The sequence below is a fragment of the Bradyrhizobium sp. 62 genome (assembly GCF_023073035.1).
In the GTDB taxonomy this organism is placed as follows: Bacteria; Pseudomonadota; Alphaproteobacteria; order Rhizobiales; family Xanthobacteraceae; genus Bradyrhizobium.
The window spans coordinates 127,117-184,787 of the sequence record NZ_JADPIT010000032.1 but is presented as its reverse complement, the minus strand read 5'-3'; the positions used below and the strand labels follow the sequence as shown (position 1 = coordinate 184,787).

Below are 57,671 nucleotides of genomic sequence, written 5' to 3'. Positions count from 1 at the left end.
TCATCCACATTGAGGACGAGTTCGGTGTAGCCACATTTCCGACGGGGCTCGATTTTCGACGGACGGGTCTCTACCAACTAGAAGCAGCGCGCCAAACTGTAAAAAGCGGTCAGTGGAATAGGGTCGTGATGAAACCTATGAGTAAGATGGGTGAGCTAGGCCCAATATCAGACGAGATCGTTCGCGTTTCCGGTTCTTATGGAGCTCTCAACGCTGCCATAAAGACGTTTGAAATAACGATCGACAAAGAGACACTGTTCGACATGTTCTGCCGGGAGGTATCGAAGAGTGATCAGGTTAGTTAAGCGCCCCGCTAACGGCTTACCCGCCAGATCGTCCCGTTGCCGTCCTCCGACACCAGCAGCGATCCGTCCTTCGCCACGGCGACACCGACCGGCCGCCCCCATACCTCGGTATCGCTCACCACGAATCCCGTGACAAAATCCTCATACTCGCCGGTCGGCTTGCCATCCTTCATCCGGATTCGGATCACCTTGTAGCCGGTGCGCTTCGACCTGTTCCAGGAGCCGTGCTCGGCCGCGAAAGCATCGCCCTGGTATTCGGACGGAAACTGCGTGCCCAGATAGAAGGTCATGCCGAGCGAGGCCGAGTGCGGCTGCACCAGCACATCAGGCACCGTCACCTTGTCCTTGAGGTCCGGCCGCGCGCCGGCGTGGCGCGGGTCTTCGTTGCCGCCGATATAGAACCATGGCCAGCCGTAGAACGCGCCCTCCTTCACGCTCGTCACATAGTCAGGCACGAGATCGTCGCCGAGCCCGTCGCGCTCGTTGGTCGAGCACCAGGGCAGCCCGGTCTGCGGCTGGATCGCAAGACCGACACAGTTGCGGATGCCGGTGGCGTAGATCGTCCGCTCCTTGCCCTCGGGGGTGAAGGCGAGCACCGTGGCGCGCTCGGTCTCGCTCGCCCAGGCCGCACCGAGCGGCTGCGCTTTCGACCAGGCTTCCACCCCACCCGGCGGCGTGCCCATGCCCTCGGCGACGTTGCTGAGCGAGCCGACCGACACCAGCATGCGCCTGTTGTCGGGCGTGAAGACGACGTCGCGGGTGGAATGACCGCCGTCATGCGGCAGGCTCGCGACAATCGTCTCCGCCTTGCCCCGCGCCTTGAGATCGCCGGCCTGATAGGGAAAGCGGACGACGCTGTCGGTGTTGGCGACGTAGACCCATTGCGGATTGTCGCCGTTCGGGAAGAAGGCGATGCCGAACGGCTGCCGCAGCCCGCTGGCGAACACCTCGTTGGTCGCGGCCTTGCCGCCATCGCCGGCGCGCAAAACGCGGATGCTGCCCGCGCGCGTCTCGGCGACGAAGGCATCGCCGTTCGGCGCCACGCGCACGATGCGCGGGGCGCGCAGGCCCTCTGCGAACAGCTCGATCTTGAAGCCGGCCGGGACCTGAAGCGCCCCCTCCGGCGGGCGCGGCACCACGCGCGACGAACTCGCAACCGACCGCGTGGCGCCGGGCCTGACCAGATCCTGCGGCCGGATCAACCTGACCGTGCCAGGCTTGTCGGCCTGCCAATCGCCGTAGGCGTCCTTGCCCTGCAGCACCGGCTCCGCCTGGGCGCAGCTCACGACCGCGACCAGCCACCCCGCGCACATCGCCACGAACGAAATCCTGTTCCTCACGTCGTTTCCTCCCGGCCGTCACGTCTGGCGCATCAACGCCGATCGACACGCAAGCGTTCTGCGACAGGTCAAATGCCTGCCGAATCCCACGTCAGCTCATGCCCGCACGATGTGCATCAGCCGCAGCCCATCGTACTGGAAAATACGGCTGATCGGTGCGACACATTATAGGGGCGTGGCCGCCGGTTGCGGTCATCAAGGCTGCGGCATTGGGGTCGCATCTGTTGGGGTGATCATGTGGGGATCCATCATATCGGAATGGGCGAGCCTGCTGCTCCGCTGGCTGCACGTGGTCGCCGCGATCGCCTGGATCGGCAGTTCCTTCTATTTCATCGCCCTCGACTTGAGCCTTCAGCCCAGGCGCGATCTGCCGGACGGTGTGCAGGGCGAGGCCTGGCAGGTCCATGGCGGCGGCTTCTACCGCATCATGAAATATCTGGTCGCGCCCGCCCAGATGCCGGACGAGCTGACCTGGTTCAAATGGGAGGCCTACACCACCTGGCTGTCCGGCTTCGCGCTGATGGTGGTGGTGTATTATCTCGAGGCCGATTTGTTCCTGGTCGACAGGTCGATCCTCGACCTCACGCCATTCCAGGCTGGCCTATTCAGCCTCTGCAGCCTCGCGCTGGCGTGGCTGCTCTATGAAGGCGCCTGCCGTACCGGGCTCGCGCAGCGCGAGCTGCCCTTCGCCATCGGCGGCTATCTGTTCCTGGTCGCATTGACCTATGCTTTCACCCACGTGCTGAGCGGGCGCGGCGCCTTCAATCAGATCGGGGCGATCATCGGCACCATCATGGTCGCCAACGTCTTCACGCTGATCATCCCGAACCAGAAGAAGATCGTAGCCGCCCTTCTCGCAGGGCAGGCGCCCGATTCAAAGCTCGGCAAGACCAGCAAGGAGCGCTCGGTTCACAACAATTATCTGACGCTGCCTGTCGTCGTGCTGATGATCAGCAACCACTATCCCCTGCTCTATGCCACCCGCTTCAACTGGATTATCGTCGCCATCATCCTGGCGCTCGGTCCCGTGATCCGTCATTTTTTCAACGAGGGTCATGCCGGACGCCGATCGCCGTGGTGGGTGTGGGGTGTCGCAGCCGTCGGCATGATCGCGATCCTCTTCCTCTCGGCGGCCGGCCCGCGCGAGGTCAAGACAAGCGCGCTGTCGGCGCAGCCGACGCTTGCCAATGTCGAGGAGATCGTGATGTCCCGCTGTAGCATGTGCCACGCGACCGAGCCGGTCTGGGCCGGCATCGTGACCGCGCCGAAGGGCATATTGCTCGACGCGCCCGAGCACATCCATCGCAACATCCGCCTGATCGGCCGCGTCGCCGCCTGGTCCAATGCGATGCCGCCGGGCAACATCACCGAAATGACCAGCGAGGAGCGCGCCATCCTCGCCGCCTATATCGAGCAGGCGCGCTGACGCCATCGCGCGTCGATATCGCCTTTCGCGAATGAATTTTCCGCATGTTCCGCCGATTTGAAAATGACTTGACCGCCTATCCGGCGTAGACAGGACCTGCGGCCGCCAGCGGCGGTCCAGTCAGTTTGCGTGCGGGGAAAGAACAGTGGCTCTCAAGAACGTCATCGGTATCGACCACGCCGTGGTCATGGTTCAGGACCTCGACAAAGCCGCCGAGAACTACCGGCAGCTCGGCTTCACCATCTCGCCGCGCGGCACTCACAGCGCACATATGGGCACCGGCAACTACACCATCATGTTCGACCCGGATTACATGGAGCTGCTCGGCGTGCTCGCGGCGACCGAGCACAACGCGCCGGCGCGTGCCTTCCTCGACAAGCGCGGCGAAGGCATCGAGCGCATCGCCTTCACCGCGGTCGATTCCACCGCCGGCGCGGAGGAGATCCGCGCGCGCGGCCTGGAGCCGATCGGCCCGACCGATTTCGAACGGCCCGTGACGCTGCCTGACGGCACGGTCTCGGCGGCGAAATTCCGTACCTTCATGTGGCCGACCGCGGAAGCGCCCGGCGGCGTGCGCATTTTCGCCTGCCAGCACAAGACGCGCGACACCGTGTGGATTCCCGAGCTGATGAAGCACGCCAATGCGGCCAGGCGGATCAAGCAGACATTGATCGCGACGCCCGAGCCCGCGAAGGAAGCCGCGCATCTGGGACGACTGATCGACCGCGAGCCGAAGGCCGAGGCTGACGGCGCGGTGACCGTACCCTCCGGTGGCGATCGGGCCGACTTCGTCTACTTGACGCTGGAGCAGCTCGGCAAACGCTATCCCGGCGTGCCGCTCGCGGGTCTTTCCGAACGCGGTGGCGCTGCCCTGGTGCTCGTGAGCGGCGATCTCGCGGCCACCGAGAAGGCGCTTGGTTCGGCAGCGGTGCGCAGCCGGTCTGCGATCTGCGTGCCGCCGGCCAAGGCGAACGGCACCCTGCTCGCCTTTGTTGCCGGCTGATTTGAACTAATTCTTTAACAAGCGTTTTACCGGACCGCTCTAGGCTTCTGGGCTATCCGCGCCTTCAGGGGCCAAGCGCATGCTTAAAGAGAAATCGCCGATCGCCTATGACGCGCCGGCCGAACTGAACAGTGGCCGTCGCTGAAAGGCGAGAGGCAGAAGGATCGAGGTCCGCCCTATCTCGTCTACAACGGCACACTCGCCGACTGCGTCCGCGAGCTCATGGGCAAGCCGATCAAGGGCATCTCGCTCTACGATATCATGACGAGGCCGCAAGCAGCGTTCGACCAGACCGTGCTATCGCCCGGCGATGCCGCCGAGATCGCGATGCGCAAGGACTTTCCTAAAGACTAGTTCGAGGCGCGCCTGCCGCCGGACTTCCGCCGCTGCTCGGACGAGGAGTCCGTCGGCGCATCCAGGAAGACCACCGGTGTGCCGCGCTTGACGTGCTCGCCCAGCGCGCGCACGTCCCAATTGGTCAGCCTGACGCAGCCATGCGACGCGGACTTGCTGACCCTGTCGGGCTCCGCCGTTCCGTGGATGCCGTAACCCTGAGCGGACAAGCCGATCCAGTATGCTCCCACCGGATTGTTCGGGCCCGGCTGAACATCGAACGGCTTTTTCGATTTGACGCTTCTGAACTTGTAGTCGGGATTGTAGTGATAGACCGGATTCTCGTGAGTGCTGGTGACCTTGAGCGTACCGCTCGGCGTCGGACGATCCGGACTTCCGATTGACGCGGGATAGAATGCGATCAGGGTGCCGCCCCCGTCGAATGCTTTCAGCGTGCCGTTCTTCTTGTCGATCTCGAGCCGCGCAACGGCTGGCAGCTCGCTTCGTGCAGAGACATTCGCAACTGTAATCGTCTCTCCAGCCTTGTCGAAGGACTTGCCGGGATTGAGCGTCCGAAGCAGGTCTCCGCTCATGTGGAATTTCTCGGCAAGCCCTTCGAGCGGACTGGTGTAGCTCAGCGCCTTCAGCTGCTTCATGTCATCGAGCTTGCCGGGCAGTTCCTTCAGAAACGGGCCCTTCACATCCGCGTCCGTGATCTTGTATTCGACGAGGACAGGGCCTTCGTTCGCTGCATTCAACTTGTCCCAAAGCTCCGGTACGGTCGTTTTGTCGGATGCAACGCCGTTCTGCTCAGCGAACGCCTTCAGCGCCTTGTGCGCGTTCTCGCCGAGCTTGCCGTCGATCTCCCCGGGCGAGAACCGCGCATGGTCGAGCAGAATCTGAAGCTTCACGATCGATGCGTTGAGCTTGTCGCTAGCAGGTTGCTTTGCGGGACGCGCAGCGTCGTTTACCGCTGCTGCATCGAGATTGCCCGCAAGCGCCGGAGAGATCACCGACAGCGAAATCACCGCGCCAAGCATCCACCGCATCATCTCGCTCGTCCCAATTCGCCATGCCCGCAAATCGCGGGGAAGAGAGTTTCCCGTCGGGAACACCGTAGTAACACCGGCGGAACCGACGAGACCGCAGCTTTGCCGTAATCCCTCGGTTAATAACTCCTTATTGCCGGCGCACCGCTGGCCGTTCACCCACAGTTCGAGGTTGCTCCAGCAAATGCGATTTGTCGTCGCGGCTTGCGCCGCGTTCATGATTCTGATGTGCGACTTCGATCCGTCGGCGTCCCGCCAAACATCAGCTTTCGATCACACCGTTCTTCAAAACACTCAGGCCGCGCCACTTGTTCCGGTGGTCGAGTTGTTCCTCGCAAGCGTGCAGGCCCTCGAGCTCGCCAATGCGCGTGCGGCCTATGAGGAGACACCCGAGCCGCAGCGAGCGGTCGAACCCGTCGCGCAGGCGCCGGTTTCGCCGACGGAGCGCTTCTGCCACGCGCTTCGTGGCGCTGCCGAAGCCAGCGGCATTCCCGTGCCGTTCTTCGCGCGTTTGATCTGGCAGGAGAGCCGCTTCAAGTCCAACGAGGTCAGCCAGGCCGGCGCGCAAGGCGTCGCACAGTTCATGCCGGAAACGGCAGCCGAGGTCGGGCTGGATGATCCGTTCGATGCGATGAAGGCGCTGCCGGCATCGGCCAAATTCCTGCGCAAGCTGCGCGACGATTTCGGCAACCTCGGCCTTGCCGCAGCCGCCTACAACGCAGGTCCCGGCCGGATCCAGAAATGGCTTGCCAAAGAGAGCGAGCTGCCGCGTGAGACACGCGACTATGTCCGCATCATCACCGGCACCAGGGCCGAGGACTGGACCGAACGTGCGGAAGCCCTCGCGATCCGGATCGACCTGCCGCGCGAGGCGCCATGCGAAGGCATCGGCAGCCTGTCCAAGACCAAAGACGTCGCCTGGGTTCCGGTGAACCTGACGCCCTCGGTCACGACCATCATTCGCAAGGCAGAGCAACTGGCGGCGCGATTGACCGCCAGCCGCGCACGCAAGCGGCTCGCGTCCCTGATCCGAAAGAGCACCCCGGGCAAGGCACGCAGCATGATCGCCGCGCGCGCGGCAGGAAAGAGCGCGAAGGCCCGCGCCATCCGTTTTGCAGCGCGCGAACGATCTTCAGGCTGATGCGCAAATCCGGAAGCCGCTCGATGGAGCGGCTTCCGATGGTCCGTGGATTAGTCGATCTCCTCGATGATGCGGCGTTCGCCGGGCTCGACGACATAGGTCCGCGTATCGCGGTGAATGTAGCGGTACTCGCGCAGGTCGGGCGCGTCCCGGTAGACGGTGCTCGGGAATTCCTCGACCTCGACACTCTCGGGAACGCGGTCACCGACGTGAATCTCGGATCGCGCAGTGCTGCCGGTGGTCTGTCGTTCGCTCCGTCCCTCGGTGCGGGTCTTCGCATGCTTGCGGATCACTTCGCGGTCGCGATCCGAAAACTTGCTGGCGCTGCGCTCGCGCGTCGTCGTCGTTGTCGCCGTGGATTGTCCAGAGTACGGCAGCACCGTCACGATCTTGTATGTCGCCGGATCGACCACGACGATCTCATCCTTCACCAGCGCGAAGCTGTAGCCGCGATATTGCGGCACGATCTCGACCACATCGGGCGGCAGCGTCGATAGCTGGACATCGCGCGGCACGACCGTGCCGACGTTGAGCGAGAAATTGACGCTGGTCAGCGGCCGCACGTTGAGGTGGGAGATGGACGCGCTGATCTTGGTCTCCTGCTGCTTGTTGAGGTTGACGTCAGTGCGGGCGGCGGCCTGTGAATTGGCACGGGTCCGCTGGTCCTGCGCCTGATTGCTGCTCGGCGTGTTTGGCGATTGCTGGGCCCGGTTGGTGCCAGATGCACCAGGCGCCTGCTGCGCCTGATTGGTAGTGTTCGACGGAGGATTGGAGCGATCCTGTGTCTGGTTCGAGTTCGCCGCCGGCGGATTGGCGCTCTGCTGCGAGGCGGGCTGGTTGCCGGCCGTGTTGGAGTTTGCGGTGCCGCTGGGCGGCCGGGAGGACGTGTCCGCGCTGTTGGTGGCGTTGGTCCCGGAGCCGGAATTGGCCGACCCGGAAGACGGAGTGGTCGCCTGGGTATTCTGTGTCGACGCTCCCGGCGTTGATGATTGCTGCGGCTGCGATGGCGACTGCTGCGTTTGTGCTGCGCCAGACGGCGACGTGTTGGACGGAGCTGTGGAATTGGACTGGGATTGCGGCGTCTGGTCGGACTTGGTGTTGCTGCTTGGCGATTGCGCAAAGGCGGCGTTCGCCAGCACCAGCCCTAAGGCGGTTGTTGCCAACAGGCGGATCATGGGTCACTCCCTTGTTCGGTTAAAGCGTTGGCTATTAACCTGCGCTAAAACCGTCTGTTCCACTTTTTCCCGGGCGAATGCGCTGCCTGCACGGAACCTGCGATGCCATCGAAAAGTGCCGGGATCGTTGCCTATCGGAAGCGCGGGGAGATCGAGGTCCTGCTCGTTCATCCCGGCGGGCCGTTCTGGCGCAACAAGGACCTCGGGGCCTGGTCGATCCCGAAGGGCGAGTATGCCGACGAAGAAGACGCAGAAACCACCGCGCGACGGGAGTTTGCCGAGGAGCTTGGACTTGAGCTGTCCGTGCCGCTGACTTCGCTTGGCCAGGTCAAGCAGCGCGGCGGAAAGGTCGTCACCGCGTTCGCGGCCGAGTTCGACCTCGACGTGCGCAGCATTCGCAGCAACACTTTCGAGATGGAATGGCCGCCGCGCAGCGGCAAGCGCCAGACCTTCCCTGAGGTCGACCGTGCAGAATGGTTCACGCTCGCAGAAGCGCACGAGAAGATCAACGCAGGACAACGCCCGCTGCTCGAGCGGCTGGCTCAGGTGGTCGGCATCAGGCCAAGCAGACGCCCTACTCCGCCTTGATGTTCGCGGCCGCCACGACTTCGGCGAGCTCCTTCGTCTCCTTGGCGATCTTCGTAGCATACTCAGCCGGACTGAGCACGCTGACGACGCCCTGCGTCTCCAGCCGCTCTTTCAACATCGGATCAGCCGCCGCCGCGATGATCTCCCGGTGCAGCATCTCTAGGGTCGGCGCGGGCGTTGCCTTTGGCATGAAGAAGCCGACCCAGAACGAGATGTCGAAACCGGGATAGCCGGCTTCCGCGACGGTCGGCACATCAGGCAGCGCCGGCAGCCGCTCGGCTGAGGACACCGCGAGCGCGCGCAGCTTGCCGGCCTTCACCAGCGGCACGGCGGACAAGGGATCGAACACCGCCAGGACCTCCTGCGCGAGGATGCCGACCTCGGACGCAGCACCACCGCGATAGGGCACGTGGATCATCTTGACGCCGGCCTTCTGGCTGAGCAACTCCATGGCGAGATGGGCGAGGTTGCCGTTGCCGCCCGAGCCGTAGGCAAGCGCGCCGGGCGCAGCCTTTGCCGCGGCGACGAGATCGGCGACGGTGTTGATGTTGGCCGTCTTGGGATTCTCCGGATTGACCACTAGCACGAGCGGCGCCGACACGACGGTGGTGAGCGGCGCGAAGTCCTTTTCCGGATCGTAGCGGATGTCCTTGAAGAGCGTTTTGTTGAGCGTGATCGTGGAGGAGTTGCAGGCCAGCATCGTGTAGCCGTCGCCTTCCGCATGAGCGACGCCTTCAGCCGCGATCATGCCGTTGGCGCCGGCGCGATTCTCGACCACGAAGGCTTGTCCGAGCTTGTTGCTCAGCCGATCGGCGACGATGCGCGCAACCACGTCGACCGGGCCGCCCGCGCTGAAGCCGACCATGATCTTGACCGGCCGCACCGGATATTTCTGCGCGAGGGCCTCCGTCGTCACGCACAATCCGGCGACCATCGCCAGCAGGCGAAGCGTTCGTTGCATTCGTTTTCTCCCCAGACGCATCGCGCCGCTTTGGCATGACGCAGCGCATTCGCACATCATGATGAGCGGGCGCGCCGGATTTCGCAATCACGTTTGCGCGCCGGCATTCCGTCGCGCGGCAAGTCAGGGCCGCTCCGAAACAAAAAATGCGAAAACAACCCCATGCACAGTAGCCGGCAACTGCAAGAACAAGGACTTGCACGAACGCGGATTGGCACGAACGAGGATTGCGCGCTTCGTAATGCCGTTTGACTCGTCGGGCAAAACACTGGCAGAATGCCATCATCGCAACAATCGCCAGCGTCCACGCCGCCCGACCACGGGGGGCTCGCGGCGATTGCGCGTAAGCCCTTCATCGACATCTCAAAAATCCCACAGGCGCGCAGCGAGCGATTGATTTCGCGCGCAATGAGCCCGCGCGAGCAAAGGACACAGCACATGACGACATCTGCGAAACACCACAGCACGCTGCCGGTTGCGGCAAACGATCGCAGCGGCCCCGACGCAAGCCCGCGGATCAAGCTCTACAAGCGGGGGATTGCGATCCTCCATGCCGACCCGCAAGCCGGCGAACGGCTGCTGGCCGAGGCGCTCGGCGCCGCCGACCGCGACGCGCTGCATGGCCTCCTCAAGCAATTGGTGAAGGCCAGCATGACTGGACGCAAGCCCGATGAAGCCAATCTCGCATTCATGATCTCGCTGGTGAAGAGCATCGCGCCGAAGGACTCGATCGAGGCCATGCTCGCGGTGCAGATGGCGTCGGTTCACGCGGCAGCGATGCGCTCCGCCTGCCGCCTCGCTCTCACCGATGACATTCCGCAGCAGGAGAGCCTCACACGCGCGCTGACCCGGCTGGCCCGCACCTTCGCAAGCCAGATCGAGGCACTCAGCCGCCACCGCAACAAGGGCGAGCGTGCGATCACGGTCCGGAACTTGTCGGTGCAGGATGGCGGCAGGGCGATTGTGGGCAACGTGACGCAACACGCGAGCCTGATCGTCGCAGAGCCGAACGTTGCGACAGCCGCAGGACTGGTCCCGCCGCGTGAGGCCGGCGCGTGCGAACACGCCGAATCCAGGCAAGGCAGCAATGCATGAGCGGCGACCACATTCGCAACACGCGTGCGATGTGGACGAGCCCGCGCTGTGGCGCCGAAACGCGAAACGGCACCACCTGCCGCGCGCCGGCCGTGCACGGCAAGGTCCGCTGCCGCATGCACGGCGGCGCACGGAGAACAGGCGCGCCGAAGGGAAATCAGAATGCGCGAACGCATGGCGCATTCACGCGTGATGCGGTCGCTGAACGAACGCTGGACCAGGCCGTGCTGGATGATGCGTTGAAGCTCCTTGCGGAGCTGTCGCGAGTTGCCGAATAGACGTTGCGGGCGACCAGCGTAGATCGCAATCGTTGTTGACGAACACGCTTGCAGAGACCCGCAACAGATGCCCTGCAGACTTCCACCGTGGGTCATTTCCTTAAGTCTGTAAGGGCTTTGGTCGGCTACGCCGTCATGAGCGACAAGCTCGGCGCCAGCCTGGAGGTCGGCTAAGGGCAGGCTAGGCCAAAGAAGCAGCTGCACTGACCTTTAGTTGAAGCGTTGTCGTATTTGAACCTTCGCTCGAATTTCCGGACTCACGTCAGTGGGGATGGGAATGAACTGTCCCATCACAGCGTCGAGCGATCGTAGCTATCGTCACTCGTCAGCGGCAGTTGCAACGGACTTGGTTTCCGGGTTGCCAGCCTAAGCCGCACCAAGCCAGCGGATCGGCGGGCGAATATCGCGGAGGCAAACAGATGTTTCCAGCGAAACTTGCGGCATCGTTGCTGGGTTCAGCGTTGCTACTGACGCCGGTCCTTGCACGCGACGATGGCCGATACGACCATTCTCCGCTGAAGTCTTGGTTTGAAAGCTTGCAGAGCGAATTTGGAAAGTGCTGTACCGATGCCGACGGATACATAGTGTCCGATGCCGATTGGGAGTCCAGTCGGGGCCGTTACCGCGTCCTCATCGACGGCGAATGGGTGCTCGTACCTGACGGTGCCGTTGTCACAGAACCAAACCGCTTCGGCCGTACAATGGTCTGGAGGCATTACATAGACGGCCATCCGCGCGTCCGATGCTTCATGCCCGGAATCATGACTTGACTTCACTTTCAAGGTGCTCCGCTTCGGGTCATTCGCGTCGATCTGCCCGCGTATTCTCGATGCCCGCTATGGCCCTAGCTGCCGGCGTGCCGGACACTTAGCCTTCGGGCCACAAGCAGACATCAGCACCTGATCGATGGCCTCGCCAGCAGCAAGAACGACCCGAGCGCGTCGTTGACGATGTAAAGTGCATCCGCGCGACCGGCGACGGTGAAGCCCCGCTCGCCCGCGGGTGCGGCAACTCCTGCTAACCACTCAACGGACATTCACTGGCGCCTGCGCCCGCTCGGCGTCGGCGGTCGCGGTGCCCATGTATTTCGATTGGAAATGAGCAACCCGCTCGCGCCACATTCCGACGAACGCTTCCGACGTCAGCTTCTCCACGGATTTCCACGCCTCTTTGACGGCCGGAAGCGTATTGCCCCAGATCGCGCGCCTGCACCATTTTTCGCCCTTCTCCCTGCCTTCGCCAGTGGCGCACATCGATTTCCAGGCGATGCGATTGGGTTGGCTGAGGTGCTCCGCGGCGCCTTCCCAGCCCTGTTGATGGATCAGGTAGAGATCGTTCAAGTCCGGCTTCCTGTGCGTCACCCACTGGAATAGAATGCCTTCCGTGATGACCTTGTAGGCTGCCGCAACGGCATTATCGCGGGGATTAAGAATGTCTCCGGAGCCGAATTTTCTGAACTCGTATTTGCTCAGCTGGAACAGCCCGATATACGACCCGGTGCGCTGCTTGGCGTCGAAACCGGACTCGACCTTGGCCACGGCCTTCATGAAAGTGAAATCCAGACCGAAAGCGTCGGACGCGCGCTTGATCTCTTCCACCGGCGTCCCGACCGGAATGTCCTTGAACGAACGCAAGACGATCGCCGCCGGCTTCTCGGCAGGCGGCAGTTCGGACCAGACATAACAAATGAGATACCGGAAATCCCGCGGCCCCGTGCTGGAGGCACCGCCGGATGCACCGCACGTGGTCGGCGCCGGCTGGGCGACATCGTGGTGGCCCAAGTCCACCGAGTCCTGCGCAGGCGGTAAATCGGCCGACAGCGTTTGCGACGGACCGGGCAACGCGGCCACGACGATCGATTCCGATTTATCCGAGGCCGCCGTCGTGTCGGTGGCCGTCCCCGCCGCGGGCTCAGCGGCCGTCGCCACTTCGGCACTAGCGACAGCGGCGTCCGCGGGTCCGGTGTTGCCCATTGCGATTGCCTGCGGTTCATCCGCGAGCCTCGCGGTGGCGGCGAGAGATGCTGCGCGGTCCTGGACTGTCACTGCGCGGGCGTTCTCGGAGCCGGCCGGACCGAAGCCGGCCAGCCAGCCAACGATCCACCCCGCGAGAACGACCGTTCCGCAAAACGTCGGCGCCACTATCATAAGTCGCCGCGGGTTCATGATGCCGTCGCCCCCATAGGCTCCACCGGAGCCGTGTAGAAAAGCCAAGCATGCGAAGAGGCTCATTCTTGGGATCAATGTGGGTCGCGCAATGGCACAAACGGCCACTCGTCGATTTTTCTAAAACGTGTTGCCCCATTGCAACGCGTCGATCACAAGCAATCGCGCCCGTCTCCAGCGGCAACTCCCACGCTAATTGTGAGCTCGGTCCAATTTTCGACCCACTGCGACCGGATTTGGAGGAGAGGCTTGGTGCGCTGTCAGAATGACGCATCAGGCTTCGGCTTCGCGCATCGTCTCGAAACGATGGAACCGCGCCTATGGGACCGGGCGATGTTCGTTAAGGAATTACCAGCAATGCAGCGTGCGATATCAATCGCTGTATTCGCCATTTTCATGCTCCCTGCGGGGATCGCACACGCTCAATTTCTGTTTGGACCCCAACACACGTTCTGGCGAAGCCAATACGCTCCGTACAAAGACAAGCACCACCGTCGGCAGACAAACTCTGAAACGGCGAAGAGCGTTCGGCCCGAGCCCCTTCCGAAGGGCCCGCTCCAGATCATCATCTCGATAGCAGACCAACGGGTCTCGCTTTTTGACAACGGGGCGCTGATTGCACGCTCTTCGGTGTCCACGGGAATGGAAGGGCATCCGACGCCCCTCGGCGTCTTCAGCGTCATCAGCAAACAACGATGGCACCGTTCAAATATTTATAGCGCCGCCCCCATGCCCTACATGCAACGCATCACCTGGTCAGGGATAGCGTTGCACGCCGGTGTCGTGCCTGGGCATCCAGCGTCACACGGCTGCATCCGTTTGAAAGATGATTTTGCCGTTCGACTCTGGCATCTCACGAAGCGCGGCACGCGCGTGATCATTGCGCATGGTGATGTCCAGCCGGTCGAGATAGCCAATCCGCATCTTTTTCAACCGAAAGCCGCGTCCGGTTCGTCCGAATTCCAGAGTGCCACCGTCGCAACCAAGAGCATCGGTGCAGCCGCGGCAACGCAGGGATCAGTGGTGTCAAACGCCGAGACTCCAGAAGCCGCCAGTCTCCAGGAGCCGGGCTCGGCTCCCGCTGCAAGCGTGCCTAAAAAGATCGTCCCGATCTCCATCTTCGTCAGTCGCAAGTTGAGCAAGCTGTTCGTGCGTCAGGGCTTCACGCCGTTGTTTGATGTCCCGGTCAAGATCGAAGATCCGGAGGAGCCGCTGGGAACGCACGTGTTTACCGCAATGGAATTCCAGAACGAAGGGACGGCTATTCGCTGGAGCGTCGTGTCGATCCCAGAGGAATTGTCCCGTATGCCCGAAGCTGCCACGAAACGGCGAGAAGCGCCCACGGAGCAAACCGCGCCGGGACCGTTGCCCGACAAAGCCAACGCTGCGCTCAATCGTATCGAAATGCCCCAGGATACGGTTGAGAAGATTTCTGAACTCCTGACGCCGGCCTCTTCGTTGATTATTTCCGACAACGGAATTAGCCAGGAGACGGGAAAAGACACGGATTTCATCGTGGTAACGCATTGACGCGGCGGCGCGACCCACCAACACACGATGTCGCTGCGCAACCCGCTGGAATTGTCCGACGACAACTTGATGTCCGCACCTGAGCCAAGCGGCGCGAGGTCCGCTAAGGGTCGCAAGCGGTCATGGACCGGCTGCGCGGGGCAGGTCAGCTATGGGCCAATTGCCGAAGTGATCGCCTCAGATGGGGTAGCGCCACTTCAATGCGCGGCGCACAAAAAGGAGCGCTGTGATCACGGTGATTAGGGCCACGAGATACACGACGACTGCCCACTGTTCGTGCGGCAAATAAGCCGGGGCAAACATGAGCATCAATAGAGCGCAAAGGAGCGCAGTCTGGGCGTAGAATAGCGGCGAACGCAGCATGCCCGTTGGCTTCAATTCCGCAAGCCGGTCGCCAGCACGCGTCGTGCGACGGTAAAGAAACAATAAAATTAGGAGCGCGAAAATCCATTCCATGCAACAGAGCTACCACCTCAGCATTTAGGAGGGCTCAACGTGCTATTGAAAAAGCAATGTATGTCTGGCTTGGGTCACAGGCTGACTTCGGCACCTGCTTGACCTCGGCTCGGCTTATCTCCTGAAGGCAGACATGGCGGGCCTGTAAGCGAAGGTCAGCAACGGGCCAAATGCAGACTTATTGGAGCCATGGGAAACGCGCTTTCGCTTCTCGTTCAGCGACGGCTGGCGTTTGGAGAGCAGTAGAAGTGCGCACAAGGGAGTACCACACTCTGAAGCTTAATCGGTGATCTTTAGCCGGATCTGGGCTCCGTCGGGAAGATCATTGATCTGTTTCGCAACGTGGCCCGAGAATGAGATCAGTTCTGCTCTATCGATAGTTCCAATATTGGCGAGCGCGTAAGCACCGCCCAGGGGGGCGGGGATTTTCAGGCAGTAGCATCGCTGAGCATCTGGCATCCCCAACGTTGTGCGAACTTGTTCAACGAGTTCGCGCATAGTCCAATCTTTCAAGAATTCGTCCGTATCTTGCAGCCTTGCAAAGTTCTCTCCGTTGATCGCGACAACCTCGCAAGTCAATTCCTCTGGGCAGATGCGCCAATATTGCCCGTCTTCATCAGTGAAGATCACATTGCCAAATTCATTCTGCATGACAAATGCACGTGGCCGTACCCCCCGCCAACCCCAAGCATCAACTATCTCATTATCGATGTGCATCGCATCATGCTATAGGTGTGAAGGTCACCTGCCAATGTCTCGTTCGGGTCACAAGCTGCCCTTGGCAGGCTACTTCACATTGGTCGGCTCATCTCCCAGAAGCAGACATTTCGGCTTTCCGAGCGAAGGTCGGCATCGGGCCCAGAGCCGACGTTAGCGGGCGCGTTGCTAGGACTAGTTCGGGTTCTGGCTTTCCGACCAGCTTCGTTATCGGCACCGCGAGCGAGGCAATCAGTTGGAGCGCCGGGAACGGGAAAACTTGAAGGCAGCAGAAACCCTGTCGTAGGCTTCGAGGGCAGCGTCGGTCGACAGTTCGATCATTTCTCGGAACCGTCCATCGCTCACCTGCGTGAAGCTTTGGCGTATGGCTTCGGTGAGTTCACCATCGCTGACAGATGGTCCCTTGGGGGTCGTTCGCCCCGTAAGCTGATTGAATAAATTTAGCCGGTAGGTGTCTGCCGCGACTTGCAAGGCCCGGTCGTGCAGGTCGTCCGCCTTGCGCATCTTTATCGGCTGCTTGGAGAGGTTAACCATTTCGGTCAGAATATCCGCAAACTTCCCAATATCAAGTACGTGAGGTTCTCATCGTTCCTGAGAGCCGGCTACGCAAAGGCGTGCCTCGTTAGGTCCGCTGAGGGTCACAAGCTGAACTGGTGCATTGAAAGCCAGGGGCCCGCTTCGTGTCGAAAAGCGGACGTCGGCTGGTCGAGCCTGCGACTATGATGAGAGACGGGATTTGAACCTACGACCTCATGATCATGAGCCTAACGAGAGAGCGGTCGACCCAGCCCCGGTCAAACGCTGCATGCCGAGCTAGCACCACGCCACGCAAGCCGGCCAGCGCCGCACCCGGCGCCGGCCGTCTTCCGCCTGCTACTGCGAGCGGTCCGAGGTCCAGCCCTTGTACTCGCCGACATTGTCGCGCGTCACGAGTTTCGACGGCAGCAGCTCGACGGTGGACGCCGGCTTCTGGCCGTTGAGAATGTTGACGCCGACCTGCACGGCGCGGCGGGCCATGAAGAACGGGTCCTGCGAGGCGGAGGCCTGGATCTGCGTCGCCTGCGGGTCCTTGAGCGCTGCCTCGATATCGGGTGCGCCGTCGACCGCGGTGATGATGATGCCGGTGCGCTGTTGCTGGCGCGCCGCAAGGTCGGTGCCGATCGCCTGCGGATCGTTGATGGCGAAGATGGCGTCGATCTTGGCGAAGCGGGTCAGATAGCCCTGCGCCACCGTGAGGCCGCCTTCGCGCGAGCCCTTGCCGTCCTGGTCGTTGGACAGGACCTTGATGCCGGGATTCTTGCCGAGCACGTTCTTGCAGCCGACGACGCGGTCGATCACCGCGGAAACTTGCGGGCCGTTCTCGATGATGACGTCGCCCTTGCCCCCGAGCTTGTCGACGATGTACTGGCAGGAGATCTCGCCGGCCTGGACGTTGTTGGTGGTCACCGTGGCGTCGGCGCCTTCGGCCGCGGTGTCGACGGCGACGACGACGATGCCGGCGGCCTGCGCCTTCTTGATCGCCGGGCCGACCGCCTTGGGATCGCCGGGATTGAGCAGGATCAGGTCGACGCCCGCGGCAATGAAATTGTCGATCTGGGTGACCTGCTTGCCGAGATCATATTCGAAGCCGACGGTGGTGATCTTCACGTTGGGGTTGGTCTTCTTGGCCTCGAACTCGGCGCCCTTCGACAACGCGACGAAGAACGGATTGCCGAGCGAACCCAGCGAAACGCCGATCGACTTGAGCTCCTTGGCGCCGGACGGCGCGGAGCTCAGGACGAGCGCCATCGCGGCGCCGGCAAACGAGATCGACTTCAACATTGGCTTCCTCCCTGGTCTGTTTGAAGCTCCGGCACGGCGACCAGTTGCCGTGACGGAATGAACATGAGGGCGCAGCGCCCGCTGCATTTCTTGCTCTCAAGTGCGCGCCGAGCCCTGCAGCCGATAGCGGTCCAGTGCGACCGCGCCGATGATCACCAGACCCTTGATCACATATTGCCAGACGTCGGACACGCCGATCAGGATCAGGCCGTTCGACAACACCGCAATGATCAGCGCGCCGACCAGCGTTCCCCAGATCGAGCCGATGCCGCCGACAAAGGAGGTGCCCCCCAGGATCACGGCGGTGATGGCGTCGAGCTCGTAGGATTGGCCGAGTTGCAGGCCATTGGCGGCATAGAGCCGCGCCGCCTGCATCGCGCCGCCGAGACCGGCGAGCAGGCCCGACACGCCGTAGACGAAGATCAGCACGGCCCAGACCTTGATGCCGGCGAGTCGCGCGGCGCTCTCGTTGCCACCGACCGCGTAGATGTGCACCCCGAGCACGGTGCGCTTGAGCACCAGCCACGACACCAGGATGACCAGCAACGCGATCACCCAGAGCCACGGAATTGACAGGACGCCCGGAATGAGGGTCAAGGCGCCGTTGCCGATGAAGGCATAGGGGATCGACGGATTGAACACGGTGGTGTCGGCGCCGAGCAGGCGCGCCGCGCCGCGCACGGCGGTCAATGATCCCAGCGTGACGATGAAGGGCGGCAGGCGCATCAGCGCGATCAAGCCGCCATTGAGAATGCCGAAGACCGCACCGGTGAGCACCGCGGCCGGCAACCAGAGCACCCCGAGATCGGGGAATTTGGAGATGATCAGCCCGGCCATCGCCGATGCCGCCAGGATGGAGCCGACCGAGAGGTCGATGCCGCCGGTGAGGATGACGAAGGTCATGCCTGCGGCCAGCACGGTATTGACCGCGGACTGCTGCACCACGATGCCGATGTTCTGGCCGGTGAAGAAGCGGCCGTCCGACAGCACGTGAAAGCCGACGCACAGCAACAGCAGCACCGGCAGCATGCCGACCGCGCGAATGATCATCCGCGTCCGCTGCCGCTTCGTCTCCTGCGCGGCGGCAAGACCGGACGCCACGGGGGCCGCTTTCGCGGAAGCGCCGTTCTCAGGCATCGAGCTGCTCCGTTCCGGTGGCGAGGGCCATGATCTCCTCCTGACTGAGCGGCGATGTCGCGTCGCGCCGGATCTGCCCGGCGATATGTCCCGCGCGCATCACGATGACGCGGTCGCAGATGCCGATGATCTCGGGCAGGTCGGACGAAATGACGAGAACCGCGGTGCCCGACTTCGCGAGATTGTCGATGATCGAATAGATCTCGGACTTGGCCCCGACGTCGACGCCGCGCGTCGGCTCGTCGAGGATCAGGATCTTCGGGCCGATCGCGAGCAGCCGCGACAGCAGCACTTTCTGCTGGTTGCCGCCGGAGAGCCCGCCGGCGGGAACACCGACATTCGCAGCACGGATGCCGAGGCCCGCGAACGCGCGCTTGGCGCGGTCACGGGCCTTGTCGCGGTCGAGGATGCCGCCGAATTTCGCATCCCGGCCGAGCACCGCGAGATTGATGTTGTCGAGGCAGGACATGTCGAGGAACAGGCCGAGCGCCTTCCTGTCCTCGGTGAGATAGGCAATGCCGGCGTCCAGCGCCTCCCCCGGCGTGCGGATGGAGACCGCCCGCCCCTCGATCTCGACATGGCCCGACACCATCGGCGCGGCGCCGATGATGAGATGCGCAAGCTCGGTGCGGCCGGCGCCGACCAGGCCGGCAAGGCCGACCACCTCGCCCGCATGCACCGTCAGCGAACATCCCTTGACGCGCCTGCCGTCCGCGATGTCGACGGCCGCGAGCACGGGAGCTCCCGATCGCGCCTCATTCTTGGGATCATGCTCCTTCTTGTAGAAGGACGAGACGTCGCGTCCCACCATCATCCGGACGATGGTGTCGGCGCGGATGTCGCCCTTGTCGAGCGAACCGACCAGCGTGCCGTCGCGCAGCACCGTGACGCGATCGCCGAGCGCATAAACCTCGTCCATGCGATGCGAGATGTAGATGATGGCGAGACCTTCGGCGCGCAGCTGGCGGATCAGCGCGAACAGCCTTTCGCTCTCACCGGCCGAGAGCGCGGTGGTCGGCTCGTCCATGATCAGGATCCTGGAGCGGGCGTGCAGCGCGCGCGCGATCTCGACCAATTGGCGCTGGCCCATCGAGAGATTGGCGACCAGCGTCTGCGGCGTGAAATCCGCGCCGAGCCGCGCCAGGATCGGACCGACGCCGGCCTGCATCGCCTCGCGCGCCAGCAAGCCGCCGCGGGAGACCTCGCGACCGAGATAGATATTCTCCGCAACGCTCAGATTGGGGGCGAGCGAGAGTTCCTGATAGATGATCGCGATGCCGGCCGCGCGGCCGCCGAGCGGGCCGCTGATCTGCACGGGCTGGCCGTCGATGCGGATTTCGCTGCCCGGGTCCGGCCGGTAGGCACCCGACAGGATCTTCATCAGGGTGGATTTGCCGGCGCCGTTCTCGCCCATCAAGGCGTGGATCTCGCCGGCGTAGACGGTGAGGTCGACGTCGCGCAGCGCCTTGATGCTGAAGAACGATTTAGAGACCCGGCGCATCTCGAGGATGGGCTCGCTCATCACACCTCCCCGATGCGCCGACGGCGGCATCGCAATCTCACCCGCGTCTCGTTGGTCCCCGGCGCGGGTGCGAGCATTAAACAAAAGGTTGTGGCGCAGGGCAATACCTCCCGCACGCCGACCAACGGTCCGACGCTGCTTTTATCTTTTGCAGACGGAACCGATCTCGCGCGTGATGCCTTTTCTTCGCCACATCATCGCGTATCGCGATCAGCGCCGCGGACGGTACAGGCGGCGCCATTCGGGCAGCCGCTCGGCATAGGCCTGCGCAAGCGCGCCGTCGGGCTCGAACGTCTCGACGCGCCGTGGCGCGGTGCAGACGGCGTCGATCGCCTCACCGGTGACGGCGAGGCGGCCGAGCCGCGCCGCACCGAATGCCGCGCCCGTCTCGCCGTCGGCAAAGCGATGCATGGGGATGTTGAGGACATTGGCCAGCACCGACAACCAGAACCGCGACCGCGAACCGCCGCCGATGACATCGGCCTCCGCGATCGCCAGTCCTGTCTCGGCAAGCACGTCCCGGCAGTCCGCAAGCGCGAAGGCGACGCCTTCGAGTACGGCTTGCACGATCGCGTCACGATCGGTGGCGTGACTGAGCCCATCGAGCATGCCGCGCACATCCGGGTCATCGTGCGGGGTGCGTTCGCCGGAGAGGTACGGCAGGAAGCTGACCGGCGACGGCGCCCTCGGGCGCAACCCGAGCGGCGCCAACAGGTCGGCCTCGGAAGTCCCCAACAGCCGCGCGATCCAGGCCAGGCACGAAGCCGCCGAGAGGATCGCGCCGGCCTGAATCCATCGGTCGGGGACGGCGTGACAGAAGGTGTGCACGACCCGCTCCGGGTCGGCCGCGATCGTCTTGGTCGGCACCAGCAATGCGCCGGAGGTTCCGAGCGAAATGAAGGCTGCGCCGGGATTGACGGCGCCGATGCCGACGGCTCCCGCCGGATTGTCGCCGGCCCCGCCGGCGATCATCGGCCGCCCGGTCATGCCCCAGCGCTGCGCCAACTCGCTCCGCAGCCGTGCCGCCGGCGCGCAGCCCTCGACCAGGCGCGGCATCTGCCGGCGCGACAGCGCGGTCGCGGCGAGCCCCTCGTCCGACCAATCGCGGCTGACAACATCGAGCCACAGCGAACCCGAGGCGTCCGAAACATCCTCGATCGCCTCGCCCGTCAGCACCAGGCGCAGATAGGCCTTGGGTTGCAGCACGAGTTTTGTCGCCGCGAAGATCTCCGGTTCGTGCCTGGCGACCCACAGCAATTTTGGCGCGGTGAATCCCGGCATCGCCTTGTTGCCCGTCGTCGTCCGCAAGGCGGGCCAGCGTCCCTCCAGCTCGGTGCATTCCGCAAAGGACCGTCCGTCATTCCAGAGAATGCAGGGCCGCAACGGCGTGTGACTGGCGTCGAGCAGCGTCGCGCCGTGCATCTGGCCGGACAGGCCGATGCCCTCGACCTCGGCCAGCTCGCGCGCCTGGTCCGCCTTCAGCGCGTCCAGCGTCGCGAAAGTCGCCTCGATCCACTGTGCCGGCTCCTGCTCGCAATGGCCGGGACGCGGCGAGGAGACCGTAAGCGACCGGCTGCGGCTCGCCACCACGCGCTGCGCGTCGTCGACCAGAACGATTTTAACGGCGGAGGTGCCGAGATCGATGCCGAGATACATGATGCTACTTGCCTTGCGCGTCCAGTCCGCTGCGCGTCCATTCCCTTGTGCGTCCATGACATCGCGGCCATGGCGGTCCCGATGTTGGCATGCACCCGCCAATCATGTAACCCCACCCGAAACCTTCTCGGGACGCAACGCCCATGACCACCGCCGCCACCCACGACGCGGGAGCCACCCGCGCGCTGATCTTTGCGCTGCTTGCGCTGGCCTGCGGGCACATGCTCTCGACCTTGCTTCGTACCATTCCCGCCGTCAGCCTCGACCTGATGGCGGCGGATTTCGGCATCGAACCCCAGGCGCTGGCGAGCCTCACCTCGGTCTACCCGTTCGCGTTTGCGGCTGCGCAGATCCCGGTCGGTGCGGCGATGGACCGCTTTGGCGTGCGGCCGGTGTCGCTGAGCCTGCTCGCGGGAACCGTGGTCGGCGCCATCGCGTCGGGCTTTGCGACGGGACCCGAAAGCTTCGCCGTCGGTCAGGTTCTGCTGGGCGTTGCCACCTCCGGCATGCTGATGTGCCCGATGACGTTGGCGGCCAAGCAATTGTCGGCCGCGCGCTTCGGGCTGTGGTCGGGCGCGATCCTCTCGATCGGCAATATCGGCATGCTGTTGTCGTCGAGCCCGCTCGCCTTCGTGGTCGACACTTACGGCTGGCGCGCCGGGTTCTGGATCTCGGCGCTCGGCGGCGTCGCCGTGGCGCTCGCGGTGTTCCTGCTGGTGCCGAGCCAGCCCGCCGAGCACAAGGACGAATCCTCGCCGCTGTCGCAGATGCTCGAAGTGCTCAGGCTGGGGCTGTCGCGGCCCTTGCGCGGCCTGATCGCGCTGGCGCTGGTGTCGCTCGCGACCTCCCTGGTGCTGCGCGGCCTGTGGGGCGGGCCGTGGCTGATGCAGGTCAAGGGATTGTCGCGGGTCGATGCCGGCAACCAGCTCGGCGCGTTCACGCTGGCGATGATTGCCGGTCCGCTTCTCGTCGGCATGATCGACCGCAGGATCGGCCGCCGCCGCGCGCTGGTGGCGGGAACGCACCTGGTCGGCGCATTGCTGCTGGCGCTGATGGCGCTAGGGGCGCCGCACTACGCGGTCTCCGTGTTGTTCGGCGTGCCCGTGATGCCGCCGCAATACGACCTGGTGCTGTTCGTGCTCATCGGCTTGGCGACCTCGGCGCAGCCGCTGCTGTTCGGCATGTCGCGGCAGCTGGTCGACGCGCAAGTGGCAGGCAAGGCACTCGCGGCGATCAATCTCGCCTTCTTCCTCGGCGCGGCGCTGATGCAGTCGATCACCGGTGCGGTGGCGGCGTTCGCGGGGCTGCCGGCGGTGCTGCTGTTCATGGCTGCCATGCTTGGCATCGGCGCGCTGATCTTTTTGGTCTACACCTCGCCAAGACCGGCGATAGAGTAGAGTCCTGCATCAAGGGGATATCTCATGCCTGTCGACACCAAAGCCGCGACCGACCGCCTCATGCGCTTTCTCGCCGTCGAGGGCGTCACCGGACAGGAGGCCGCGATCGGGCGTGAGCTCACGGCCGCGCTGAAGGAGAGCGGCGTGCCGGCGAAGGCGATCCGGCTCGACGACGCCAATACCCGCATTCCGGTGCCGACCGAGACCGGCAATCTCATCGTCGACCTGCCCGGCCGCGGCGCGCTGCACAACCAGCCGCGCATCATGTTCATGACCCACATGGATACCGTGCCGCTATGCGCCGGCGCCAAGCCGAAGAAGTCGGGTCGCAAGATCGTCAATGACGCCAAGACCGCGCTCGGCGGCGACAACCGGTGCGGCTGCGGCGTGCTGGTGACGCTGGCCGCCGAGCTCGAAAAGCAGCAGCTCGATCATCCGCCGATCACGCTTTTGTTCTGCGTGCGCGAGGAGAGCGGGCTCTACGGCGCGCGCCACGTCAAGCTCGACGAACTCGGCTCGCCGGTGATGGCCTTCAACTATGACGGCGGCTCGGCCTCCAACGTCGTCATCGGCGCCGTAGGTGCCGACCGCTGGACCGTGGAAATCTTCGGCCGCGCCTCGCATGCCGGCGTCGCGCCGGAGCGCGGCATCTCCTCGACCATGATCATGGCCCTCGCGCTCGCCGATGTGAAGGCCGGCGGCTGGTTCGGCAAGGTGGTCAAGCGCAAGCAGCAAGGCACCAGCAATGTCGGCCCCGTCACCGGCGGCGAAGGGCGGCCTGCGGGCGATGCCACCAATGTCGTCACCGACTACGTGCATGTGCGCGGGGAAAGCCGCAGCCATGACGGAAAATTCTTCAAGGAGATCACGAAAGCCTACAAGGCCGCGTTCGAGAAGGCGGCCAAGAAGGTCACCAACGCGCAAGGCAAGTCCGGCAAGGTCAAGTTCAAGGCCGAGACCGATTACTTCCCGTTCCGCATGAAGGACAACCTTCCCGTCGTCAAACGCGCAGTGGAGGCCGTGTCCGCCGTCGGCGGCACGCCGAACGTGCGCACCGCCAATGGCGGCCTCGATGCCAACTGGATGGTCCGCCACGGTGTTCCGACCGTGACCTTCGGCGCCGGCCAGAATGAGGTGCACACGGTCGACGAGTGGATCAATCTGGACGAATACGATCGCGCCTGCGCGCTGGCCGTGCAGCTCGCAACGATGCGGTGAGCTGCCTTGCACGGCGCGCGCTTGCCGGACGGTGCGCGCCGGCCTAGCCTGCAAAGAAAACGCAGGGAGGCCGCATGGCACGCATTTCAAACATCGAGACCGGATTCTACCGGATCCCCCTCCCCGTTATGCTCTCCGACTCGACCCATGGCGACATGGCGGCGTTCGAGCTGATCACCTGCCGCATCCACGATGCCGATGGCGCCGAAGGCGTCGGCTACACCTACACAGTCGGGCGCAATGGCGGCGCCGTCGCCGACATCCTCAAGCGCGAAATCCCGCCGCTGGTCGAGGGCCGCGAGGCCGATGACACCGAGGCGATCTGGCATCAGGTCTGGTGGGCGCTGCATTACGGCGGCCGCGGCGGGCCGGCGGTGCTGGCGCTTTCGGCACTCGACATCGCGCTGTGGGATTTGAAGGCGCGGCGCGCGAAATTGCCGCTGTATCGATTGCTCGGCGGGTTCGATGCGCGCGTGCCCTGCTATGCCGGCGGCATCGACCTCGATCTCTCGGTCGAGGCGCTGCTGGAGCAGACCGACGGCAATCTCGCCAAAGGCTTTCGCGCCATCAAGATGAAGGTCGGCCGGCCCGATCTCAAAACCGACATAGCGAAGGTCTCCGCGATGCGACAGCATCTCGGCGACGGCTTTCCGCTGATGGTGGATGCCAACATGAAATGGACGGTCGAGGAAGCGATCCGCGCCGCCCGGGCGTTCCAACCCTACGATCTCACTTGGCTCGAGGAGCCGATCATTCCCGACGACGTCGCGGGCCATGTCCGCATCATGCAGGCCGGTGGCGTGCCGATCGCGGCGGGCGAGAATTTGCGTTCGCTATGGGAGTTCAAGAACTACATCGTCGCGGGCGCGGTGTCCTATCCCGAGCCTGACGTCACCAATTGCGGCGGCGTCTCCGCCTTCATGAAGATCGCGCGGCTGGCGGAGGCGTTCAACCTGCCCGTCACCAGCCATGGCGCGCACGACATCACCGTGCACCTGCTCGCGGCCTGCCCGAACCGGTCGTATCTGGAGGCGCACGGTTTTGGGCTCGACAAATATATCGAGCATCCGCTGGTGCTGCAGGACGGGTCTGCGCTCGCGCCGGACCGTATCGGCCACGGCATCAGCTTCGATTGGGACGGGTTGGCGAAGCTGTCGGCGTAGGCGGGACGCGTTGCTGCACGCGAGGCATTCGCTGACGCCTGATGCAAGCTGCGGTTATTCGGCTATGGTGTTGAGGCCGACACACAAGCTGTGAGATTCCCGCCTTGACACCCGAGCTGCACCAGAAACTGACCGCGTGGCGCCAGCATTTGCATGCGCATCCCGAACTGTCCCTCCAGGAGAAAGCCACCGCCGCCTTCGTGCAGGACAAGCTCACCGAACTCGGCATTCCCTTCATGTCTGGCATCGGCGGCCACGGCATCGTCGCGACCCTGACGCGCGGGCACGCCCAGGGCCGCGTCGGCCTGCGCGCCGACATGGATGCGCTGCCGATCACCGAAGATACGGGGCTCGCCTACGCTTCGCAAAATCCCGGTGTGATGCATGCCTGCGGCCATGACGGGCATACCGCTTCGCTGCTCGGCGCCGCCGCGCTGCTCGCCGCCGACACCAGCTGGAGCGGGACGGTCGATTTCATCTTCCAGCCGGCCGAGGAAGGTTATGGCGGCTCGCGCGCGATGGTCGCGGCCGGGCTGTTCGAGCACTTTCCAATGCAGCGGGTGTTCGGATTTCACAACTGGCCGGGCCTTGCCGCCGGCACCATCGCAGTCCATGACGGCGTCGTCATGGCCTCCGGCGGGCGTGTCAGCATCACCATCGACGGCCATGCCGGACACGCCGGCATGCCGCATCTGACCCGCGATCCGGTGATGACGGCCGGCCATTTGATCGTGGCGCTGCAATCGATCGTGTCGCGCAGCGTCGATCCGCTCGACACCGCCGTGCTCTCGCTCTGCACGCTCGAAGGCGGCACGGCACGCAACCAGATCGCCGGACGCGTTTCGATCGGCGGCACGCTGCGTTACCATCGCGATGCGGTGAAGGACACGGTCGTGGCGCGGATCGAACAGATCTGCGCCGGGATCGCCACGAGCTTCGGCCTCAAGGTGACCCCCGAGATCGTCATTGGCGTCGGCGTCGTGATCAACACGCCGGCCGAGGCGGATCTCGCGCGCCTCGCCGCGGACAAGGTGCAGGCCGAGCTGCGGCGCGATCTCGCGCCCAGCATGGCCGGCGAGGATTTCGCCCACTTTCTCTCGCGGCGCCCCGGCGCCTTCGTCTGGATCGGCAACGGAGAATTGCGGGACGGCGCCGAACTGCACGGCCCGCGCTATGATTTCAACGACGCGATCCTGCCGGTGGCATCAGGCTGGATGGCAGAAGTCGCCAAGGCGGCGCTGGCCTCGAACTAGGCCCGCTCAGGAGATCTCGCGCGGCAGCTTCCAGCCCGGCTTCGGCTCGAACGTCTCCTCGACCTGCGCGACGTGATAGCCGGCAGGCAGAAGCCTGCCGCCCTCCTCGTCCGCGACCGGCACGTCGGTCACCAGCCCCTCGATCAAGGCGGCTTCCCACACCTCCTTCTCGGAGGGAAAGGGGTCGCCGATCTGCTTGTTGCCTTCGAACAGCGCGTACATCGGTTCCGGTCCTGCGTTGATCAAGCTCACGAGCAACGTATCGGCCGCACGGACGTTCCCATCCGGCAAATGCAACGGATGGACACTGCAAACATGGCGCGCGTTCTGATCGGAACTTCCGGCTGGCATTACGCCTCCTGGCGAGGCCCGTTCTTTCCCGAGGGCGTGACGCTGAAGCAGCAGCTGAGCTATTACGCCGGGCAGTTCGACACCACCGAGCTGAACGGAGTGTTCTACCGCACCCCGACGCCCGAGGCCGTCAAGGGATGGCGAGAGCAGACCGGCCGCGATTTCGTCTTCGCCTGGAAGGCCTCGAAATTCATCACGCATTGGAAGCGCCTGTCGGATCGCTCGGTGAACAGCCTCGAGCTGCTCGAGGATCGCATCTCACGGCTCGGCGGCAAGGCCGGCCCGATCCTGTTCCAGCTGCCGCCGCAATTCGAAGCCGACGCGGACCGCCTCGCCGGCTTCTTCAAGCTGTTGTCGCGGAAGCGGCGTTACAGTTTCGAATTCCGTCATCCCAGCTGGTATCAGCCGCGCATCTTGCGGATGCTGGCCGACGAGAACATCTCGCTGTGCCTGTCCGACCATCACGACGCACCCGCGCCGTGGAAGCGCACGGCGGATTTCGTCTATGTGCGCGGACACGGACCAAGCGGGCGCTATCACGGGCACTATACGAAACCCACGCTCGCGCAATGGGCGCGGCGCATCAAGTCCTGGAAGCGACAGGGTTGCGACGTCTACGTCTATTTCGACAACGACCAGAAGAGCGCGGCGCCCGCCGATGCCCGGGCGTTGAAGCAATTGCTCAACTTGCGGCAAAGCGCGGCGATCACAACGGCAAGCCGCCATGCAGGTGCCATTGTTCACCGCTAAACGATGCCGCCTTGCCGGAGCGCCGCGATCGCGGCCTTGTCGTAGCCGAGCTCGGTCAGGATAACATCGGTATGCTCGCCGAGCGTGGGCGGGCGCGTCGCGATTTTGCCGGGCGTTTCCGACAGGCGGACGGCGGCCCGCGCCACCGGTGCGGGCTTCGGCAGACCTGGATAGTCGACGTCCTGCATGAATCCGGCGGCGCGGACGTGCGGATGATCCAGCGCTTGTTGCGGGCTCAGCACGGGGCCGGTCGGAATCATGGCCTTGCCCAGGGTGTCGACGGCTTCCTGCGTGGTGCGCTCGGCGCACCAGCGCGCCATCCGCTCGCTGATGACAGGGCCGTTGTTGCCGCGGCTGATGTCGTCGGCAAAGCGCGGATCGTTCAGCCAGACCTCCTCCTCGCCCATCAGTTTCGCCCAGCGCTTGAACAGCGGATGCCCCGTGACCTGGCACAGGACCCAGCCGTCCCTGGTGCGGTAGATGTCGGCGGGCGCCGCGGTCTGGCCGAGATTGCCTGTCGGCACCCGATTGACGTTGATGACGGCCTGCTCGATCAGCGTCGCGTTGGTGAAGGACAAGGCGGTTGCCAGCAATGCGCCCTCGACGATCTGCCCTCGCCCGGATTTGCCGCGCTCGATCAGCGCGGCGAGCGTGCCGAACGCGCAATGCAGCGCGGTCCCGAAATCAACCCAGTTGACCGCGGCCCGGTAGGGCGGATCGCCGGCGCCCGTCATGTACACCGAGCCCGACATCACCTGGCCGACGCCGTCGAAGCCGACGCGGTCGGACCATGGCCCCGGCCCGCCGAACGCGGTGGCGGTCGTCAGGATGATGTCCGGCTTGATCGCCTTCAGCGAGTCGTAGTCGAGCTTCATCGCGCGCAAGGTCTGCGGCGGCAGATTGGCGACGACCACGTCCGCGGTCGCAATCAGGCGGCGCATCACCTCCTGCCCTTCCGGCTTCATCGGATCGAGCGTGAGGCACTTCTTGTTGCGGTTGACCTGAAGGAACAGCGCACCTTCGCCGTTTTCGCCGACCGGCGCCACGAAGCGATCCTCGCTGCCGTCGCGCTTCTCCACGCGAATGACCTCGGCGCCGAATTCGGCCAGCAAGGTCGCGCAATAGGGCCCCGCGATATAGCGCCCGAAATCGAGAACCCGGACGCCGTCCAGAACCCCTCCCATCGATCTTTTTCCTTTGTGCTTTTCGTCAGCTTACAGGGATTGGCATTTGCGGCAAGGTGGCAACGGAGACCATGTCCACCCTCGAGAGTGATCGGGCGAATCATTTCGACTGGCGGAAATTGTGCTCTAGTATGGACCTGTCCCTCCCCGATCAGAGCCTTGTCCATGCCGCAACAATTCGATCGATCCCAAGAAGATCTCGGCAACGCGATCCATTTCGAGCACGTCAACATCCAGGTCCCGGACCAGCGGCTTGCCACGCTGTTCTATGTCGCAGGCCTTGGGCTCACCCGCGATCCCTATCTGATGGTGTCCGACAACAATATGTGGATCAACGCCGGACGAAGTCAGTTTCATTTGCCGAGCGGCCGGCCGCAGGTGCTGCGCGGTCATGTCGGGCTGGTCATCGCGGGCCGCGAGGCGCTGCTGGCGCGATTGGCGTCGGTCGCGAAGAAGCTCGAGGGCACCGCGTTCGCCTTCACCGAGCATAACGACCATGTCGAGGCGATTTGTCCGTGGGGCAACCGCTTGCGCTGCTACGAGCCCGACGCCGCGCGCTTCGGCCGCGTCGCGCTCGGCATTCCCTATGTCGAGTTCGACGTGCCGGTGGGATCCGCCCCGCGCATCTGTGCCTTCTACCCCGAGATCATTGGCATGCCATCCGAGTTGCGGAACGGCGACGGCACGGTTGCCGCCGTGAAGACCGGCCGCGACCAGCATTTGTTGTTTCGCGAGACCGATCGGCCGCAAGGCGACTATGACGGCCACCATGTGCAGATGTACATCACCGATTTCTCCGGCCCTTATCGCAAGCTGCTGGCGCGCGATCTGATCTCGCGCGAGGACAATCAATATCAGTACCGCTTCTGCGACATCGTCGATCTCGACAGTGGCGAGCCGCTGTTCACGGTCGAGCACGAGGTGCGCAGCGCAACCCATCCGATGTTCATGCGGCCGATGGTCAATCGCAATCCGGCGCTGAACAATCGCAACTACGCATCCGGCCACGATCAATCGCTTTGGGCGATGGGACCGGACCAGTACGAGGGATAGGTGATCACCAAGTCCCGCGCCTGGCCGCAGCAACGTCGTAATGACCGAAGTCGCGGCCGGGCGGCTCCGCTGAGTGGAGCCGCCACATGTTGTGCGCTCCGGTGGGACGGGCATGCCCCACCTTTCGCATCAGACGGGTGAGCGTCCCGTCAGAAGTGGACCTCGGTGCGCATGCCAAGAACCACGGCGTTGTCGGTCTTCACGCCCACCGCGTTGTAGCCGCGCCCACCGGGATTGATGACATACTGGGCGTCGAACTTGAGGTTCAGCCAGCCGGTCGCCTGCCATCCGTACCAGACTTCGAGCGGCACTTCGTTGCCGCCGGCGTTGGGACTGAGGGCAGCCGTGTTCACGTGGGTCGTTCCCACCGCGAAGCCGACTTCGTCCTGGGGACGCCACGAGAACGTTCCGGTATGCCTGAAGCCCAGGGCGATCTGGTAATCCTGGTACGAGGTCCGATGATCGGCGACGGTGGTATTGAGGAAGGTATACCAACCCTGCGCGCCGGGACCCTCGACGGTCAACCGCTGCAGGATCGACTCGTAAACGCCGAAGCGGCCGCGTTGATCACTAATATTTTGATCCGGGACGCCACCGACGCCCGGGATGGTGCTGATAACACCCGGAAGACCGCCATCAATGGAGGAGGCGCTGTCGTACCAGCCGCCAAGTCTCCAGGTCCCGGTCAAGGGGCCCTTCGGCGCCCAGACCAACTCCACCGGCACCATCACGCCACTGGCGCGATTCGAGGCGGGAATGCCGGGCAGGAAGTAGACGCCCGGGTCTGACGTCGTCAGGTAACCCGGATTGGCATCGTAGACACCGACCGACACCGTGAATTCCGGCGCGATCTTGTAATGCACGACACCGGCCCACTGGCTCACCGGCCAATTGTAGATGTAGCCACCCTGGATGTTGCCGGGCTGACCGCCGCAGAAGGTCAGGTTGATGAACTCGCACAGCCCGAAGAAGAAGTCGGAGCCGACCGGAAGACGGCCGCCCTTGAGTTCAAGGCGGTCATCGAAAAGCTTCTGCGAGTAATAGAGCTGCGTCAGGCGCAGAATATTGCCGCGGCCGAACACTTCGTTGGTCAGCTGCAAGGCGGGAATGTCCGCTTCGGTATTCAGGTTCTTGCCGAAGCGGTCGACCAGCGTGAGACCGACGGTGCCGCCGGGGATGCCGGCGAGTTTTCCCATATCCAGCTTCGCGCCGAACCACAACTGACCGGCGTTGGCTGCGGTGTTCCTGCTTCCACCCGAGAGGTTGCCGACGGATTCGTTGCCGAGCGTCAGGCCCAGCTCGATGCCCTGTTCCTTTAGCTTGGTCCTGCCGAGATCGCCGAACAGATACGGCCGCGTCCAGAAATCGTCAGCCGTACCATACGGAACAGGTGCAGCTTTCGTCGAAAAATCGGCCGCATATACTCCACCGCAAAACAGCGATGAGAAAGCAATCCCCACACCGCACACCCCTGCGGTGTTTATAAACCTGCGCAACATTTTACTCGTCCTCCCGCCGTCTCAGGCTTTGCTTGTTTCGCCTCACGTCCCTGCCCAAAGCCCTCGAGCCTGGAACGCACTCCCTCCCCAGCGGCCGCCGACCAGGCAGCCTTGTGTCAACTGGAGCCTGGATCCGTCATGCCCGATCACCCGTTCTCGCCGGCAACGCATCCGCGGCGCGCGGTGACGCGCCTTGGACTTGATCGGCCAATGTCGATTTCGGCACGGCGCGGGCGACGCCGGCCAGTGCCTGCTTGCGCCGCCGTCGCGCCTGCAATTGCTGATCCGCCAACACGCCGATCAGAATGACCGTGCCCATCACCGCGAAATTCAGCGAATTGGGAATGCCCAGGATGTTCACCAGGTTCTGCAACACCTGCAGCAGCGCCGTGCCCAGCACGATGCCGAGAATAGACCCCTCGCCGCCGCGCAAGCTGCACCCGCCCAGGACGGCGGCCGCGATCGCGTAGAGCTCGTAGAAATTGCCGAAGGAGCTCGGCGAGACCGAGTTCGTGTAGAACACGAACAAGACCGTCGAAACTCCGGCGAGCCCGCCGCTGATGATATAGGCGGTTGCGATCACGAAGTTTGTGTTGATGCCCGAGAAGCGCGCGGCTTCCTCGTTCTTGCCGACGGCATAAAGCCAGCGCCCGTAGACCGAGCGGTGCAGCAGTACGCCGAGGATCAGCGCAAGGATGATCAGGAGGATGAAGGTGTTCGGGATTCCCGCCACATTGCCCGAGGCGATGTTGCTCAGTGTCGCCGCCTCGTCGCCGTAACCGAAGCCGCGGGTCGAATCGCTCGTGTAGTAGCGGGCGGCGCCGCGATAGATCAGCAACCCACACAGCGTCACGATGAAGGGCTGCATCTTCAGCCGGGTGATCAGGAACCCCTGGATGCCGCCAAGCACCAGCCCGCCCAGCAGCACGGCCACGAGCGCCAGGGGCCACGGCACCTCGTAGGTCGTCAGAAGGTCGACGAACACGACGCCGAGCAGCGCAAACATCGAGCCGAGCGACAGGTCGATGCCGCCGGTGATGATCACGAGCCCCTCGCCGAGCGCGAACACACCGAACAGGCCAATCAGATTGGCCATGTTCAAGAGGTTCACCAGCGACAGGAAGGCGGGATTGATCGCGCCCGTGATGGCGGCGATCACCACCAGCAGCAATCCCAGACCGAGCTCTTTCCTGATCATGGCGCGACCGCTTCCGCGGTTTCGAGCGCCTGGCCCATGGCCAGTCGCAATACGTTGTATTCGCTGAACTGCTCCCGCTCGAGCACGCCGCTGACGCTGCCTTCATGCATCACCGCCACGCGGTCGGAGACGCCGATGACTTCCTCCATGTCCGACGAGATCATCACGATCGCGACGCCCTGGTCGGCAAGCTCGCGCATCAACGCGTAGATCTCGCCCTTGGCGCCGACGTCGATGCCGCGGGTCGGCTCGTCGAAGAACATCACGCGCGGCTGCATGGACAGCCATTTGCCCAGCACGACCTTCTGCTGGTTGCCGCCGGAGAGCGTCACCACCTCCATGTCGATGCTTGGCGCCTTGATGGAGAGGCGCCTGACCTGCTCTTTCGCGACCTTGCGCTCGGCTGCGCCGCTGACCAGCCACATCCGCGCATGATCCAACAGGCTCGCCAGCGTCATGTTCTCGCGGATCGGCAATTCCAGCACGAGCCCGGATTTCTTGCGGTCCTCCGGCACCAGATAGATGCCTTGGCTGATCGCGTCGCGTGGCGATGCGACAGCGACCGGTGCGTTGTCGATCCTGATCTGGCCTCCCAGCAGCGGGTCAATGCCAAACGCTGCGCGGGCAAGAGAGGTGCGGCCGGCGCCCACGAGCCCCGCCAGGCCCAGGATTTCGCCATGCCGCACGGAAAGATCAACCTGCCGGTCGGGGAAGGCTGATGTTACGACGCCGACGATATCGCAGCCGCCCGGCTGCGGCGCCTGTTTCGGCGGGGTATGCAGCGCTTTCAGGTCGCGGCCGATCATCAGCCGGATCATTGCGGCGTGGCTCAGCTGGTCCCGCGCCAACTCGCCAACAGTGCGTCCGTCGCGCAGAACAACGACGCGGTCAGCGCAGGTCATGATCTCGCCGAGCCGGTGAGAGATATAGATCACCGAAATTCCGTGCGCCTTCAGATCGGCAATCACTTCCAGCAGCCGTTCCGTCTCCGAAATCGTCAGGCTGGAGGTCGGCTCGTCCATGATGATCACGCGGGCGTCGATCGAGAGCGCCTTGGCTATCTCCACCATTTGACGCTCGGCGATGGAGAGGTCTTCGACCAGCGTATCCGGTGCGAAATCGGCACCCAGCCGCTCCAGCAGCGGCGTCACGCGATCACGCATCTCGGCATTGTCCACCAGCTTCAGCGGCCCGCCCATCAGCTTCTCGCGCCCGATAAACACGTTGGCGGCGACGTCGAGATTTTCGAACAGGTTCAGTTCCTGGTGCACGAAGGCGATGCCGGCCTGCGTCGCCTCGGTCACCGTCACACGTGCGTGGTCGGTGCCGCCGATGCGGATCACGCCCTCGCTCGGCGCGATCACGCCGCCCAGCACGCGCATCAGCGTCGACTTGCCGGCGCCGTTCTCGCCGATCAGGCCCACGACCTCGCCGCGATCCACGCGCAAACTGACGTCATCGAGGGCCATGACCCCGGGATAGGATTTGCTGATCCCGGCGAGTTCGAACAGGATTTCCGCCATTCATTTCCTCCCGCACGACGCCCGGCGGCCGTGCCGCCGGGCGCCTGATACTCACTTCTTGAGGAGGTTCTTCATGTCTGCGGTGAACGCCGCGACGTTGGCCTTGCTGATTACCTTGGTCGGCACGATCAGCTTGCCGCCCGCCGGGATCCAGGACTTGTCGCCGTTCAGCGTCTTGATGATGTTGGTGGCGGAGAGATAGCCGAACTCGTAGGGCTGCTGCACCACCGTCGACTCGATCGTGCCGTCGGAAACACCCCGCAGCGTGCGCTGGTCCTCGTCGAAACCGACGATCTTCACCTTGCCGGCCTTGCCCGCCGCCTTGACCGCGTCATAGATCAGCGGCGTCTCGTAGCTCCAAAGCCCGGACAACAGCGCGATGTCGGGATATTTGACCAGCACGTTCTCCATGTTCGCCTTGGCCTTGGCGAAGTCCACCTGGTCGGTGAACACGTCGACCAGCTCGACCTTGGTGCCGGCGATCGCGTCCTTGATACCCTGCACCCGCTCGCGGGCATTGTCCGCGTCCATCGTGCCGACGAACAGCGCGATCTTTCCGCCGTTCGGCAGCGCCTTCTTGATTTCTTCGCCAGCCTGCCGCCCGGCCGCGACGTTGTCGGTACCGATATAGGCGAGACGATTACTCTGCGGCGCGTCGCTGTCCGTCGTGATCAACACGGTCTTGGCCGCAACCTTGTTGAGCTCTTCGGTTGCGTGCGGCGCATCGTCGACCGAGATCGAGATACCGGCGACGCCGCGCACCAGCAGGTCGTCCAGCTCGCGCCGCTGACCCGCCGCGGTCGCCTCGTTGGTAACGATCAACTGGATGTCGTATTCCGGGTGCTCCTTCTGAGCCTTTTCGAGCCCTCGGCCGGCGATGGTCCAGAAATCGGCCGCGGCATTGGTCACCAGCGCGATGGTCTTTTTCTGCTGGGCCTGCGCCGCCCCCGTGGCAAGCGCCAGCGCAGCTGCGGTCGCAAACAGCGACACCATGAGTTTCTTGATCGATCCGTTCATGTACACCTCCCTTGGTCACCCCGGTTCAGGGGTTTCACAGCGCTTATGCGCCATCTTTTATTTACGTCGCGAACAAATGCCGCAGGGCAAACCAGCCGGATCAGGATGTACTTGCCCCTTCTTCAAGTCTAAATAGTACAGATGGTACGATAATAGTAAATATGGCTGCTGAAAACCGAATCCGATTGTGCTTTTCCGGTCACACGGGCATCTCATCCTCTCCATTAAATTTACGTGATGAATTAAAGAGGCAGCATGGTTGACCAAATTGAGCCGTCCAGACGCGTGTCGAACACGGCCCGCGAATCCAACCGCGGCCGGCTCGTCGACGTCTTGCGACGCCAGGGGCCGCTGCCACGCGTGGCGCTCGCCCGGAGTACAGGCCTGAGCTTCCCGGCTGTTTCCGGCCTGACGTCGCGGCTGATCGCGGAAGAGCTGCTGTGCGAGACGGAGACGGCGGCAACGCCGTGGTCCGAGGACGGCGAGGAAGAGGATGCGGACGGGCCGAATGGCCGTCGCCGCGGCCGGCCGGCCGTGCTGCTGACCCTGAACCCGGAGTTCGGGCGCATCGTGGCGATCTCCGTGCGCATGAACCTGATCGAGACGCTGATCGCGGATTTCCGGGGCTCCCGCGTGGCGCAGTCGCGACTTGCACTGTCGACGCGCGCGCTCGATGCAGGCGCGCTGCGCGATCTCGTGATCGCGCAGATCAATGCGCTGCTCGATGCGACGGAGACGCCGCGCCATCGGCTGTTGGGAATCGGGATCGCGCTGCAAGGCATCGTGAACGTCGACACCGGCACGACGCTGTGGAGTCCCGCGCTGTCGATCACCGAAGTCGATCTGGCGACGCCGATACGTCAGGCGTTCGGGGTCGAGGTCGTGATGGCGAACGACGCTGTCGCGGTCGCGCTCGCCCTCACGGCCGCCGAACCGGCATTGGCGGAAGGCCTCTCGGCCACGATCATGGTCGGTCACGGCATCGGGATGGGCGTCGTTGCCGATGGTGAAGCACGCTGGGGCGCCGGCAGCGAGATCGGCCATGTCAAGCTGGCGCCGGACGGCCCGCAATGCCGTTGCGGCCAGCGCGGCTGTATCGAGGCTTATCTTGCTGATTATGCGCTCTACCGCGACGCCCGGACCTTTCTCGATCTGCCGCCGGCGGACTCGCAGCAGCCGTCCGAGGGACAGATGGCCCTGCTACGCGAGCGCGCACTGGGCGGAGATCCACGTCTCGAGCACCTATTTCTGCAGGCGGGCCGCGCGCTCGCCGAGGCCGTCGCTGCAACGATATCGGTGCTGCGACCGCACCACGTCATCCTGGCGGGTCCAGGCTTGATGGCCTTCGACATGATGCGCCACGCCTATGAGGAGCGGCTCGAGCAGGCGGTGTTGCCATGGCTGCTCAGGTCCACGGCGATCCATCTGCGTCCAAGCGAGTCGGCGGTCATTGTCGAGGGCATGGTGCGACGGACGCTGCGGGTCGTGGACCAAAACCACATGGAAGCGACCGAGTAAGCGCCGCGAGCTAAGCGCTGGCTGGCGACGCAGTGCTGATCGAACCCGTCTCCGCCCAACTTCCCTGCAAACAGGGAATTTTACAGGGAAATTGGCAATTGGGGGCGTCTAGAGACATCAGCAAGCAGTCAGAACCACTGCGACACAGGCGTTTTGCACGCAATTCCCTATTCCAAGTAACAGGGAAATATTTTGGGCGAACAGGGTAGTCGTCCTGCCATAACAGGGAGCTTTTCTTTTTTACATGTCAATGACCGCTTTGCGCCACAAGCGGCCAGTCGCAAGTTGGCTTGGCCCTCAATAGCGGACTTCGCAAGAGGTCATCGGTATGTCTCAAAAGTACCAAACCCGGAAGAGGCAAAACTCATTCGATCACCTCGTCGGCGCTGGCCAGCAAGGTTGACGGAACGGTCAGTCCGAGCGTTTTGGCCGTCTTGACGTTGATGACGAGCTCGAACTTGATCGGCTGCATGATAGGTAAATCCGCCGGTTTAACGCCTTTGACGACTTGCCCGGCATAGATTCCCACCTGCCGATACATCTCGCTGAGATCAACGCCGTAGCTCATCAAGCCGCCGGCCGCGACGTATTCCCGGAAAGGATACACCGTGGGCACGGCATGGCGCGTCGCCAGCGCCACCAGCTTTTCGCTTCGGGTATTGAAAAACGGATCGCTGGTGACGGCGAGGATGCGAATGCGTTGCTGGATGGCGCTTTCAAAGGCAGCTTCAATTTCCCCGTCGTTGCTGGCTCGCATCGCAAGGGTCCCCAGGCCAATGGTCCGCGCAGCTTCCTCGACTCCCTTGAGCTGGCTTGCAGCCGGCGGATAATTCGGATTGACGAGGACGCCGATCGTCGTCGCCTGCGGCACCAGTTCATGCAGCAGTCCGAGCCGCTTCGCCTCGAGGGCCGGATTGAAGTTGAAAACGCCGGTGGTGTTGCCTCCAGGCCGATTAAGGCTGGCGACGAGGCCGCTGGCGACAGGGTCGTCGGCGAATATGCCGATGATCGGGATATTCTTCGTGGCCGCGATGGCAGCCCTCACCGCAGCTTCGCCGCCAACGGTGACGAAGACTGCGACCGGGCGCTGAACGAGCTCCAATGCCATCGCAGGCAAGCGTCCGTATTCGCCCTGCGCCCATCGGTAATCGATCGCGACGTTCAGGCCCTCGACGGTTCCGTTTTCAGCCAGACCGCGTCGGAATGCCGCGAGCAGGCCGGCGCTCTCGACGGGCGATCGCGCACTGAGAAATCCGATCACAGGCGGCGTCGGCTGCGCCCGCGCGGCGAACGTGCCGATGGCCGTCGCTCCCAGGGCCGCGACGAAATCGCGCCGTTTCATTTCACTTACCTGCATCGCTGTGCTCAGGCGACATTACTCGAACACGTCGTTGGCCAGCGCAAGCACGTTTGGGGGAATGGTGAGATTCAAGATCCTGGCTGTCGCCAGGTTGAGAACCAGCTCAATCCTGGTCGGCTGCTCGACTGGAATGTCGGCCGGTTTGGTGCCTTTAAGTATCTTGTCGACATAGTCGCCGGCGCGGCGGAACAGGTCGGCCTCATCCGCGCCGTAGGAAATGAACCCGTCTGCCTTGCAGAATGCCCGCGCGCCCCACATCGTGGCTACGCCCGCCTCCCGCGCCAGGCCGTTGATACGAGCCAGATTGGCGACGACGAAAGAGTCCTGGCAAACGTAGAGTGCCTTGGTCTTGCCCTTCAGCGCTTCGATCGCCGGAGCAAGATCATTGGTGGACCTGATATCCAGGACATCAACTTCGAGTCCAAGCTGGCGCGCAGCCGCTTCGACCGTCCCGGCTTCGTGCGCTGCACTGAGGTATCCCGCATTTGCCAGCACTGCCAGTCGCGTCAGAGATGGGATGATCTCGCGCAGGAGCCCCACACGTTTGGAAACCATCTCGTTTGACTGCAGCGATAATCCCGTAACATTGCCTCCGGGTCGTGACAGACTTGCAACAAAGCCGCTCGCCAGCGGATCGACGGCAACCGCAAATACGATCGGGATCGTCGAAGTTGCCTGCTTGACGGCCGGAATCGCGCTCCCCGCGGTCAAGATGACATCAACGTTTCCTTGGACGAACTCGGCCGCGATCTCCGCGAAGCGATCACTCTTTCCCTCGGCCCACCTGGTGACGATTGTTACCGTGCGGCCGTCGATCCAGCCCAACTCGCCGAGGCGCTGACGGAAGGCGGAGATCGAAGCCGCCCAGGAACGCTCGGCGCCAGCGCCCAAGATCCCGATGGTGGGCACCTTGACCTGCTCGGCGTGAGCATCGAGGGAACGGGACAGTGCCGCGCCGACAAGGGCCATGAAATCGCGTCGCTTCATGGCAAGCCTCATTCCACCAACTCCTCTGCGGTCGCGAGCAACGTCGGCGGCACGTCGAGGCCAAGTGTCTTGGCGGTCTTGAGGTTGATGGCCAGTTCGAACTTGACCGGCTGTACCACCGGGAGCTCGGCGGGCTTTGCGCCTTTGAGGATCTTGCCGATATACAGGCCACCGTTGCGATAGCCATCGGCAAAATCAGGGCCATAGCTGATCAAGCCACCCCCGCGGATATATTCACGTTGCGGATAGATTGTAGGAATTGAATGTTGCGCAGCGAGCGTGACTAACCGTCCGCTGCGACTGTTGAAGAAGGGATCGGATGCGACCAGAATTGCGCCCGCTCCTTGCTGTTTGGCGCGTGCAAACGCGGCGGCAAGTTCATCTTCGTCGCTCGCGGCAAGCAGAATGATTTTTAGTCCGAGACTGCTGCCGGTCTCCTGCACTTCTTCAATCTGGCCCTTAACGCCGGGATATTTCGGATTGGTCAGTCCGGCAATCACAGACGCCTTGGGCACCAGTTCGTGCAGAAGCCCGAGCTTCTTTGCGTCGAGCGCTGAGGCGATCAGGCTGACGCCGGTCACATTGGCGCCCGGACGGTTGAGGCTGGCAACGAGACCGGTCTGGACCGGATCGGCGGCGCTGACAAAGACGATCGGAATCGTCGATGTGGCCGCCCTTGCCGCACGCGCCGGATCGGTTCCACCCATTGCCATGATCACCGCGACCTGACGGCTGACCAGATCGGCCGCCAGTGCGGGTAACCGATCATAGTGCCCTTCCGCCCAGCGATATTCGATCGCCACATTCTGTTCCTCGACAAATCCTGCTTCGCCCAAACCTGCGCGAAGCGCATCGAGGAATTGTTCGAGGTAGCTGCGCGACGCTCCGTGAAGAAATCCAACCACCGGCATTGCTGGCTGCGCCCGGGACGTGAACGGCACGCTCGTCGCGGCACTCCCGGCCAGCATCAAGAACTCTCGCCGCTTCATTTCCAGACCTGCTTTCCTTGCTTTCAACCCTGGGCGCTTTCGGTTGAGGTCCAAGCGATCAGCACTATTCAATGACTTCATCGGCGCGCACGAACACCGACGGCGGCACCGATACGCCGATGATACGGGCAACCTTGTTGTTGATGGCCATCTCGAAACGCGTCGGCTGTTCAAAGGGCATTTCGGCCGGGTTGCCGCCTGCAAAGATGCGCACAACAAAGTCGGCGGTGCGCAGCCGTAGCTCGGCAATATCGGGGCCGTATCCGATCAGGCAACCGTCGGAGGCCATCGCGCGCCATTCGCAGATCGTCGGGAGGCGTCGCTCCAACGCGAGGGCCGCCAGTTTGGGCGCGTCACGGTGGAAATTCGGCGAGGACTGTATGACAATCCCGTCGACGCCGGCATCGAGCATGGCATCAAAGGTCGTCTGATAATCCGCCGGACTTTTCACCTCGAACCTGAGGAGCTCAACACCGACTTTTTCGGCGATCTGCCGGTACTCTTCCTTCTGCTGCGTCATCGTGCGCTCGTCCACTAAAAGAGCAAACTTGCCAGCGCCAGGGATCGCATCATGCAAGAGCTCCATGCGCTTCTTGTCGCCGTCGAATGTCAGCAAGGCTATGCCGGTGACCTGGCCGCCGGGCCGCGAAATGCTTGCAGCCTCGCCTTCAATGACCGGATCGGTCGTAAACGACGCAACGATGGGTATCTGAGGCGCAGCCTTCATCGCCGCAGAGATTGCCCTTGGGGCAACGGCGACGATCACGTCGGGTTTGGTCGCGGCGAGCTCTTGCGCCAGCCGGGCAAGTTGCTCCGGATCACCCCAATGCGGCAACACAACGAGATTCTTGCCCTCAACGAAGCCACGCCGCGCCAGTTCCGGAATCATGACGCCATGCATCGTCGCGTCCGCCGGCCAATCAAAGGGCGTCAGTACGCCGAGCCGCCACACGCGCTCTTCAGCCGAGGCGGACACTGAGAGTACGATTAAACTCAACAAGAGAAGAATTAGCCTCATTCGATTACCTCGTCGGCGACAGCAAGGATTGTTGGCGCGACCGTCAACCCGAGTGCCTTTGCAGTCTTCAGGTTGATAGCCAGGTCGAATTTTGTCGGCTGCATAACCGGCAAGTCTGCGGGCTTTGCTCCCTTGAGTATTAGACCGACGTACTCCCCGGCTTGCCTGTAGGCTGCAAGAATGCTTGGGCCGTAACTGATCAACCCGCCCGCAACGACGAACTCACGCAGGTGAGACATCGTAGGCAGCTTGTTACCTAGTGCCAGACGTGCGAGCTGGTCTCGTCGTGACAGCAGAAACGGATCCGTGCCGACAATCATGGCATCGAACCTTTGCCGGGCGACGATGTCGAAGGCTCTCTCGATCTCGGTCTCTGTCGTGGCGGGCAGAACAGTTAATTTTATTCCAAGGGCCCGTGCACCCTCGTTTACCTCGTGGATCTCCGATGACGTTTGCGGGAAATGTGGATTCACCAGAAAACAAATCGCCGAGGCCCCTGGAATAAGCTGCCGAATCAGCTCAAGTCGCTTGGGCCCCAGCTCCACACCCATAAGCGTCGCACCGGTAATGTTGGCGCCTGGTCGATTCAGGCTTGCCACTAAACCGGCACTAACCGGATCACCTCCCATCGTGAAAACGATGGGTACATTGGTTGACGCTGCCTTTGCCGCCAACGGAGATGGATCCCCACCGGTCGCCGCGATGATATCAACGCGACGGCTGACCAATTCGGCAGCCAGCTCCGGCAGTCGGTCGTATCGGCCCTCGGCCCATCGATACTCGAATCCAACATTCCTGCCTTCTGCAAAGCCAGCTTGAGCCAGGCTCTCATGAAACGCACGCAGAGCGGGAACTGCCTCAGCGGGCGAACGGGCGCTCAGGAAACCAATCACAGGTATTGCCACCTGTTGCGCGCGGGTTGCAGACGACCATGCCAATACCCCAGCACCGACAAGACCGACGAAGTCGCGTCGCCTCATTGCGTTCCCCTATGCTTATCTTCCGATAGGCCAACATCCCGCCGCATCATTCGATCACCTCGTCGGCGCGGGCGAGAACGGTCTGCGGGACAGTCAACGTCATTGCCTTCGCCGTCTTCAGGTTGAGGATCAACTCGTATCTGGTCGGCTCCTGCACCGGCAGTGCGCTTGGCTCTTCGCCGCGAAGGATACGATCGACATAAGAGGCGGATTGGTGAAAAAGCCCAACGAAATCGGAACCATAGGAGACAAGTGCGCCGTTCTCCGCAAAGGAGCGAAGTGGCCCTACGGTCGGCAGCCGCGCCTGCAGCGCCGACGCGAACAGCAGGTTACTGTTGTTGGTCATGAAGACGTCAGGGAGAGCGACAAGCCCGGCGTGCGGTTGGTGCGCGAGCGCGGCGACAGCACGCTCGATCTCCGCTTGATCGGCCACCGGCATGGGCTCGATCGCAATCCCAAGGCTGGGAGCAATCTCCTGCATAGCCGGCAGAAAGATGGAATACGGCGCTGTCTTGAGATTGTAGATGACGCCGATGCGGCTTGTGACGGGCGAGAGCTCCTTTACGAGCTCAAGCCACTTCCCGGCGATCGGCGCATTGAAACTGGTAAAGCCAGTGATGTTGCGCCCTGGCTTCGACAGGCTGGCGACAATTCCGTCGCCAACCGGGTCACTTAGACCGGCAAACACGATCGGAACGGCATCGGTGGCGAGCTTGAGCGCGCGTGCTGTCGGCGTGTTGGTCGCGAGGATTACGTCTGGATTCAACTTCCACCAGCTCCGTGGCATAGGCGCTAATTCGATCCGCGTCTGCAGCCCCCCAGCGAACTTCAAAAACGATCCTTCCTTCGCGCCAACCTGCCTCGGCGAGCCCCTTCTGAAACGCCACAACACGCGCGCGTGTGCCAGGAACGTCGGGGCCGCCGTTCAGAACAGCGACGCGTTTGATTCCGCTCGGCTGCTGGGCGGCCGCGCGATGGGCCCCTGCGGACGCCAAACCGGCGACCAGCGCAATGATCTCACGTCGATGCATTCTTGACATTGTTGCTATTCGATCACCTCGTCAGCGTGATGAACTCACGCCGCTTCACTCGATCACCTCGTCGGCGCGCAGCAACACCGCCGGCGGTATCTCGACGCCGAGCGCCTTGGCGGTCTTGAGGTTGACGATCGTCTTGAGCTTTGTCGGTTGCTCGATCGGGATGGCGGCCGGTTTAGCGCCCTTCAATATCTTGTCGACAAAAACGGCGCTGCGGCGAAACATTGCGGTGAAGTCCACCCCGAAACCGACCGGGGTCGCCCCCCGGGAAGCGAGAATGGGGGCTGCAATCGATGGCACATGGCATTTGTCAACAATCGCAGCCACCAAGGAAGAGTTGGTTACAAATGCATTAACTTCCGTGATCAGGAGGCCGCCCATGGAAATAGAACCGACGGTCGACAGCGCGCTTTCGAGGTTGCCGGGGACGCTGAGCTCGATCGGTCGCAGTTCGACGTTCAATGCCTGCGCTGCAGTCGTAATCGCGCTCATGGTATCGTTGTTGAGGGGGTTCCCTCGTTGCATTAGCACCCCTACGCTGGTCATCGAGGGAGCCAGGCTCACCAGAATCTCCAGACGCTTGGCAGCCAGTTCTGTAGCGAATTGGGTTTGTCCCGTTATGTTGCCGCCCGGGTGGGCCATGCTGTCCGCAAGGCCCAAGGACACCAGATCCGGGCCCACGATTAATACGGTCGGAATTCTCGTGGTCGCCCGGTGAGCGGCAAGAATCCCGGGAGTTGTCGCTGTCACGAGAACGTCGATGTCGAGGGCGACCAGCTCAGCCGCCAACGCCGGCAACCGGCTGTCGTCGCCGTTAGCGTCACGATATTCGACATGAATGTTCTCGCCCTCAACCAAGCCGAAATCGCGAAGCCCTGCGAGGAAAGCGTCTACCTCCAGATTTCGCGGCGGAGGAAGGAAAAGGCCGATGCGGGCAATTCGCTTGGCTTGTTGGGCGCGTGCTCCCGAAGGCCACGCCAATGCCCCGCCAAGCATAGTAATGAATTCGCGTCGTTTCATTTCCGCTCTCAATTTCCTAGCTGCACGTGCGGCAGCGTCGAATTTTAGTTCTTTCCGGCGCTTGCAAGCTTGACCACCCGCGGCAACACGATCGTGAACTCGGTGTACTGCCCGGGCTGCGTATTCACATCCAGCCTGCCGCCGTGTTGTTTTACGATGATGTCGTGGCTCATGGACAGACCAAGTCCAGTGCCTTCTCCCGCCGGTTTGGTCGTGAAGAACGGATTGAACATTTTTTCCTTCACCTCCGGCGGGATGCCGGTGCCGTTATCGCGTATGCGTATCTCGATGTGATTGCCGAGATTTCTGGTGACAGCGCTGAGCACCGGCTCGAAGTTCGTATCGCCGTTGTCGGCTCGACGCTTGCTCGCGGCATAAAACCCGTTCGAGATCAGATTGAGGAAGGCGCGGGTGATTTCCTGCGGGAACAGCTCTATCACGCCGGCGTCCGGATCCAGGTCGCGCTGCAGCGTGATATTGAAATCCGGTTTCTCGGCGCGGGCGCCGTGATAAGCGAGATTGAGGCTCTCGTCCAACAGCGCGTTGATATCGACCGCCCGCTGATCGCCTGAACCTTCCCGGGAATGCAACAGCATGTTCTTGACGATGGAATCGGCGCGCTTGCCGTGCTGGACAACCTTTTCCAGATTGCTTTTCAGGACTTCGCGGATTTCATCCAGTTCCTTTCGCCTGCCGGCCTCGTCGAGCGCCGGATTCTCGAATATCTCGCTCATCTCGTCGATGAGTTCGACCGACAGCGTCGAGAAATTGTTGACGAAATTCAGCGGGTTCTTGATCTCGTGCGCGATGCCGGCGGTGAGCTGGCCAAGCGAGGCCAGCTTCTCGGTCTGCACCAGGCGGTCCTGCGCGGCGCGAAGGTCGTCGAGCGACCCGGATAGTTCGCGGGTCCGCTCCTGTACCTGTCTGAACAAGTTCACATTGGAAATGGCGATCACCGCCTGGTCGGCGAAGGTCTTCAGCATATCGACGTGATGGTCGGCGAAGGCACCCGGCTCGACCCGCGTGACTCCGATGACGCCGATGGCCTCGCCCTCGAGCAACAGCGGGACCCACAACGCGCTGCGCCATCCCCGCTGGCGCACCATCGTCAACTGATCGGATTCACCGGCAAGTTCTACTTCGGTGTCGACAATCCTGTGGATCTCGCCCCTGCGGACAGCATCGCTGTAAGTGAATCCCGACAGCGGTCGGGGATAGAAAGCTCTGAGCGCCGCATCGGCCGCAGGCGTCGTCGGGGTAAACGCCGATAAGTGAACGACGTCATCGATAATGCTCACGACAGTCGTTGCAAATCCGCCGACAAGATGATTGGAGCGCTCGGCGATGGCCTGGAAGACGGGTTGCACGTCGTCGGGCGAACTGGCGATGACCTTCAGGATATCAGCGGTGGCGGTTTGCCGCTCCAGCGCCTCCCTGGTCTCGTTGAACTGCCGCGCGTTCTGGATTGCGATCACCGCCTGGTCGGCGAAGGTCGACAGCAGATTGATCTGCTTGTCGTTGAAGGGGCGCACTTCGGTACGGCGCAGCAGGATCGCGCCGATACTCTCCTCGCCACGCAGCAAGGGCACCGACAGAACGGTATGAATGGTCGCGCCCGTGCTTTGGCCCATGGCTCTGGCATCCGGAAACTGGGCACCCTCTGCGGACAGCATGTCGTGAACATGCACGGGATTTTGATCCACAAAGGCGCGGCCAGCGGTCCAATTGCGGCTGATCGGCCATCTGTCGAGCGTTACGGGGATGGGACCAGAGTGCGCGCTAAAACGGAGATGTTCTGCGTCTTTCAACAGGACGACTGCATCATTGGCTTCGCAAAGCTCTCGCGCGCTCTCGACGATCTCTTTCAAAACCGGTCCGACATCGGTGGGTGAAGAGGCGATGACCCTCAGAACATTGCTGCTCCCGGTCTGGTAAGCCAGTGTCTGCTTGGTCTCGTTGAACAGTCGCAGATTGTGGATCGCGAGCACGGCCTGACGGGCAAAGGTCTCGATCAACGATATCTGATGTGGATCGAATGCCTTGGCGTCCGGATGTGCGGTGCCGATCGAACCTATGACCTCGTCTTCATGGATCATGGGCGTGAACATGACCGAGTTGAATCCGAAGTCGTGCGCGAACCGACGCGTTCCTTCCGGGGTGCTCAAGTCGTCCCGCGCCACAAACTGCCGTGTCTGCTTGCAAAGCATGACCAGGCCACCGATCGTGGTGTCATCGAGCGGACGGGGGAAACGTTTGGCCAGCTGCTCGAACCCCGCCTTGCCGCCGACGGCCGGCATGGTCACACTCCCGTTGCGCAGCAATTGGACAGCAGCGAACTGCGTGCCGAACAGCCGCAACAGACTGGCCACGATAGCGTCGAACACCGGTTGTACGTCGGTCGGTGAGCTGCTGATGACCTGCAGAATTTCGGCGGAGGAGCTCTCTCGCTCCAACGCCTGCTTCGTCTCGTTGAACAGGCGCGTATTCTCGATTGCGATCACGGCCTGGTCGGCGAAGGTCGTGACCAGTTCGATCTGTTTCTCGGTAAACGCACCCGGCTCGCTGCGATTCAGCGATAGCGCACCAACAAGCCGGCCTTCGCGCAACAGCGGCACCGCAAGCGTCGCGCGATAGCGCGCGCGGCTCTGCTCGCCGGTCAGGCCATAGGCCGGATCGGCCAGCACGTCCGGAATACAGACGGGTTTCAGGGAGGCTCCGGCGCGGCCGATCGCGGAGGGATGGCCGGGCATCAACGGGCGGCGTTCGAGCATTTCATGAACTTCGGGCGGAAAGTTCCAGCTCGCGAGGATGCGAAACACGCTGCCATCGTAGCGAAAGAACATCGTCTGCTCGGATCCGCACAACCGCGCTGCGGTATCGGAAATGGCCTCAAGCACGGGATTGAGGTCCGAAGGCGAACGGCTGATGACCGCGAGGACCTCGCTGGTCGCGGTCTGCTGCTCCAGCGCCTCGCCGAGGTCGCGCGTTTTGGCCTGCACCTCATCGAACAGCCGCGCATTTTCGATGGCGATCACGGCCTGGTCGGCAAAGGTCTGCACCAATTCGACATGCCGCGGCGAAAATTGGCCGATGCGGTCGCGCCCAAGAATGAACAGGCCGATGCCTTGGCCCTCTCTCATCAAGGGAACGAGGAGGAGTGACTTGAAGCCGAGCTTTTCCCGAAAGGCCTGCGTTGCCACCGAGCGATCGTTTTCGAAATCACCGATATTGGCAATTTCACCCGACGACAGGACCCGGGTCGTGGCAAAATTGGGATCATCAGCCGGAATCCGCGCCTGCCGGACAAATTCTTCCTGCTCTTTGCCGATCGCGGTGTAACCTCGACAGACCAGGAAGTCGCCCTCCCGGATATACAATCCGCACAGGCCGGCCGCGCACAGTTCCGCGGCGGAGCGTGCGAGCGTGTGCATCACAGCATCGAGATCGAACGCCGAGCGGCTGATCACCCTCAGCACGTCCGCGGTCGCAGTCTGCTGCTCCAGCGCTTCGCCGAGGTCGCGCGTCCTCGCTTCGACCTCGTTGAACAGCCGCGCGTTCTCGATGGCGATGGCGGCTTGATCGGCAAAACTCTGAATGAATGCGATCTCGGTCTCGGTAAACGGCTTCTTGGGCCGGCGCGTGACGACGAGGGAGCCGACACCGCGGGATTCGGAGATAATCGGAGCGTAGAGCACCGTCATCCCGCCCGCCTCTTTCACAACCGCCCTTTTATCCTCCGGCAGGTCGGCCTTTTCGGCGAGATCGGGGAAGTGGACCGGTCGCAGCTGTGCGATCGCCGCGCCGGTCGAACTTCCCTCGAGCGGCATCGTATCTGCTCCCCAGTCTCCCACTCCGGGGCCGCGCCGCGCGACGCCCCTCACCCTGTCGCCTTCGACCAGGTAGACGGCCGCATCGTAAGGATCGAACAGGCGCTGACAGGATTCGAGGATCGTGTCGAAGACTGGCCCCGCGGCATCTCCCGATGCGTTGGCGACCGCGCGCATGATTTCGGCGCTGGCCTCCTGCTGCATCCGTGCTGTCTTCAGTTGCCGCTTCAGCCGCGCGGTCTGCGACTGGAGAGAAGGCTTCTGCTTGCGTGGATCGGTCTTTGTCGATGTCGGCTTGCGCAAACTGGGCTTGTGAGATTTGGACACGCCGGATTTACGGACCCGCATCCCGTCAGGACCGACCGTCGTGTGGCGCTTTCCTGTTTTTTTCTCGTTCTCGGCAGCATTGGTCTGTTTCGTGTCAGACTTGGCATCGCGTCCCCTCATTCGATCACCTCGTCGGCCACCGTCAGCAGGCGGTCGGTCGCCGCGATCCCCAAGGATTTCGCTGTCTTGAGGTTGAGCACCAGCACGAACTTGCTGGCCTGTTCAATCGGCAGGTTCGCCGGCTTTTCGCCACCGAGAATCTTGGCGGCATAGATGCCAGCGCGGCGGAAGTCGTCGATCAGATCGGCCGAATAGGACATCAGAAGGCCCGCCCGGCCCCACTCCGGATAGGTACCGACCGTCGGCTTTCCCGGCCCCATGACCAAAGGTAAGACCCGCGGCATGTTGGTGTAGAGTAGCGGCTCGCCGGAGACGTAAAGGGCACCAACGCCATCGCGGACGCTTGCCGAAATCGCGCCCTCCACCTCGTCGAGACCCTGAAGTGGATGACGCACGACATTAAAGCCGAATTGACCAGCGACGCTTTGCAATGCCTTGAGCTCGGCTGTGGCAAGAATCGACGATGTACCTATGAAGCCGACCGCCTTCAGGTCAGGCACCAATTCCTTGAACAGGTTCATACGCTTTTGGGTCAGCGCCTCCTCACCCCCAACCGCATTCATAACGTTGCCGGTCGCATGGCCACCCGGGTGGACATAGCTTTCCGCAAATCCTGCCTTGATGGGATCGGCGGCATAGGACGTGAAGATCAACGGTAACTCGGGCAGGACTTTGTGCGCGATCGGCGCCGCGGCGGCCGAAGCAATGATGAGGCGCGGCTTGAGAGCAGCGAGTTCAAGGGCAAGCGCAGGCAATCGATCGAAAACGCCGTCGGCATAACGCCAAGCAAAAGTAAAGTTGATGCCCTCGGTGAGGCCTGCCTCCCGCATGCCTTGGCGGATGGCCACCAGTCGATTCTCGGCTTGCTTTGCTGGTCCCGGCACAAGCACGGCGACAACAGGCAAGTTCTTTTGGGCGCGCGCCGCAATAGGTAAAGCTGCCGCGCCACCCAAAATGCCAAGAAGCTCGCGCCGCCGCATGTCCCGCCCCCGGAGCTTCACTCAATCACCTGATCCGTTTGCACGAGGACCGTCGAAGGGATCGTCAGCCCGAGCGCCCGTGCGGTCTTGAGATTGACAACCATTTCGAACTTGGTCGGCAACTGGATCGGCATCTCCGACGGCTTTTGGCCTTTGATGATTTGGTCGACATAACCGGCGGCACGGCGCGAGAGGTCGCCGATGTCGGCGCCATAGCTGAATAAAGCGCCGGCTCGCGCAACCTCCGCTTCCTCGCCGACCACGGCTACCTTCATTTCAGCTCCGATGCGGCAGATATCGTTGCTCATCGCGGCCGTCATGTAGTCGCGAATCACGATCATGGCCGTGCCGCCGGCCTCGGCGAGCTTCCTGATCTGCTCCGCCACCTGCGCCGGCGTCGGCGCAGTGAGCCCGGAACGGACCGGCTCGATACCCAGCTTGCCGGTATCCGCCATGGTCTGGTCGCCCCACGCGCTGAAGGTGGGGTCGGTCGCGTTGTGCATCACTCCGAGCTTTGTCAGGCCCGGCAGAATTTCCTTCAACATCGCGATACGCTTGGCCGACATCTCTTCACCGAACGCCGAGAAGCCGGTCACGGTGCCACCGGGCCGGGCGAGGCTCTGAAACAGTTCGGGGTCCCTCTGCACGGCTGGCAGCGCGATCGCGACGACCGGGATTTTCGTCTTGCGCACCGCGGCCCGCGCTGCGGCAGGACCGGGTGCGAATAGCACGTCCACGGGCATCGCGACGAACTCGTCGATAATCGCGTGCCCGCGTTCGACGTCGCCGTTGGCGTTGCGGATTTCAACGGTGATACTGCGCCCCTCAACATATCCGAGATCGGCCAGCGCCTTGCGGAAGGGCAACACAATCGCGACATCTATCGCAGCGCTGGCGAAGCCGAGAAAGCCTATGGTCGGGAGATGATGGGACCCATCCTGCTGTGCCCGCGCCGTAAGCGGCCAAGTCGCAGCACCACCAACCGCCAACCCAATAAACTCACGCCTTCGCATGGCCGCCCCCAAGGTTAGAATGCGGCAGTGTAACTGTTCAAACCCGGTCCAGCGAGTGGCGTTAGTCCAATTCGCTGTTATTGCGGCTTCGGCTGCACATGGTGCGACACGATCAGCCAACGGCCATCAAGTTTCTCGTAGACATTCGTGACGAGGGAGTCGATCTTGACCTCGTTGCCGTCCTTAAATTTCGCCGACCCAGTCTCCTGCGCCATCTCCCACGCTAGATTGCCATTCACATGAATATGGGGACCTGACACGGCGACTTTTCTCTCTGCGGTAATGTTATTGATCTCCTCCCACATCTTCTTGAGAGGCTCCCAACCAACAATGATCGATTTGCTGCGTGGACCGATGTACGTGATGTAAGGCGTGTGGGCCCACACTTTTTCCATGGCCGCACCGTTGTCGGTCACGGCAAGAGCTGCGTAATAGGCTTGGCTTGCCGCTTTCACTCCTTCCACATCTGATTGCTGGGCGAACGCGTTAACCGGCAACAAGGCCACGCAGATGGCTGAAAGAAAGAGAACAGTACGTCGATTCATTATATTCTCCGTGAAGGACCGAGCGCTTGCTAACGTTACGCACGCGACGATGATAGCGATGCAGCCGTCGGGGGGGGAATTGCGCCACGCGCAATTCACCGGGGATCTCTCGGCCTTAATCAGAGCCTTGCTAGAGAATGCCTTGAGCGGCCGCGTTATCACGGTCGACTTGCTTCTGGCGGACGATCGCCAGCGCCCTGCTGCACGCGGTGAATGCAGCACTCCCCGAGCGCATTCCGAACGTCTCACAGAATTGGCGATCTTCGTCTGCAATCGTGCGTTCAAGGTATTCGTGTGCGGCGACTCGCATGGCGGGACCGGAGATGAAAAGCGCGTGCAGCCCAAAAGCTACCAGCGCGGCAAAGAGTAGCGAATACCCGAGTGCAGGGAGCGGGAAACGACTGAGAGTATTGGTTTTGGCTTCGGCCATAAAAATCTCTCGTGAGCAATCAGAATGCCTGGGAAAGGGAGCTTGTTCGCGAGCAAACAGACTCCAACGAGAGAGCAGAATTACCCTGAGAGAGCGACGAGCGTTCGGAAAACTTTGCGCGTATCTCGTCCCGCCCGAAACACCAAGGGCGACCTGGCGGAATCGACCGGATCCATCGGCCAGCCGCCGTGGGCGCAGAGGTCACCAGAACCACACCGACGCGATAACCTCGACGACAAGGATGCCAGCCAAGGCCAAGCCTGCGAGAGCGTAGCCGCGCCGGAACCCAGCCTCATCGGCATCATTCGACACCTGAATCAAGCCACACATATTTCAGTCCCCTGGACTCACACCGGCAACCCTAGGACGCAATCGGCTTCAGCGATCGAAACAGTTTGCGTATATCGGAAGGCCTTCGGCCTTGGTTGCGTGAGCAAGAGAGCGAGATCGCAAGTAGTCACCTGCCCCCTAACCGAGCTGCGATCCGCATGGCGATCGAGGTGCGGAATAGCATGGTCGAGCGGACCGCCGGCTTGCCGCCAGATCGACGCATCGAGTTTCGTATCGGAATCCATCTCGGCGACATCGTCGAGAAGAATGATGATGGCGATCAATATAAGGACCGCGACGGCGCTCGGCCTCACCGTTCTGCCGACGATCCGTTCAATATCTCAACTTCCCGAAAGCCAGCAGAGTGCGTCCCTCGGCCGGCATGATGTATCCGGAGCCGCTCGCGAACGGCACAAAGGTACGGTGATCGGCGAGATTTTTTCCGGTCACGCCGAGGCTCCAGTGATCCATCTCATAGGCGACCTTGCCGTCGAACGTGACATATCCCGGCGTGAAATAGATGTTGTCGAGCGCCACCGCCTGCGCGGAGGCAGCGTAAAGGCCGGCTCCGATCGCGACATTCCGCAGCCGTCCGTCCTGGAATTTGTAATTCACCCAGAGCCGGCCGGAGTCGCGCGGGACGCGCTCGAGCATGGTCCCGGGCGCAAAGAGCTGATCCCGGGTGACGATCGCCTTTACATGCGCGTAGCTGGCAAGGATCGAAAGGCCCGCGAACGGCTGCCAAGTCAGGTCCGCATCGAATCCCTCCGCGCGCTGCGCGCCGACCTGGGTGGCGAAGAAGAGGCTCCCCGGCAGCAGGTTCATGACATTGCGCCGCGTGTTGGTGAACCATGCGAACGTGCCGCTAAAGCCGGACGGCAGCGCGAGTTTCAACCCGGCCTCGGTCTGCTCGGCTTCCTCCGGTTTCGGCGAGCCGACGGCATTGAAGAAGGGCACACCGCGATAGCCTTGGGAGTAGTCCGCGAAGGCCGATACGCCTTTCACGAGATCGACCACCGCACCGAACCGCGGCAGCGCCTTCCAGTCATTGGTGACGAAATCGCTGCCCGCCACCGTGTCGGTGCCGTGGATGTAGACGTTGGCGAGGCGCACGCCCGCGAGCAGGTGCAGCCGCTCGTAGATGTCCGATTGCCACTGCGCCGTCAGCCCGCTGTTGAGATAGAGGTTGTTGGAATTGAACGCGCTCGCGGTCGGTGGCGTGTACGCGGGAAACACCGGATTGGCGAAGTCGACGAAGCCGGCGAGGCCGACATCGTCGCGGATCCTATCAGCGACGCGATCGGTGTCCGCCCCGAACAGTAACGTGTTCCTGGTCGGCCCGATCGCGAATTTGCCGATCAAATTGGCGTTCGACGCGATCTCGCGGGTGTCCACCGGCAAATGGAAGCTGAGAAATGGGAACGCCGAGCCGAATAGCGGGGTATCGGTTCCGAGGAAATGTCCGAATTGCTCGAGCCGCATCTCGCTAAAGCGGGTCGTGGCGTTTGCCGACCAGACCGCATTGAAATCGTGATCGAGCCGCGCGGTCACGCCGTTGTAGGTCGTCCAGCTACGGCCGAGATCGAGTCGGTCCGGAAACAGCGTCGGCGAGATCTTGAACAACGACTGGTCGACCGTGCCGGCACCGGGCAGGCCGGTGTAGTTCTGGAACGAGCGCGACGAGAAGCTGCCCTGGATGGTGAGGCGCGTGCCGTCCTTGTTGTCCAGGAGAAGCGTCGGATTGAATGCGTAGCGGCGATGCTCGATCACGTCGATGACATCGCCGGATTTCTCGACATCGCCGGTCATGCGAAACAGCGCCGTGCCCCCACTCGCGAGCGGCTGGTTCACGTCGAACCAGGTGTTCCACAGCTTATAACCGCCCGCCGTGAAGCCGATCTCGGCGAACCGGTTCTCGGTCGGCAGCTTGGAGACCGTGTTGATGATGCCGCCGACAGGGCCGATGCCACCTTGGTAGAGGATGCCGGCCGGCCCTTTCAGCACCTCGATGCGTTCGGTGTTGCGGAGCGAGGTGTTATCGCCGCCGTCATAATAGTTCGGCAGGCCGTCGACATAGCGGTCGGCTGGAAAGCCGCGCACCTTGTAGGCATAGCCGATGAACGTGTTGGCCGACATCGGCGTCACGGCCGAGATGTTGCGCAGCGCATCCATTTGCCCGAGCGGTTGCTGGTCGTCGAGCACGGCGCGCGGCACGACCGCAATCGCCTGCGGAATGCGCTCAATCGGTGTGTCGGTCTTGGTCGCCGAGAATGAAGTGAGCGCGCGATAGCCGCTTACCGGCCCGGCGGTGGTTTGCGTCACCGGCGGACCGCCGTTCAGCACGACGCCATCGGGCGGCGCTGGCACGCTGGTGCGTTCCCTCATGGGCGCGGCCGGTGCAACAACAAGAGCGGGCTTGGGTTTGGCGATGCGCTTGCGCTTGGCGTCAACTGTCACGGGCGGTAACCGCACAGACGGATCGGCGCTGCCGGATGAATGTGCTGCGCGATCGGCCGGCGCATCTTGCGACCAGATTGGACCGGCCTGCCCGATCGAAATGATGGCTGCAAGCGCCGTGCGCCGCACCAAGCGCGGAGAAAAACGCACACCACGATTGCCCAAGACAGCCTGAAAACCGCCTGAACTCAGGCCTTTACCCATCGGCTGCCCCAGCCATTCCGATCCAGCCCTGACGGTTCTCCTCACGGGAACCTATGGGATCACACGATCAACGCAAATCCAAATCGCCGAACTTCCGTAGTTTTACGGTAGAACGCATTTTTCTCTCGTGAGCCAACTTAGATGTGTTGACCTGAGACCATTAGCTGGCAGTCATCGCGAGCGGCACAGTCGCGTCACCATCCGTGACGTCCTTGGCCCTGGCCCACTGACGCATCGCGACGAGGTTGACAGCGTCGTGAAGATACATCCCTACCGCGAGGCCGCGGTCGTAGCTGGCCCAGAAGCGCGGCAGGATCACGATGCTATGGCCACCGCGCCCGGTGATCCTGACCAGTCCCGCCGCCTCCGCATTGCCCATCAAGTTGCGGACATGGGTTCGGGAGACGCCGAAACGATCGGCGGCGTCGATGTAGGGGATTGCAGCGTTCGGATCGGCGGCATCCATTGCAGCCAACAGAACCGCATTCTGGATGAGTGGTCCCGCTGCGTGCGTGAAAAACAGCAGGGTGTCCGGCAGCGTCATCATCAGGCGCGCGGAGGCGGGATTGAACGGGAAGCACGTGCGGCAGTGCAGGACGTGAAACGCGCGATCGCGCGACAGCACCGGGCCGTAATCATGGTCGGGGAAAAGCACAGCGAGCGGGATGTAGTGCGTCGCGAGCCACTCGGTGTGATGAGCGCGCAGCTTGTCCGTGGCCGCAAGCAGCCGGACGCGCCCGTCACCGGGGGCGCGACTCTGTTCGAGAAATCCAACCTCGCGCAAGCGCGCGACGAGATGATCCACCTGCCGGCCGCTGGCATAGCCGTACATGGCTAGCTGCCGCTTGAGCGCAGCCACAGTGAACCAGGTCTCGCGTCTCGACGGATCCTGCGCGGCCTCGAGCACGGCAACGCAGAGAAAAACGAGGAATCGGCCCGCCTCAAGCAGCAGGCGAACCAAAAACGGATCGCCTTCGTACAGATGGACGAAGCTTTCAAGATAGGCGCGCCGCGCTTCCGGCAGGCGGGGATGGTTCAAGATCTCGTCGAACGTCAGCCGCAACCGGCCACCGACAAGGCGTTCAAGTTCGTCCCGTTCCACGGCTCCCCCTCAGCTTGCCCCCCAAGAACTTATTGGCCCGCAGCAATCTGCGCAATGTTTTCCGTAAATGCTCTCGCTGTTGCAGCTCGCTGGGTGATAACTTGCCACATTCAACCTCGCGAATTTGCGCTGGCTTGGAGTTTCGCTCGCTCTTTACTCGTGGCGCCGCGTTTCGCCCCCTTCTAAGACGGCATCCAGCCGCCAAGGTAAGCGCCTACAAAGAGCAGAAACTGATATCGAGAGCACCGGCGCCAGCAATGTCTCAGTTGGTCACCCGCGGGAAGACAATCCCAAGTCTTCTTGATAACTCGGCTGGGATGAGCATTTCCCTGCATCCGAATACGTCGGGACAGCGAACGCCGGCGGCTTCGTCCGCGGCGGTCGCTTTGCCTGTCCAGGGCGCTCCGGCACCTAAGGTCCGTGCCCGCCTGTTTGCCAAATATGTCGCGCTGTTCGCCGCGGTGGTTGGTGTAGCGCTGCTTTCCAACGGGATTTTCGAGGTCTTCTTCTACTACCGCGAGCACAAGGCCGCCCTGATCCGGATTCAACACGAACAGGCCGAAGCTGCCGCTGCCAAAATAGGCCAGTTCATCAAGGAAATCGAAAGCCAGCTTGGCTGGACCACGCAGCTGCCATGGTCGGCAGGCTCGCTGCAGGACCGCCGCTTTGACGCGCTTCGGCTGCTGCGTCAGGTTCCGGCCATTACCGAATTGTCGCAAATCGATTCGACCGGCAAGGAGCGCTTGCGGGTCTCGCGCCTCGCCATGGATGTCGTCGATTCCGGCCTCGACCTCTCCAAGGACCCTAAATTCGCCGAAGCGGTCGCCAACAAGGTCTATTACGGACCGGTCTATTTCCGGCGGGAATCCGAGCCCTATATGACGCTGTCGCTGGCAGGCTCGCGCAAGGACGCCGGTGTCAGCATCGCCGAGGTCAATCTCAAGCTGATCTGGGACGTGGTTTCGCAGATCAAGGTTGGCGAGCGCGGCCATGCCTATGTCGTGGGTTCGCAAGGACGGCTGATCGCCCATCCCGACATCAGCCTCGTGCTGCGCAACACCGACATGTCGAAGCTGGTGCAGGTCCAGGCGGCGCGCGCCGGCAACGCAAACGATGCCGATGCGCTGCAGGGTTCGCTGAACATTCAGGGCCAGGAGGTGCTGACGGCATCGGCGCCGATCGCGCCCCTGGGCTGGACCATGTTCGTCGAGTTGCCGGTCAAGGAGGCCTATGCGTCGCTGTATCTGGCGCTGCAGCGGTTGGCGATCGTTCTGGCGGGAGCCTCGATCTTCGCTGTGCTGGCCGGAATTTTCCTGGCCCGGCGGATGGTCGGCCCAATCAGGGCGCTGAGCGCCGGCGCGGATCGAATTGGCAGCGGCGATTTCGCCCAGCGGATCTCGATCAAAACCGGCGACGAACTGGAAGGCCTTGCCAATCAGTTCAACGAAATGGGCGCTCGATTGCAGGAGTCCTACGCCGACCTCGAGCAGAAGGTGGATCAGCGGACCGCGGAGCTCAGCGAATCGTTGGAGCGGCAAACCGCGACCGCCGATATTCTCAAAGTCATCGCCAGTTCACCTGACGACGTACAACCGGTATTCCAGGCGATCGCCGAGCGGTCGAACCAGCTGGTGCACGGGCTATCAACGACCGTTCTCAGTATCATCGAGGGGAATGTTCATTTGTCGGCTTTCACGCCGACCAATCCGGAAGCCGACGCCGCGCTGTCGGCGTATTTCCCGAGGCTGCTTTTCGAATTGCCGTTCGGAGACGGCGTCCGTCGCGGCGAAATCGTCCGCATTCCGGATACCGAACTTGAACCCGCGCTGCGCGAGCTGGCCCGACTGCGCGGCTATCGAAGCATGTTGTTTATACCCCTGCTCCACGACGGAACGCCGATCGGCATGATCGGGCAAACCAGAGTTGAGGCCGGTGCCTTCGACGAAAACCACATCGAGCTGTTGAAGACGTTTGCCGACCAGGCCGTCATCGCCATTTCCAACGTCCGGCTTTTCCAAGAAGTGCAGGCGCGTACGCGCGAGTTGTCCGAGTCCCTCGACGACCTGCGCACCGCCCAGGATCGTCTCGTTCAGACCGAAAAGCTCGCTTCCCTCGGCCAACTG

51 protein-coding genes (1 of these 51 running past the window's edge) are annotated in these 57,671 nt (G+C 62.8%); 18 read left to right on the top strand and 33 right to left on the bottom strand.

Translation table 11 applies throughout. The annotated features are described in order from the left end of the window. Window positions 1-305, top strand: the 3' end of a protein-coding gene (locus IVB47_RS30290; RefSeq protein WP_247466960.1) for an ATP-binding protein. It extends 736 nt beyond the left edge of the window; only the last 305 of its 1,041 coding nucleotides appear in the window; its start codon lies beyond the left edge, outside the window; its stop codon occupies window positions 303-305. Window positions 306-313: 8 nt separating this feature from the next. Here the strand turns inward: IVB47_RS30290 and IVB47_RS30285 are convergent, their stop codons facing one another. Further along, window positions 314-1,645 (bottom strand): sorbosone dehydrogenase family protein, encoded by a 1,332-nt coding sequence (locus IVB47_RS30285; RefSeq protein ID WP_247466956.1) that lies wholly within the window; start codon window positions 1,643-1,645, stop codon window positions 314-316. A 235-nt stretch (window positions 1,646-1,880) separates the two neighbouring features. Here IVB47_RS30285 and IVB47_RS30280 point away from each other — a divergent pair, with 235 nt between their 5' ends. From IVB47_RS30280 to IVB47_RS35460, 3 genes are all read left to right on the top strand, one after another. After that, entirely contained in the window at window positions 1,881-3,071 is a 1,191-nt protein-coding gene (locus tag IVB47_RS30280) for a urate hydroxylase PuuD (protein ID WP_247466952.1), read from the top strand. 145 nt (window positions 3,072-3,216) lie between these two features. Further along, the gene (locus IVB47_RS30275; RefSeq protein ID WP_247466949.1) at window positions 3,217-4,074 is read left to right on the top strand and encodes a VOC family protein; all 858 of its coding nucleotides are present in this window, start codon (window positions 3,217-3,219) and stop codon (window positions 4,072-4,074) included. A 222-nt stretch (window positions 4,075-4,296) separates the two neighbouring features. Continuing rightward, window positions 4,297-4,428 carry a hypothetical protein gene (locus tag IVB47_RS35460; protein ID WP_256467936.1) on the top strand — a complete coding sequence of 44 codons (132 nt, stop codon included), beginning with the start codon at window positions 4,297-4,299 and terminating at the stop codon, window positions 4,426-4,428. On the opposite strand, the gene IVB47_RS30270 is transcribed toward IVB47_RS35460, so the two are convergent. Beyond that, a complete protein-coding gene (locus IVB47_RS30270; RefSeq protein ID WP_247466945.1) occupies window positions 4,425-5,459 on the bottom strand; it encodes a L,D-transpeptidase in 1,035 nt (344 codons plus the stop codon). The two genes, IVB47_RS35460 and IVB47_RS30270, sit on opposite strands and share 4 nt — an antisense overlap. Window positions 5,460-5,640: 181 nt before the next feature. Here IVB47_RS30270 and IVB47_RS30265 point away from each other — a divergent pair, with 181 nt between their 5' ends. Continuing rightward, window positions 5,641-6,597: a lytic transglycosylase domain-containing protein gene (locus tag IVB47_RS30265; protein ID WP_247466942.1), complete on the top strand. Its 957-nt coding sequence runs from the start codon at window positions 5,641-5,643 to the stop codon at window positions 6,595-6,597. A 50-nt stretch (window positions 6,598-6,647) separates the two neighbouring features. Here IVB47_RS30265 and IVB47_RS30260 read toward each other — a convergent pair whose 3' ends face one another. Next, on the bottom strand, window positions 6,648-7,772 hold the full coding sequence (locus IVB47_RS30260; protein WP_247466938.1) for a DUF1236 domain-containing protein: 1,125 nt from the start codon (window positions 7,770-7,772) through the stop codon (window positions 6,648-6,650). Between the two features lie 102 nt (window positions 7,773-7,874). On the opposite strand from IVB47_RS30260, the gene IVB47_RS30255 reads away from it, so the two are divergent. Continuing rightward, the gene (locus tag IVB47_RS30255; protein ID WP_247466936.1) at window positions 7,875-8,360 is read left to right on the top strand and encodes an NUDIX domain-containing protein; all 486 of its coding nucleotides are present in this window, start codon (window positions 7,875-7,877) and stop codon (window positions 8,358-8,360) included. Here the strand turns inward: IVB47_RS30255 and IVB47_RS30250 are convergent. Then, window positions 8,347-9,321, bottom strand: coding sequence for a tripartite tricarboxylate transporter substrate binding protein (locus IVB47_RS30250; RefSeq protein WP_247466933.1), 975 nt, complete (start codon window positions 9,319-9,321; stop codon window positions 8,347-8,349). The two genes, IVB47_RS30255 and IVB47_RS30250, sit on opposite strands and share 14 nt — an antisense overlap. Before the next feature lie 438 nt (window positions 9,322-9,759). Here IVB47_RS30250 and IVB47_RS30245 point away from each other — a divergent pair, with 438 nt between their 5' ends. From IVB47_RS30245 to IVB47_RS30235, 3 genes are all read left to right on the top strand, one after another. Next, a complete protein-coding gene (locus tag IVB47_RS30245) occupies window positions 9,760-10,416 on the top strand; it encodes a hypothetical protein (RefSeq protein WP_247466930.1) in 657 nt (218 codons plus the stop codon). Then, window positions 10,413-10,694 (top strand): HGGxSTG domain-containing protein, encoded by a 282-nt coding sequence (locus tag IVB47_RS30240; protein WP_247399711.1) that lies wholly within the window; start codon window positions 10,413-10,415, stop codon window positions 10,692-10,694. Before IVB47_RS30245 ends, IVB47_RS30240 begins: the two co-directional genes overlap by 4 nt. Before the next feature lie 419 nt (window positions 10,695-11,113). Beyond that, window positions 11,114-11,464 (top strand): hypothetical protein, encoded by a 351-nt coding sequence (locus IVB47_RS30235; protein WP_081747933.1) that lies wholly within the window; start codon window positions 11,114-11,116, stop codon window positions 11,462-11,464. Window positions 11,465-11,719: 255 nt separating this feature from the next. Here the strand turns inward: IVB47_RS30235 and IVB47_RS30230 are convergent, their stop codons facing one another. Next, window positions 11,720-12,967, bottom strand: coding sequence for a transglycosylase (locus tag IVB47_RS30230; RefSeq protein WP_247466928.1), 1,248 nt, complete (start codon window positions 12,965-12,967; stop codon window positions 11,720-11,722). Between the two features lie 225 nt (window positions 12,968-13,192). Here IVB47_RS30230 and IVB47_RS30225 point away from each other — a divergent pair, with 225 nt between their 5' ends. Then, window positions 13,193-14,389: a L,D-transpeptidase gene (locus tag IVB47_RS30225; protein WP_247466925.1), complete on the top strand. Its 1,197-nt coding sequence runs from the start codon at window positions 13,193-13,195 to the stop codon at window positions 14,387-14,389. A 177-nt stretch (window positions 14,390-14,566) separates the two neighbouring features. On the opposite strand, the gene IVB47_RS30220 is transcribed toward IVB47_RS30225, so the two are convergent. The 7 genes from IVB47_RS30220 to xylB all read right to left on the bottom strand — a co-directional run bounded on the left by IVB47_RS30220 (window position 14,567) and on the right by xylB (window position 21,698). Continuing rightward, window positions 14,567-14,845: a hypothetical protein gene (locus IVB47_RS30220; protein ID WP_247438128.1), complete on the bottom strand. Its 279-nt coding sequence runs from the start codon at window positions 14,843-14,845 to the stop codon at window positions 14,567-14,569. A 279-nt stretch (window positions 14,846-15,124) separates the two neighbouring features. Continuing rightward, on the bottom strand, window positions 15,125-15,562 hold the full coding sequence (locus IVB47_RS30215; RefSeq protein ID WP_247438130.1) for a T6SS immunity protein Tdi1 domain-containing protein: 438 nt from the start codon (window positions 15,560-15,562) through the stop codon (window positions 15,125-15,127). A 231-nt stretch (window positions 15,563-15,793) separates the two neighbouring features. After that, window positions 15,794-16,096 (bottom strand): hypothetical protein, encoded by a 303-nt coding sequence (locus IVB47_RS30210; RefSeq protein ID WP_247399717.1) that lies wholly within the window; start codon window positions 16,094-16,096, stop codon window positions 15,794-15,796. A gap of 339 nt (window positions 16,097-16,435) precedes the next feature. Then, window positions 16,436-17,383, bottom strand: a complete 948-nt coding sequence (locus IVB47_RS30205; RefSeq protein ID WP_247288403.1) for an ABC transporter substrate-binding protein — start codon at window positions 17,381-17,383, stop codon at window positions 16,436-16,438. 96 nt (window positions 17,384-17,479) lie between these two features. Next, window positions 17,480-18,520, bottom strand: a complete 1,041-nt coding sequence (locus IVB47_RS30200) for a ribose ABC transporter permease (protein ID WP_247466922.1) — start codon at window positions 18,518-18,520, stop codon at window positions 17,480-17,482. After that, window positions 18,513-20,042, bottom strand: coding sequence for a sugar ABC transporter ATP-binding protein (locus tag IVB47_RS30195; RefSeq protein ID WP_247466919.1), 1,530 nt, complete (start codon window positions 20,040-20,042; stop codon window positions 18,513-18,515). Before IVB47_RS30195 ends, IVB47_RS30200 begins: the two co-directional genes overlap by 8 nt. 210 nt (window positions 20,043-20,252) lie before the next feature. Further along, complete coding sequence (gene xylB, locus IVB47_RS30190) at window positions 20,253-21,698, bottom strand: xylulokinase (RefSeq protein ID WP_247468126.1); 1,446 nt, start codon at window positions 21,696-21,698, stop codon at window positions 20,253-20,255. A gap of 143 nt (window positions 21,699-21,841) precedes the next feature. On the opposite strand from xylB, the gene IVB47_RS30185 reads away from it, so the two are divergent. From IVB47_RS30185 to IVB47_RS30170, 4 genes are all read left to right on the top strand, one after another. Next, a complete protein-coding gene (locus IVB47_RS30185) occupies window positions 21,842-23,095 on the top strand; it encodes an MFS transporter (RefSeq protein WP_247466916.1) in 1,254 nt (417 codons plus the stop codon). A gap of 24 nt (window positions 23,096-23,119) precedes the next feature. Continuing rightward, window positions 23,120-24,313 (top strand): M20/M25/M40 family metallo-hydrolase, encoded by a 1,194-nt coding sequence (locus tag IVB47_RS30180; protein ID WP_247466913.1) that lies wholly within the window; start codon window positions 23,120-23,122, stop codon window positions 24,311-24,313. A 74-nt stretch (window positions 24,314-24,387) separates the two neighbouring features. Then, window positions 24,388-25,476: a mandelate racemase/muconate lactonizing enzyme family protein gene (locus tag IVB47_RS30175; RefSeq protein ID WP_247466910.1), complete on the top strand. Its 1,089-nt coding sequence runs from the start codon at window positions 24,388-24,390 to the stop codon at window positions 25,474-25,476. Between the two features lie 104 nt (window positions 25,477-25,580). Next, a complete protein-coding gene (locus IVB47_RS30170; RefSeq protein ID WP_247466907.1) occupies window positions 25,581-26,729 on the top strand; it encodes an amidohydrolase in 1,149 nt (382 codons plus the stop codon). Between the two features lie 6 nt (window positions 26,730-26,735). Here IVB47_RS30170 and IVB47_RS30165 read toward each other — a convergent pair whose 3' ends face one another. Next, window positions 26,736-26,951, bottom strand: a complete 216-nt coding sequence (locus tag IVB47_RS30165; RefSeq protein ID WP_007607539.1) for a hypothetical protein — start codon at window positions 26,949-26,951, stop codon at window positions 26,736-26,738. A 93-nt stretch (window positions 26,952-27,044) separates the two neighbouring features. On the opposite strand from IVB47_RS30165, the gene IVB47_RS30160 reads away from it, so the two are divergent. Further along, window positions 27,045-27,830 carry a DUF72 domain-containing protein gene (locus tag IVB47_RS30160; RefSeq protein WP_247466905.1) on the top strand — a complete coding sequence of 262 codons (786 nt, stop codon included), beginning with the start codon at window positions 27,045-27,047 and terminating at the stop codon, window positions 27,828-27,830. Here the strand turns inward: IVB47_RS30160 and IVB47_RS30155 are convergent. Further along, the gene (locus tag IVB47_RS30155; RefSeq protein WP_027568736.1) at window positions 27,827-29,014 is read right to left on the bottom strand and encodes a CoA transferase; all 1,188 of its coding nucleotides are present in this window, start codon (window positions 29,012-29,014) and stop codon (window positions 27,827-27,829) included. The two genes, IVB47_RS30160 and IVB47_RS30155, sit on opposite strands and share 4 nt — an antisense overlap. 165 nt (window positions 29,015-29,179) lie before the next feature. Between IVB47_RS30155 and IVB47_RS30150 the strand changes: the two genes are divergently transcribed. Beyond that, window positions 29,180-30,067, top strand: coding sequence for a hypothetical protein (locus IVB47_RS30150; RefSeq protein WP_247466903.1), 888 nt, complete (start codon window positions 29,180-29,182; stop codon window positions 30,065-30,067). Window positions 30,068-30,216: 149 nt separating this feature from the next. Here IVB47_RS30150 and IVB47_RS30145 read toward each other — a convergent pair whose 3' ends face one another. The 4 genes from IVB47_RS30145 to IVB47_RS30130 form a co-directional block, all read right to left on the bottom strand. Beyond that, window positions 30,217-31,566, bottom strand: a complete 1,350-nt coding sequence (locus IVB47_RS30145) for a carbohydrate porin (RefSeq protein ID WP_027568734.1) — start codon at window positions 31,564-31,566, stop codon at window positions 30,217-30,219. Window positions 31,567-31,702: 136 nt separating this feature from the next. Beyond that, a complete protein-coding gene (locus IVB47_RS30140) occupies window positions 31,703-32,764 on the bottom strand; it encodes an ABC transporter permease (RefSeq protein WP_247430780.1) in 1,062 nt (353 codons plus the stop codon). After that, window positions 32,761-34,287: a sugar ABC transporter ATP-binding protein gene (locus IVB47_RS30135; protein ID WP_247430777.1), complete on the bottom strand. Its 1,527-nt coding sequence runs from the start codon at window positions 34,285-34,287 to the stop codon at window positions 32,761-32,763. The genes IVB47_RS30140 and IVB47_RS30135 overlap by 4 nt, the downstream gene beginning before the upstream one ends. 51 nt (window positions 34,288-34,338) lie before the next feature. Further along, window positions 34,339-35,304 (bottom strand): sugar-binding protein, encoded by a 966-nt coding sequence (locus IVB47_RS30130; protein WP_247360128.1) that lies wholly within the window; start codon window positions 35,302-35,304, stop codon window positions 34,339-34,341. A 255-nt stretch (window positions 35,305-35,559) separates the two neighbouring features. Between IVB47_RS30130 and IVB47_RS30125 the strand changes: the two genes are divergently transcribed. Continuing rightward, window positions 35,560-36,822, top strand: a complete 1,263-nt coding sequence (locus IVB47_RS30125) for an ROK family protein (RefSeq protein WP_247466900.1) — start codon at window positions 35,560-35,562, stop codon at window positions 36,820-36,822. A 364-nt stretch (window positions 36,823-37,186) separates the two neighbouring features. Here IVB47_RS30125 and IVB47_RS30120 read toward each other — a convergent pair whose 3' ends face one another. The 15 genes from IVB47_RS30120 to IVB47_RS30050 all read right to left on the bottom strand — a co-directional run bounded on the left by IVB47_RS30120 (window position 37,187) and on the right by IVB47_RS30050 (window position 55,548). After that, window positions 37,187-38,164: an ABC transporter substrate-binding protein gene (locus IVB47_RS30120; RefSeq protein WP_247466897.1), complete on the bottom strand. Its 978-nt coding sequence runs from the start codon at window positions 38,162-38,164 to the stop codon at window positions 37,187-37,189. Window positions 38,165-38,197: 33 nt separating this feature from the next. Beyond that, the gene (locus IVB47_RS30115) at window positions 38,198-39,181 is read right to left on the bottom strand and encodes an ABC transporter substrate-binding protein (RefSeq protein WP_247466895.1); all 984 of its coding nucleotides are present in this window, start codon (window positions 39,179-39,181) and stop codon (window positions 38,198-38,200) included. Then, on the bottom strand, window positions 39,178-40,239 hold the full coding sequence (locus tag IVB47_RS30110) for an ABC transporter substrate-binding protein (protein ID WP_247466892.1): 1,062 nt from the start codon (window positions 40,237-40,239) through the stop codon (window positions 39,178-39,180). Before IVB47_RS30110 ends, IVB47_RS30115 begins: the two co-directional genes overlap by 4 nt. After that, window positions 40,223-41,176: an ABC transporter substrate-binding protein gene (locus tag IVB47_RS30105; RefSeq protein ID WP_247466889.1), complete on the bottom strand. Its 954-nt coding sequence runs from the start codon at window positions 41,174-41,176 to the stop codon at window positions 40,223-40,225. Before IVB47_RS30105 ends, IVB47_RS30110 begins: the two co-directional genes overlap by 17 nt. Beyond that, the gene (locus IVB47_RS30100) at window positions 41,173-42,156 is read right to left on the bottom strand and encodes an ABC transporter substrate-binding protein (protein WP_247466887.1); all 984 of its coding nucleotides are present in this window, start codon (window positions 42,154-42,156) and stop codon (window positions 41,173-41,175) included. Before IVB47_RS30100 ends, IVB47_RS30105 begins: the two co-directional genes overlap by 4 nt. Before the next feature lie 46 nt (window positions 42,157-42,202). Continuing rightward, a complete protein-coding gene (locus IVB47_RS30095; protein WP_346730821.1) occupies window positions 42,203-43,048 on the bottom strand; it encodes an ABC transporter substrate-binding protein in 846 nt (281 codons plus the stop codon). A gap of 193 nt (window positions 43,049-43,241) precedes the next feature. Then, entirely contained in the window at window positions 43,242-44,213 is a 972-nt protein-coding gene (locus IVB47_RS30090) for an ABC transporter substrate-binding protein (protein ID WP_247466880.1), read from the bottom strand. Between the two features lie 44 nt (window positions 44,214-44,257). Beyond that, window positions 44,258-48,487 (bottom strand): GAF domain-containing protein, encoded by a 4,230-nt coding sequence (locus tag IVB47_RS30085; protein WP_247466877.1) that lies wholly within the window; start codon window positions 48,485-48,487, stop codon window positions 44,258-44,260. Then, window positions 48,484-49,467, bottom strand: a complete 984-nt coding sequence (locus IVB47_RS30080; RefSeq protein WP_247466874.1) for an ABC transporter substrate-binding protein — start codon at window positions 49,465-49,467, stop codon at window positions 48,484-48,486. The genes IVB47_RS30085 and IVB47_RS30080 overlap by 4 nt, the downstream gene beginning before the upstream one ends. Before the next feature lie 17 nt (window positions 49,468-49,484). Then, on the bottom strand, window positions 49,485-50,333 hold the full coding sequence (locus IVB47_RS30075) for an ABC transporter substrate-binding protein (RefSeq protein ID WP_247466871.1): 849 nt from the start codon (window positions 50,331-50,333) through the stop codon (window positions 49,485-49,487). Window positions 50,334-50,557: 224 nt separating this feature from the next. Further along, window positions 50,558-51,025: a nuclear transport factor 2 family protein gene (locus tag IVB47_RS30070; protein WP_247466866.1), complete on the bottom strand. Its 468-nt coding sequence runs from the start codon at window positions 51,023-51,025 to the stop codon at window positions 50,558-50,560. A 130-nt stretch (window positions 51,026-51,155) separates the two neighbouring features. Beyond that, entirely contained in the window at window positions 51,156-51,455 is a 300-nt protein-coding gene (locus IVB47_RS30065; RefSeq protein ID WP_247466863.1) for a hypothetical protein, read from the bottom strand. Window positions 51,456-51,802: 347 nt separating this feature from the next. Then, the gene (locus IVB47_RS30060) at window positions 51,803-52,069 is read right to left on the bottom strand and encodes a hypothetical protein (RefSeq protein ID WP_247468198.1); all 267 of its coding nucleotides are present in this window, start codon (window positions 52,067-52,069) and stop codon (window positions 51,803-51,805) included. 49 nt (window positions 52,070-52,118) lie between these two features. Continuing rightward, complete coding sequence (locus IVB47_RS30055; RefSeq protein WP_247466860.1) at window positions 52,119-54,242, bottom strand: TonB-dependent siderophore receptor; 2,124 nt, start codon at window positions 54,240-54,242, stop codon at window positions 52,119-52,121. A gap of 364 nt (window positions 54,243-54,606) precedes the next feature. After that, window positions 54,607-55,548: a hypothetical protein gene (locus IVB47_RS30050; RefSeq protein WP_247466857.1), complete on the bottom strand. Its 942-nt coding sequence runs from the start codon at window positions 55,546-55,548 to the stop codon at window positions 54,607-54,609. A gap of 317 nt (window positions 55,549-55,865) precedes the next feature. Between IVB47_RS30050 and IVB47_RS30045 the strand changes: the two genes are divergently transcribed. Continuing rightward, on the top strand, window positions 55,866-57,671 hold a 1,806-nt coding region (locus tag IVB47_RS30045; protein ID WP_247466854.1), incomplete at its 3' end, for a cache domain-containing protein.

Excerpts from the sequence above, each read along its gene's own strand:
- IVB47_RS30280 (WP_247466952.1), top strand. The coding sequence starts at position 1,881 with ATGTGGGGATCCATCATATCGGAATGGGCGAGCCTGCTGCTCCGCTGG.
- IVB47_RS35460 (WP_256467936.1), top strand. The coding sequence starts at position 4,297 with ATGGGCAAGCCGATCAAGGGCATCTCGCTCTACGATATCATGACGAGG.
- IVB47_RS30270 (WP_247466945.1), bottom strand. The coding sequence starts at position 5,459 with ATGATGCGGTGGATGCTTGGCGCGGTGATTTCGCTGTCGGTGATCTCT.
- IVB47_RS30265 (WP_247466942.1), top strand. The coding sequence starts at position 5,641 with ATGCGATTTGTCGTCGCGGCTTGCGCCGCGTTCATGATTCTGATGTGC.
- IVB47_RS30260 (WP_247466938.1), bottom strand. The coding sequence starts at position 7,772 with ATGATCCGCCTGTTGGCAACAACCGCCTTAGGGCTGGTGCTGGCGAAC.
- IVB47_RS30255 (WP_247466936.1), top strand. The coding sequence starts at position 7,875 with ATGCCATCGAAAAGTGCCGGGATCGTTGCCTATCGGAAGCGCGGGGAG.
- IVB47_RS30250 (WP_247466933.1), bottom strand. The coding sequence starts at position 9,321 with ATGCAACGAACGCTTCGCCTGCTGGCGATGGTCGCCGGATTGTGCGTG.
- IVB47_RS30245 (WP_247466930.1), top strand. The coding sequence starts at position 9,760 with ATGACGACATCTGCGAAACACCACAGCACGCTGCCGGTTGCGGCAAAC.
- IVB47_RS30240 (WP_247399711.1), top strand. The coding sequence starts at position 10,413 with ATGAGCGGCGACCACATTCGCAACACGCGTGCGATGTGGACGAGCCCG.
- IVB47_RS30235 (WP_081747933.1), top strand. The coding sequence starts at position 11,114 with ATGTTTCCAGCGAAACTTGCGGCATCGTTGCTGGGTTCAGCGTTGCTA.
- IVB47_RS30225 (WP_247466925.1), top strand. The coding sequence starts at position 13,193 with ATGTTCGTTAAGGAATTACCAGCAATGCAGCGTGCGATATCAATCGCT.
- IVB47_RS30220 (WP_247438128.1), bottom strand. The coding sequence starts at position 14,845 with ATGGAATGGATTTTCGCGCTCCTAATTTTATTGTTTCTTTACCGTCGC.
- IVB47_RS30215 (WP_247438130.1), bottom strand. The coding sequence starts at position 15,562 with ATGCACATCGATAATGAGATAGTTGATGCTTGGGGTTGGCGGGGGGTA.
- IVB47_RS30210 (WP_247399717.1), bottom strand. The coding sequence starts at position 16,096 with ATGGTTAACCTCTCCAAGCAGCCGATAAAGATGCGCAAGGCGGACGAC.
- IVB47_RS30205 (WP_247288403.1), bottom strand. The coding sequence starts at position 17,383 with ATGTTGAAGTCGATCTCGTTTGCCGGCGCCGCGATGGCGCTCGTCCTG.
- IVB47_RS30200 (WP_247466922.1), bottom strand. The coding sequence starts at position 18,520 with ATGCCTGAGAACGGCGCTTCCGCGAAAGCGGCCCCCGTGGCGTCCGGT.
- IVB47_RS30195 (WP_247466919.1), bottom strand. The coding sequence starts at position 20,042 with ATGAGCGAGCCCATCCTCGAGATGCGCCGGGTCTCTAAATCGTTCTTC.
- xylB (WP_247468126.1), bottom strand. The coding sequence starts at position 21,698 with ATGTATCTCGGCATCGATCTCGGCACCTCCGCCGTTAAAATCGTTCTG.
- IVB47_RS30185 (WP_247466916.1), top strand. The coding sequence starts at position 21,842 with ATGACCACCGCCGCCACCCACGACGCGGGAGCCACCCGCGCGCTGATC.
- IVB47_RS30180 (WP_247466913.1), top strand. The coding sequence starts at position 23,120 with ATGCCTGTCGACACCAAAGCCGCGACCGACCGCCTCATGCGCTTTCTC.
- IVB47_RS30175 (WP_247466910.1), top strand. The coding sequence starts at position 24,388 with ATGGCACGCATTTCAAACATCGAGACCGGATTCTACCGGATCCCCCTC.
- IVB47_RS30165 (WP_007607539.1), bottom strand. The coding sequence starts at position 26,951 with ATGTACGCGCTGTTCGAAGGCAACAAGCAGATCGGCGACCCCTTTCCC.
- IVB47_RS30160 (WP_247466905.1), top strand. The coding sequence starts at position 27,045 with ATGGCGCGCGTTCTGATCGGAACTTCCGGCTGGCATTACGCCTCCTGG.
- IVB47_RS30155 (WP_027568736.1), bottom strand. The coding sequence starts at position 29,014 with ATGGGAGGGGTTCTGGACGGCGTCCGGGTTCTCGATTTCGGGCGCTAT.
- IVB47_RS30150 (WP_247466903.1), top strand. The coding sequence starts at position 29,180 with ATGCCGCAACAATTCGATCGATCCCAAGAAGATCTCGGCAACGCGATC.
- IVB47_RS30145 (WP_027568734.1), bottom strand. The coding sequence starts at position 31,566 with ATGTTGCGCAGGTTTATAAACACCGCAGGGGTGTGCGGTGTGGGGATT.
- IVB47_RS30140 (WP_247430780.1), bottom strand. The coding sequence starts at position 32,764 with ATGATCAGGAAAGAGCTCGGTCTGGGATTGCTGCTGGTGGTGATCGCC.
- IVB47_RS30135 (WP_247430777.1), bottom strand. The coding sequence starts at position 34,287 with ATGGCGGAAATCCTGTTCGAACTCGCCGGGATCAGCAAATCCTATCCC.
- IVB47_RS30130 (WP_247360128.1), bottom strand. The coding sequence starts at position 35,304 with ATGAACGGATCGATCAAGAAACTCATGGTGTCGCTGTTTGCGACCGCA.
- IVB47_RS30125 (WP_247466900.1), top strand. The coding sequence starts at position 35,560 with ATGGTTGACCAAATTGAGCCGTCCAGACGCGTGTCGAACACGGCCCGC.
- IVB47_RS30120 (WP_247466897.1), bottom strand. The coding sequence starts at position 38,164 with ATGAAACGGCGCGATTTCGTCGCGGCCCTGGGAGCGACGGCCATCGGC.
- IVB47_RS30115 (WP_247466895.1), bottom strand. The coding sequence starts at position 39,181 with ATGAGGCTTGCCATGAAGCGACGCGATTTCATGGCCCTTGTCGGCGCG.
- IVB47_RS30110 (WP_247466892.1), bottom strand. The coding sequence starts at position 40,239 with ATGAAGTCATTGAATAGTGCTGATCGCTTGGACCTCAACCGAAAGCGC.
- IVB47_RS30105 (WP_247466889.1), bottom strand. The coding sequence starts at position 41,176 with ATGAGGCTAATTCTTCTCTTGTTGAGTTTAATCGTACTCTCAGTGTCC.
- IVB47_RS30100 (WP_247466887.1), bottom strand. The coding sequence starts at position 42,156 with ATGAGGCGACGCGACTTCGTCGGTCTTGTCGGTGCTGGGGTATTGGCA.
- IVB47_RS30090 (WP_247466880.1), bottom strand. The coding sequence starts at position 44,213 with ATGAAACGACGCGAATTCATTACTATGCTTGGCGGGGCATTGGCGTGG.
- IVB47_RS30085 (WP_247466877.1), bottom strand. The coding sequence starts at position 48,487 with ATGAGGGGACGCGATGCCAAGTCTGACACGAAACAGACCAATGCTGCC.
- IVB47_RS30080 (WP_247466874.1), bottom strand. The coding sequence starts at position 49,467 with ATGCGGCGGCGCGAGCTTCTTGGCATTTTGGGTGGCGCGGCAGCTTTA.
- IVB47_RS30070 (WP_247466866.1), bottom strand. The coding sequence starts at position 51,025 with ATGAATCGACGTACTGTTCTCTTTCTTTCAGCCATCTGCGTGGCCTTG.
- IVB47_RS30065 (WP_247466863.1), bottom strand. The coding sequence starts at position 51,455 with ATGGCCGAAGCCAAAACCAATACTCTCAGTCGTTTCCCGCTCCCTGCA.